This window comes from Lachnoclostridium phytofermentans (assembly GCF_000733755.1).
In the GTDB taxonomy this organism is placed as follows: domain Bacteria; phylum Bacillota; class Clostridia; order Lachnospirales; family Lachnospiraceae; genus Lachnoclostridium; species Lachnoclostridium phytofermentans_A.
In genome coordinates this window covers 57672-115342 of sequence record NZ_JPOF01000006.1, presented here as the reverse complement: position 1 = coordinate 115342, position 57671 = coordinate 57672, and the positions used below count along the sequence as shown (strand labels likewise).

Annotated in this window: 45 protein-coding genes (1 of these 45 only partly in view); 7 read left to right on the top strand and 38 right to left on the bottom strand. The window is 36.4% G+C overall.

The genetic code is table 11. The annotated features are described in order from the left end of the window. Positions 1–43: 43 nt before the first annotated feature. On the bottom strand, positions 44–2422 hold the full coding sequence (locus tag CC92_RS0113865) for a hypothetical protein (RefSeq protein ID WP_029504746.1): 2379 nt from the start codon (positions 2420–2422) through the stop codon (positions 44–46). A gap of 127 nt (positions 2423–2549) precedes the next feature. On the opposite strand from CC92_RS0113865, the gene CC92_RS23645 reads away from it, so the two are divergent. Beyond that, positions 2550–2840 (top strand): helix-turn-helix transcriptional regulator, encoded by a 291-nt coding sequence (locus CC92_RS23645; RefSeq protein ID WP_029504745.1) that lies wholly within the window; start codon positions 2550–2552, stop codon positions 2838–2840. A 247-nt stretch (positions 2841–3087) separates the two neighbouring features. Here CC92_RS23645 and CC92_RS21765 read toward each other — a convergent pair whose 3' ends face one another. Beyond that, positions 3088–3852 carry a nucleotidyltransferase domain-containing protein gene (locus CC92_RS21765; protein ID WP_051650885.1) on the bottom strand — a complete coding sequence of 255 codons (765 nt, stop codon included), beginning with the start codon at positions 3850–3852 and terminating at the stop codon, positions 3088–3090. Between the two features lie 443 nt (positions 3853–4295). Continuing rightward, positions 4296–5537: a galactokinase gene (locus tag CC92_RS0113850; protein WP_029504743.1), complete on the bottom strand. Its 1242-nt coding sequence runs from the start codon at positions 5535–5537 to the stop codon at positions 4296–4298. A gap of 319 nt (positions 5538–5856) precedes the next feature. Between CC92_RS0113850 and CC92_RS0113845 the strand changes: the two genes are divergently transcribed. Continuing rightward, positions 5857–6744 carry an AraC family transcriptional regulator gene (locus CC92_RS0113845; protein WP_029504742.1) on the top strand — a complete coding sequence of 296 codons (888 nt, stop codon included), beginning with the start codon at positions 5857–5859 and terminating at the stop codon, positions 6742–6744. Positions 6745–6954: 210 nt separating this feature from the next. On the opposite strand, the gene CC92_RS21045 is transcribed toward CC92_RS0113845, so the two are convergent. The 7 genes from CC92_RS21045 to CC92_RS0113805 all read right to left on the bottom strand — a co-directional run bounded on the left by CC92_RS21045 (position 6955) and on the right by CC92_RS0113805 (position 12820). Beyond that, on the bottom strand, positions 6955–7521 hold the full coding sequence (locus tag CC92_RS21045) for a DUF1349 domain-containing protein (protein ID WP_051650884.1): 567 nt from the start codon (positions 7519–7521) through the stop codon (positions 6955–6957). A gap of 407 nt (positions 7522–7928) precedes the next feature. Then, a complete protein-coding gene (locus tag CC92_RS0113830; RefSeq protein ID WP_051650883.1) occupies positions 7929–8345 on the bottom strand; it encodes a hypothetical protein in 417 nt (138 codons plus the stop codon). Continuing rightward, positions 8323–9270 (bottom strand): phosphodiester glycosidase family protein, encoded by a 948-nt coding sequence (locus CC92_RS0113825; protein WP_081841944.1) that lies wholly within the window; start codon positions 9268–9270, stop codon positions 8323–8325. Before CC92_RS0113825 ends, CC92_RS0113830 begins: the two co-directional genes overlap by 23 nt. Positions 9271–9320: 50 nt before the next feature. Further along, positions 9321–9479 (bottom strand): hypothetical protein, encoded by a 159-nt coding sequence (locus CC92_RS22575; RefSeq protein WP_155998456.1) that lies wholly within the window; start codon positions 9477–9479, stop codon positions 9321–9323. Positions 9480–9494: 15 nt separating this feature from the next. Then, positions 9495–11360, bottom strand: a complete 1866-nt coding sequence (locus CC92_RS0113815; protein ID WP_242841402.1) for a carbohydrate-binding domain-containing protein — start codon at positions 11358–11360, stop codon at positions 9495–9497. Positions 11361–11412: 52 nt separating this feature from the next. Beyond that, on the bottom strand, positions 11413–12108 hold the full coding sequence (locus CC92_RS0113810) for a DUF4956 domain-containing protein (protein WP_029504737.1): 696 nt from the start codon (positions 12106–12108) through the stop codon (positions 11413–11415). Further along, positions 12101–12820 carry a polyphosphate polymerase domain-containing protein gene (locus CC92_RS0113805; protein ID WP_029504736.1) on the bottom strand — a complete coding sequence of 240 codons (720 nt, stop codon included), beginning with the start codon at positions 12818–12820 and terminating at the stop codon, positions 12101–12103. Before CC92_RS0113805 ends, CC92_RS0113810 begins: the two co-directional genes overlap by 8 nt. Before the next feature lie 227 nt (positions 12821–13047). Between CC92_RS0113805 and CC92_RS0113800 the strand changes: the two genes are divergently transcribed. Together CC92_RS0113800 and CC92_RS0113795 are read left to right on the top strand one after the other, a co-directional pair. After that, positions 13048–13719: a response regulator transcription factor gene (locus tag CC92_RS0113800; RefSeq protein ID WP_029504735.1), complete on the top strand. Its 672-nt coding sequence runs from the start codon at positions 13048–13050 to the stop codon at positions 13717–13719. Continuing rightward, positions 13719–14942 (top strand): sensor histidine kinase, encoded by a 1224-nt coding sequence (locus tag CC92_RS0113795; RefSeq protein ID WP_029504734.1) that lies wholly within the window; start codon positions 13719–13721, stop codon positions 14940–14942. Before CC92_RS0113800 ends, CC92_RS0113795 begins: the two co-directional genes overlap by 1 nt. A 224-nt stretch (positions 14943–15166) precedes the next feature. On the opposite strand, the gene CC92_RS0113790 is transcribed toward CC92_RS0113795, so the two are convergent. From CC92_RS0113790 to CC92_RS0113765, 6 genes are all read right to left on the bottom strand, one after another. After that, a complete protein-coding gene (locus CC92_RS0113790) occupies positions 15167–15664 on the bottom strand; it encodes a GNAT family N-acetyltransferase (protein ID WP_029504733.1) in 498 nt (165 codons plus the stop codon). Between the two features lie 114 nt (positions 15665–15778). Beyond that, positions 15779–16798 carry an alpha-hydroxy-acid oxidizing protein gene (locus tag CC92_RS0113785; RefSeq protein WP_029504732.1) on the bottom strand — a complete coding sequence of 340 codons (1020 nt, stop codon included), beginning with the start codon at positions 16796–16798 and terminating at the stop codon, positions 15779–15781. Positions 16799–16894: 96 nt separating this feature from the next. After that, positions 16895–17356 carry a metallophosphoesterase family protein gene (locus tag CC92_RS0113780; RefSeq protein ID WP_029504731.1) on the bottom strand — a complete coding sequence of 154 codons (462 nt, stop codon included), beginning with the start codon at positions 17354–17356 and terminating at the stop codon, positions 16895–16897. Positions 17357–17383: 27 nt separating this feature from the next. Next, entirely contained in the window at positions 17384–17617 is a 234-nt protein-coding gene (locus CC92_RS0113775) for a hypothetical protein (protein WP_029504730.1), read from the bottom strand. Positions 17618–17784: 167 nt separating this feature from the next. Further along, positions 17785–19254, bottom strand: coding sequence for a glycoside hydrolase family 10 protein (locus CC92_RS0113770; protein WP_051650882.1), 1470 nt, complete (start codon positions 19252–19254; stop codon positions 17785–17787). 136 nt (positions 19255–19390) lie between these two features. Then, positions 19391–22021: an N-acetylmuramoyl-L-alanine amidase gene (locus CC92_RS0113765; protein ID WP_029504728.1), complete on the bottom strand. Its 2631-nt coding sequence runs from the start codon at positions 22019–22021 to the stop codon at positions 19391–19393. A 407-nt stretch (positions 22022–22428) separates the two neighbouring features. Here CC92_RS0113765 and CC92_RS0113760 point away from each other — a divergent pair, with 407 nt between their 5' ends. Continuing rightward, a complete protein-coding gene (locus CC92_RS0113760; protein WP_029504727.1) occupies positions 22429–23181 on the top strand; it encodes a tRNA 2-thiocytidine biosynthesis TtcA family protein in 753 nt (250 codons plus the stop codon). Positions 23182–23301: 120 nt separating this feature from the next. Here CC92_RS0113760 and CC92_RS0113755 read toward each other — a convergent pair whose 3' ends face one another. The 20 genes from CC92_RS0113755 to CC92_RS0113650 all read right to left on the bottom strand — a co-directional run bounded on the left by CC92_RS0113755 (position 23302) and on the right by CC92_RS0113650 (position 52750). Further along, the gene (locus CC92_RS0113755) at positions 23302–24057 is read right to left on the bottom strand and encodes a hypothetical protein (protein ID WP_051650881.1); all 756 of its coding nucleotides are present in this window, start codon (positions 24055–24057) and stop codon (positions 23302–23304) included. A gap of 59 nt (positions 24058–24116) precedes the next feature. Next, a complete protein-coding gene (locus CC92_RS21760; RefSeq protein WP_051650880.1) occupies positions 24117–26483 on the bottom strand; it encodes a GDSL-type esterase/lipase family protein in 2367 nt (788 codons plus the stop codon). Between the two features lie 271 nt (positions 26484–26754). Continuing rightward, positions 26755–28476: a phospho-sugar mutase gene (locus CC92_RS0113740; protein WP_029504725.1), complete on the bottom strand. Its 1722-nt coding sequence runs from the start codon at positions 28474–28476 to the stop codon at positions 26755–26757. A gap of 232 nt (positions 28477–28708) precedes the next feature. Continuing rightward, positions 28709–29875, bottom strand: coding sequence for a glycosidase (locus tag CC92_RS0113735; protein ID WP_029504724.1), 1167 nt, complete (start codon positions 29873–29875; stop codon positions 28709–28711). Between the two features lie 47 nt (positions 29876–29922). Then, positions 29923–31104, bottom strand: coding sequence for an AGE family epimerase/isomerase (locus CC92_RS0113730; RefSeq protein ID WP_029504723.1), 1182 nt, complete (start codon positions 31102–31104; stop codon positions 29923–29925). 201 nt (positions 31105–31305) lie between these two features. Beyond that, a complete protein-coding gene (locus CC92_RS0113725) occupies positions 31306–32427 on the bottom strand; it encodes an SGNH/GDSL hydrolase family protein (RefSeq protein WP_029504722.1) in 1122 nt (373 codons plus the stop codon). A gap of 20 nt (positions 32428–32447) precedes the next feature. Then, positions 32448–33470 (bottom strand): glycoside hydrolase family 130 protein, encoded by a 1023-nt coding sequence (locus tag CC92_RS0113720; protein ID WP_029504721.1) that lies wholly within the window; start codon positions 33468–33470, stop codon positions 32448–32450. A gap of 401 nt (positions 33471–33871) precedes the next feature. Further along, positions 33872–35323 carry an ABC transporter substrate-binding protein gene (locus CC92_RS0113715; protein ID WP_029504720.1) on the bottom strand — a complete coding sequence of 484 codons (1452 nt, stop codon included), beginning with the start codon at positions 35321–35323 and terminating at the stop codon, positions 33872–33874. A 46-nt stretch (positions 35324–35369) separates the two neighbouring features. Continuing rightward, complete coding sequence (locus CC92_RS0113710; protein ID WP_029504719.1) at positions 35370–37271, bottom strand: hypothetical protein; 1902 nt, start codon at positions 37269–37271, stop codon at positions 35370–35372. Between the two features lie 140 nt (positions 37272–37411). After that, a complete protein-coding gene (locus tag CC92_RS0113705) occupies positions 37412–38404 on the bottom strand; it encodes a carbohydrate ABC transporter permease (protein WP_029504718.1) in 993 nt (330 codons plus the stop codon). Between the two features lie 13 nt (positions 38405–38417). Continuing rightward, positions 38418–39335: a carbohydrate ABC transporter permease gene (locus CC92_RS0113700; RefSeq protein WP_029504717.1), complete on the bottom strand. Its 918-nt coding sequence runs from the start codon at positions 39333–39335 to the stop codon at positions 38418–38420. Next, a complete protein-coding gene (locus CC92_RS0113695; RefSeq protein ID WP_029504716.1) occupies positions 39332–41911 on the bottom strand; it encodes a DUF5696 domain-containing protein in 2580 nt (859 codons plus the stop codon). The genes CC92_RS0113700 and CC92_RS0113695 overlap by 4 nt, the downstream gene beginning before the upstream one ends. Positions 41912–41923: 12 nt before the next feature. Beyond that, positions 41924–42556 (bottom strand): Yip1 family protein, encoded by a 633-nt coding sequence (locus CC92_RS0113690; protein ID WP_029504715.1) that lies wholly within the window; start codon positions 42554–42556, stop codon positions 41924–41926. Beyond that, positions 42553–44043, bottom strand: coding sequence for an NHL repeat-containing protein (locus CC92_RS0113685; protein ID WP_051650879.1), 1491 nt, complete (start codon positions 44041–44043; stop codon positions 42553–42555). Before CC92_RS0113685 ends, CC92_RS0113690 begins: the two co-directional genes overlap by 4 nt. 11 nt (positions 44044–44054) lie before the next feature. After that, positions 44055–44942, bottom strand: a complete 888-nt coding sequence (locus CC92_RS0113680) for a carbohydrate ABC transporter permease (RefSeq protein ID WP_242841365.1) — start codon at positions 44940–44942, stop codon at positions 44055–44057. Between the two features lies 1 nt (position 44943). After that, on the bottom strand, positions 44944–45879 hold the full coding sequence (locus CC92_RS0113675) for a carbohydrate ABC transporter permease (RefSeq protein ID WP_029504712.1): 936 nt from the start codon (positions 45877–45879) through the stop codon (positions 44944–44946). An 18-nt stretch (positions 45880–45897) separates the two neighbouring features. Then, positions 45898–48936 (bottom strand): extracellular solute-binding protein, encoded by a 3039-nt coding sequence (locus CC92_RS0113670; protein ID WP_029504711.1) that lies wholly within the window; start codon positions 48934–48936, stop codon positions 45898–45900. Continuing rightward, positions 48929–49567, bottom strand: a complete 639-nt coding sequence (locus tag CC92_RS0113665; protein WP_029504710.1) for a YesL family protein — start codon at positions 49565–49567, stop codon at positions 48929–48931. Before CC92_RS0113665 ends, CC92_RS0113670 begins: the two co-directional genes overlap by 8 nt. Before the next feature lie 53 nt (positions 49568–49620). Then, on the bottom strand, positions 49621–51159 hold the full coding sequence (locus CC92_RS0113660) for a glycosyl hydrolase (protein WP_029504709.1): 1539 nt from the start codon (positions 51157–51159) through the stop codon (positions 49621–49623). A gap of 541 nt (positions 51160–51700) precedes the next feature. Beyond that, positions 51701–52750 carry a LacI family DNA-binding transcriptional regulator gene (locus CC92_RS0113650; protein ID WP_029504708.1) on the bottom strand — a complete coding sequence of 350 codons (1050 nt, stop codon included), beginning with the start codon at positions 52748–52750 and terminating at the stop codon, positions 51701–51703. A gap of 439 nt (positions 52751–53189) precedes the next feature. On the opposite strand from CC92_RS0113650, the gene CC92_RS0113640 reads away from it, so the two are divergent. Next, the gene (locus tag CC92_RS0113640) at positions 53190–53759 is read left to right on the top strand and encodes a hypothetical protein (protein ID WP_029504707.1); all 570 of its coding nucleotides are present in this window, start codon (positions 53190–53192) and stop codon (positions 53757–53759) included. Between the two features lie 319 nt (positions 53760–54078). Here CC92_RS0113640 and queA read toward each other — a convergent pair whose 3' ends face one another. Next, positions 54079–55158, bottom strand: coding sequence for a tRNA preQ1(34) S-adenosylmethionine ribosyltransferase-isomerase QueA (gene queA / locus CC92_RS0113635; RefSeq protein ID WP_029504706.1), 1080 nt, complete (start codon positions 55156–55158; stop codon positions 54079–54081). A gap of 88 nt (positions 55159–55246) precedes the next feature. Continuing rightward, entirely contained in the window at positions 55247–56941 is a 1695-nt protein-coding gene (locus CC92_RS0113630) for a SpoIID/LytB domain-containing protein (RefSeq protein ID WP_029504705.1), read from the bottom strand. Positions 56942–57247: 306 nt separating this feature from the next. On the opposite strand from CC92_RS0113630, the gene CC92_RS21755 reads away from it, so the two are divergent. Further along, positions 57248–57671: the 5' portion of a hypothetical protein gene (locus tag CC92_RS21755; protein ID WP_029504704.1), read on the top strand. The gene runs 107 nt beyond the window's last position; the window shows 424 of its 531 coding nt (coding positions 1–424); its start codon is at positions 57248–57250; its stop codon lies off the right edge, out of view.

The following is a 57671-nucleotide window of genomic DNA, read 5'->3' as shown; positions in this document are numbered from 1 at the left end:
TTAGAAACTTACTTCTTCATGTTTACAAAGATCAACTTTTTAATTATACCTCAATATGACCACCGGTATCATAACACTCATCTGTAGTAAAATCTACTACAAGGTTTTTGTTTTGAATTAATAAATTGTTTATCCATTCAGCAGTTACCTTCACCTTAGGTTTAAATTCTTCTGATGATAAATATTGTAGCATACAGTGATATAGACTATTCGCAGCAGGATCTCTGCAATCGATATTCAACGTACAAACTAACATTCCTCCTTTTCCGATTCCAAGTTCAAATACACTTGCTTGCTTACGGATTAGTTTATAACTACTTACTATTTCAATAATTGGATCGAAAGGTATCGATAAGTCATTGAATACGATTGCTCCACCGTCATGGAACATCGGATAGAATTGCCAATCACAAAAGCCCTCCTGTGGAAAGTTTCTCATAAGTGGATGATCATAGATCACCGTAGCATTGTTACCATTTACCCGTCCGCCTGACATCATTTGAAATGAGATTGGTAAGCCTGGAAACGGACCGCTACCGAGTAAGAGAATTCGTCCTCCGTTTGCCATATATGCTATTGATTCCTCGTCAATTGTATTAACAACTCTGATTTTTTCTTCTTGCAGTTTACTTTCCTGTATACTATTATCCCGAAATATCCAATAATCCCAACTGTTTGTAATTTCATAGCTTCCACCCGATAAACGAGTGTTTAGTTGAATGTGCTTTCCGATATTGTCGATCCTTGGAATTTCAATAGAAATATCACCAAATTCCGTAATACAACCATTGGGTATATTACTCACTTCCATCTGGCCACGGGAATAAACCCTCTTATCCTCATCTTCGAGATACCAAGATAAGATTCCATGATTCATAGGCTGCGTCCCAAATAACGATACAAGTAGCTTTACACAAAGCTTTTGTCCTGCAACAAGGTTTCGATTCGTACTACAATTAGATAGTAGTACACTTTCTCCATTGAATTGCTGTACGTCCTTAGCAGTAAATCCTGCCTTTAGCTCATAAAACTCATTTAGAATTCCTACCGCATACCCAGTACGATGCCAGTGGCAATCGATGGCACCTAAAAAATCATAACCGGTCACATTATTACATCTGCGGGCTTTCTCTATACTAAACTTAACGATTTGTCGCATCCATCGACAAGAGTTTTGATAATAGGTTTGAGCGTTTGGTAGCATCCCCATTTCTTTTAAGTAGTTTCGTACCGCTGTAAAAAGACCGGGACCTATTCGGGTATTCTCATAACGCTGTTCTAAATCAAGGTTTAAATAGCTATCATTAATTCCCGCCTCATGAACTAAGCAGGGACGTTCATAAATAGAAAAACGCTCCTCTATCTTGGCTACATCTGGATAAAGAGAATGATAACTAAAAACCCAAACTCCTGGCGAAAATACATCACTGTATGATTTCAGTTTCTGAAGTTTTATCGTATTGTGTGGTACAGGATATTTTGTATACCCTGAAGCTGTTTCATCAAGAGAACATTCAACTCTAAGGAGCGCTCCCATAGGATTGAATAGAGAATCTGGTACAAGTTCATGACAATGCTTTGCCATAAGCTCTAGTTTTGCATCCATTGCATCGTCAATTGGAACTTCGTTGCCACAGCAATATAGAACTACGGAAGAATGCTTACGACATGTCATAATAATATCAAGAAAATCTGATTCCAAAAAACCATTTGGTGCTTCCACTTGAATCAGCATACCTAATTCATCAGCAGCGATTAAGCATTCTTCCGGCGGTGTCCACGTATGAAAGCGAATCCAGTTATAACCGATGTTCTTTAGTGCTTTTATAGCCTTTCTGTAGTAGGATAGCTCGGTAGGTACTGTACATGTTTCTGGAAAATATGCATGCTCCGTCAATCCACGTAGTAAAATAGAATTACCATTCAAAAGTATTTTTCTACCCTGTCTTTCTATATATCGGAAACCAAATTTTTGTTTTATAGTATCTACTACCGTGTTTTCATACCATAAAGTAATCATCAATTGATATAAACGAGGTTCCGTATCCGACCAGGTTTTCATGCCATAGGTATCAGAAATCCATTTTGTAACCGGTTCATTTGAAACCACAGAGCCGTTCGCTATCTTTTGATTGTTAGTGAAATCGACTATTTCCCAACCAAGAGTTAACGCTTGATGAAAAGTATCAATTCTACTTATATTAACTTCCCATAGGAGCTTACTTAAATCAGAAGTTGTTCTAACATAACAATCCATTATTCTTGCTTTTTCTGATACTTGAATACTAACGGAACGTGTAATCCCTGCACTTTTACCTTTATAACCTCGGATACTGCACCCAATACGATCTTTTCTTATGTTTGAAACTGCTATAATTAATTCATTCGATTGACCAACCTTCAACCATTTATTTAGATTCATCTCAAATGGTGTTAAGTGTCCAATGTGATTACCTACATACTCTCCATTAAGCCAAACCCATGCTTCAGATTATACTTCTAAGGAGAGCAAGCATATAAGTAAACAAATAGAACTTACCATTGAATATATGGAACAAAACTTTGCTAAAGATATCTCTTTATTAGAAATTGCAAATAACCTTAATGTTACTTCCCAATACTTATGTCGTATTTTTAAACAATTACTTAAAATAAGTCCTTATGAGTATCTTGTGAGGCTTCGGATACAGAAAGCAAAAGAAATGCTTATAAAGGAAGATAAAATGATAAAAGATCTTATTCAATATACTGGTTTTAGTGATGCTAGTTATTTCAGTGCAGTATTCAAACGTTACGAGGGGATGACTCCTGCACAATTTCGCCATTTACATAATTCCTAAAGGAAAAATAAATAGCGACAAAATCATGATAGCTCTTGTATTACTCAGAGTTATTTTTGATTTTGTCGCTATATTATCTTAATAAAACATTTTTAGTATCTTTCTATACTTAGCATCTTATATTTTACATCCTTCTACTTTGCATCCTTATGTTCTGCATCCTTATACTTAGCATCCTTCTATAATTCACATGCACTCAAAAGTACAAATTCCTCCCCATGTGATTTCCTTTCATGCTAAGTATTATCTAATTCCTCTTATCAATCTCTTCCTGTAGTTCTTGATACCATTGTTCTGCTTTCTTCATAGCGATTTCCATCTCGTCAAGAGTTGTTACTTGAATTAATTTTTCAAGTCTATCTACCTCAATCTGTGGAATGTGCTTAGAGATATGCAATAAATAATGATATGGATATAAGGGTGTGTACTTTAATCTCAATAAGATAACAAGTGGTTCGATTACATATTTGTTGTAATAAGCATAACTTTCAAGAAAGTTTTTTCTTCTTATATATTTTTCTACCCGAAAATGTTGACTATACCTATAATCACATTCTTCTCTACACTGATTTCTGTTTCTTATGATTTCACTTGTATCAACAGAATCAAATCGAACCACATTATCCTTATCAAATAGAATCTTAGCACCCTCTACAATATCATTTTGTATGTAGTGATATTCATTTCTATCTCTTGAGTGTAGTTGCCAGTTAAAATCCAATACCAGATACGGATTAGAATCTTTTATATGATACACAATCTGACCTAATTTGGGGTGTTGGTTTCCCCTCTCGTCACGCTCATCCAATTCCCCTAGGCGTAAAAGTGCCATTTCGACGTGTTCTAATGCCTCTTTTACATAGTCATCCTCAACATCGATCCAGTAATCGATATCAGAATATTCATCTTCATATCCCATAGCAAATGATCCCTCTAGCCAAAAGGCATAAACATATGGCAGTTGCTGTAATTCATTCTTTAATTCTTGCGTAATCTCTTTCTCAGAAATCATAATATCCCTCCCCAAAATAATCCATTGACTCAGATTATCCCATCCTACGTTTACTTAATTGCTCACCGCATAATCCCCATTTTCACCAATCGCGTAATGTCTATCCCTTTGCAAAATAGGTATGTATTATCAATTTTATCCAATTTAATACCATATCGCAAGTAATTTTTTCTAAAAATATAAAAAATTAAATAATACATTAACATATTACTCTTCCAGCACTAAATAATAAAATACTCGCTTACACAACACTTCACTGCGAATACAATGCCGACATTCACCTTTGAATAATAAATCTCCTAAATGAAGCGTTTAGTTAAATATATTTTTGCATTATCACTCTAATAACACATTATGAATGAAAGAAAGCAACAGCCAACAAAATGTCGACTGTTGCTTCTTACATAGGGATATTAATAATAGATTTTCTGTAATACTATTTTTTATCCCAAATGAATCGCTCCGTGTTCCCTGATATTCATCGGATAAATATTCTTAGGGTCAATATACTGAGACATATACTCAATATAGTGAACAGTTTCTGCTTTTGGCATAATACTCATGATAACACCCGCAAATCCACCTCCATGAATGCGGCAGCTGCCATCCCCTATTTTCTTAATAAATAACTCAGTTAATGCAAGAGCTAAATTAATCTTCTGATCTTTTTTATCTGTAGCAACGTAGCAGTTTTGTAACCATTTCCAAGAGGAGTTACCCGACTCTATAATAATCTTTAACAGGTGCTTTTCGTTATGGTCAGCTATCGCCTTAATAGCTTCCTCTACTCTAATATTTTCTTCATAGAAATGCATTGCACGAAGTAGAGCTCTGTCATTTTCAAGGCTTTCTTCTAACTCTGTAAAATGTTCTAAAAATTCAGATAAGCTACTATCGCATAATAGAGTTCCACCTAACTTCTTCGCTACTACCTTCATTTCCATTGGAATTTCTGAATATTCGTTACTTAAATCTGCATGACCTTTCCCTGTATTTACAATAATTAAGTCATAACCAATCTTAGAAAACGAAAAATCTACCTTCTCATATTTCACATCATCTGAAAAATCTAATGATATCGTACCACCAACTGCACATGCCATCTGATCCATTAATCCAGAAGCTTTACTCCAATACTTGTTTTCTGCATACTGACCAATTTTAGCATATTCAGTATAGCTCATGTTACTGTCATTAAAAAAATAGTTTAGCATGGAACAGAGTAACATTTCAAAGGAAGCAGAAGAACTGACCCCTGCAGCGCTGATAACACTTGTAGTTATGTATGCGTTAAATCCAGAGACGTGATATCCTAATTTTAAGGTTGCTTTTATCATTCCGGCAATCAAAGATATGGTACCTTGATTGATTGGTATCTCATCTATCTTAGATAGATCCAATCGAATTTCTCCTTCGTAACCTTCACTAAAGATCGAGATGATATTGGAATTGTTTGGATAGGCAGCCCCTATGGTGTCTAAGCTGATACTTGCAGCTAAAATTTTCCCTCCGTTATGGTCGGTATGATTTCCGATAATTTCTGTTCTTCCCGGAGCAGTAAAGAACTCCATCTCATCTGAATTAAAATGCTTCGTAAACTGTTTTGCCAAAGCTTCGTACCGCTTAGAACTACTCTCACTTTCCCCATAAACTTTATGAAGTATTTCTGTACTTGGAAGTCTCATCTTTATATCTCCTTTAATTTATCTTTTTTGTTTCATTGTGTAAATACTGCTTCTCTGGTTATTTTAAATATCTATGTGCTATTTACTCTTTGAAGAATGTTTATATGTTACCTATGAAGATATATTGTCCAGCTAGTTTACATGACAATCCACTTAATAAGGATGCAGCCTATTGTTATGGTTTCATTATAATTGATTCTTTTCAAAAATCCTTAAAGAAAATACGATAAAAAAGGAATATATTGAGATTTACCTATAATTATGCTAGTATAATTTATATAAACAGTAATATATTGATGTTCAGAAAGGAATGGGGCATATGCAGATAGTTACGAATAAGTATAAGCGAGAAATGAAAGAACATGGCAATGACCAGTTTCCTTTTTTGATAAGTTATGAACGATTATCGAAGTATGAATCAGGCTCTTTTTTGTGGCATTGGCACCCTGAAATCGAGCTCACATTAATTGATAAAGGTGAGATGATTTATACGGTGAATGACCATGTTTATCATCTCCAAGAAGGGGAAGCTTTGTTTGGTAATGTCAGTTCTTTACACTCTGGCAATAAATATAATAATAAGGATTGTGAATATATCTCCATCACGTTTGATCCAAAGCTTATCTATGGATATGATAATAGTATCATATACCGTAAGTATGTAGAACCTATCCTACAGAACCTTTCTTTATCCGCAGTCCATTTTGATTTGTCTGAGGAATGGCATAAAGAGATTATAACAATTTTAAATGATATTATCACAATTGGACAAAGGAAAGAAGCCTTTTTTGAACTCGATATCCTTATGCGACTTCAAAAATTATGGAAAATATTATATTCACATAATAATTCTACACCTTCCATGTCAGCTTTTGATAAGCGAAATTATGACAGAATTCATAGTATCCTATCTTATATCGATTGCAATTATGCTATGAAATTAACTCTGGAAGATATTGCGGAACATATTCATCTATGTAAAAGTGAATGTTGTAGGCTTTTTAAACGCTATATGAAAGTATCTCTGTTTGAGTTCATCCTACAATATCGAATAGAAAAAAGCTTAAACTATCTGATTAACACAGAAAATTCCATTGTAGAGATAGCAAATTTGGTTGGCTTTAACGATTCTAACTATTACTCTAAGGTATTTACTAAGATAAAAGGATGCTCTCCAACAAGATATAGAAAAAAGAGTTTATCCTAATTGATAATTTTATGCCTACATTGGTTGTTAATCTTAAAATCATTGTTAAGCCTCCCCCTTCCTTTTGCGCTTCGTAATTCCTCTTCACCATCGGCGATTACTATGGTATACATAATATCCTTCTTAGCTTAATTATTTCTACTGTACTACAAAGAATAGACAAATTTATTTGTTTGCTTTCAGTTAAACGGTTAGTCCTATTCATATCATTTATTCTGGTTTTCTGATATTCTGAAAGGCATTCTCTAAAATCTCGAGTCCTTCAAACAAAACATTACAATTTTCCCCTAACGGGCATTGAGCTGAGATTCCTAATTTAATTTCTGAACTCATTTCTAACCGAAATATTCTTACTAGAGACCAATGCTCCTTATCTTTCGAATAATGAAGTGCGAATTCATCTCCCTTTCTTATAATCTGCATCCATGCATAACCTTCCACCTTCTCACCGTTACAATCATCGGAGGTCTCATTGGTTACTACTGATACCATAGCTGGATGCCCCGCATCTGAGTTCTCATAAGCGAATTTAATCCACTTATCCTCATGATCATAAACAACGATGCAGCCTAAATCATACAATGCCTTAAAATCTGGCGTGATTTTACAACGTATGACAAAGTCTCCTATTTTATTGATATAGTAAAATGGGAAATTATTAATCTTAAAATGTTTACCTGGACTGTTAAATAAATTAGTTCCTTTATCTGCAGTCACAACAATCCTGCTCCCATCCTGTAAAAATTCTTCTGGTTGATTTCTCCACTGAAACTCCATAAACTCCTCCTGTCAAATAAGATAATAATAGAAACTAAGTTATAAAAAGCTGCAATTATTCTAATACTCTTTGTTCTCAATAAGATATATTACATTCAAGCTTTGTAGCATTTAAATGATGTTTTATTGCTCAATTGACTTATATTTCATAAATCCAATAAAATACATTTTTATCATATACTGCCTCCTAATTTATGTCAATATGCATTAATTTATAGGATGATTTTATTTGTATTTGTTCATTATTACATATTTTTTAAGTTTTTTATGCAGAAGGAACCTACTTGTTAAGAATAGACTCTGAATGGTTGATCTAGAGATCGATTTTCCAATGTCTCTTATTAATTTGCAGTGATACACAATATCAGCCGCCCATATGTGGTCGGCTGAAACATAAGCTACATTTGTTAGGAATAATTGTTGTGTATATAGAGAACACCGATGATATAAGCGATGGTACTTATTATCAGCAGGGAAATACCAACAAGCCAATAAATTATCATAAGTCGGTTTGTTGTCCCGTAGATATCCAAAACACCTTGAAATATACAGCCTACTGTCAATACGATGATACCCGCACTGTATAAGAAGAATGTGATCCTTCCCGGCATTGTTTTTTGACTGAGCAGATCCAACAGAAAAGATAGAAACGTACCGCCAACAAGAGGAATTACAAAAGCATAAATCATATAGTTTGAGTAAACCTCATGGCTAAAATGTTCGTAAACTGCACCAAAAATCAGAAAAAACAACGATGTCACAAGATATAGAAACTCCCACCGTTCCAGTGTCTTTGGATTTTTACTCGTTACCAATAAAAACAATGTCGCTCACGCTCCTTTCTTGAATGCTCTTACCATTGGTGGTCGGATTGTTGATGATCTCACCGTTAAAATACATGGTGGAAGAACCGCCGCCGTCAAGGTTATAGGCAGTCTTAGCACCAAGACCCTGTACAAATTCTGCCAGTTCATAGAGGGAAAGGCCTTCACTTTCGTTCGTCCGTCCATCCGAGACAACAAACAAATAATGCAGATCGTCCACAACCGCAATCGCAGTGCGGGGATTGCTAGCTTTTGATTTGCCGACTTCTTCCTCCTGCGTGACAGCGATTTCTCCATTATTGAGCAGGGCAGGACCGAAGGATAAAATTTGTACAGCTCCATCCTTAAGAAGCTCACTTGCCGACACATCTCCTTCGGTTATGATTTTGAAGCTCCCGTCTTTGTTGATGACCAAATCTTCCTGATTTTTGGATGGAAAGTCTCGATAGATCACACCATTACGAAGTACATATCCTTTTTCTTGTGCACCGTAGTAATCTCCGTTAATTGCCAGAATCGCATGGTTTTCTGCTGCGATTTTTGAAGTCTTTTCTGTCACATTTCTGCCGTAGGCATTTTGAGCAAGTGCCGTCTGCAAATATTCTGCCGAAGAAAGGGTTACATCAGCTACATAAATGGAAGTATCATATTCTCGGTACTGCGTGAGAGTAATGTTGATATTATCATCGCTGTATGTGTTGCCGGTGATGACAACCTGGTTCGTCGTTTTCTCGGTATCTGCATTCTCTTTTGATGAATTTTCTAAAGAATAACTATTGTTATCTATATTTTGCGTTATGTCCTGTTCACTGCTATCTTGCTCGTGTGTGTAGACCCGTGTAATCACAAAGGTATCCAGTGCAATATACACAGTAAAACTCAGCAGAAGAACTGAAAAAATAATGACTCCTAAATATTTTTTCAAGATTCTATCCCTCCTTTTCGCTTTTGTTTCGCTTGATTGTACCTTGATGTCTAAAAATAAGAAAACTCTGTACAAACCAATCCTAAGCCACTGCCGTCATCAATTACAATGGGTAAAAACTGAGCTTTCTCTACAGCTTCCACCAAATCAATAAGAAGATCGGTCGGTTCATACGCTGGAATCAATGCAATTTTTTCCTGTATTATCATAAGTCCTCCTTTTAGCTATGGGCGTGTTCCTTTTCCTCCGCCCATACCGCCGGGTTTACCACCCTTATCTCCAGGATTACCGCCCATACCTCCGGGATTACCACCCATACCTTCGGGATTACCACCCATACCTTCGGAACCGTAGATTAAGCTACTCATGGTTACTTCTTCGGTTGTCCCTCCGATAGATACCGTATAGGTTTCGCCCTCCACAATCTCAGGACAGCTGATAACTACGCAGGAAAACGACTTTTCTACTACCCAACTAAGTAGATTCTTACCGCTATTATCTGTCAATGTAATGGTGCTGTTTTCTGAATTAGAACCAACAGAAACCAGCATGGAGCCCTGCGTGGAAGAAGACCCGAAGTTTTGTGCCATTCCAGTGGAACCGGCTGCCACGAATATACCGCCGGTTATGGTTGCGTCCCCGTTATAATCCAGTGCACCGTTTCCGTCGTTTGTAGGACCTGAAACATAAGTCTCACCACCCGAAACATTCAATGAACCATTGGAATCCACGCCGTCGCCAGAAGCGTCAATGAATATCTTTCCGCCAGAAATGTTAATTGAGCTGTCTGTGGCAGTGTCAAAGCCACCTTTATCTTGAAATCCACTAAAACCACCGTTTCCGCTTTGGTCATTACCGCCTGCGGCGTTTAGCCCGTCATCACTGGAAATGAGATGTATGATGCCGCCGGAAATGTTAATATTCTGCCCTTCGATACCCTCATAGCTTTTTGTAATGGTAATGCTTCCGTCTGCCACGGTTGCAGTTCCATCGGCATGAAGTCCATCATCACCTGTGGAAATTTCAAAAGTTCCTCCATTTACCGTAAGGTCGGAATTGGAATGTAAGGCATCGTCCGCTGAATCAATGGAGAAGCTACCGCTATTAATCAATAGTTTTCCACTTGCCTTCATACCTTTGGCACTGATAGAATCTTCAGCGGTATTAGTACTTTGTTCTCTTCCAGGAAGATTCCAGCCCCAGCTACCATCTGATTCTTTGGTTACAGTACTGCTACCACCACCTGTCTTGATGGTATAGCTGCCATCTTCAATCTGCAAATAATTGGATGCACTTACACCATCACCATCTGCTTTAATATCATAAGTTCCGGAGGCAAGATAGACAAAGCCCAGAGAGGTATCGTCCGAATTCTCCGCGTGGATGCCATCTTTCCCAGTAGTCATAGTAAAGGTTCCGTCAGCGATTCGCACGCTGTCTTTGCCGCTAAGTCCGTGATTTGCAGAAGTGATCGTATACTCGCCGCCGGTCACAACCAGATCATCCTTTGATACGATAGCATGACCTGCTGGAGATATGACCGTCAGATTTCCCTGACCGTTTATTGTCAAATCGTCCTTGGAAAAAACAGCGGCGTCAATATTGTTATCATCAATGGCTGTAAATTCACCACCATTAGAAAGGATGTTCTCAGAACCCGGTGCAAGGGTCAAAAACACCTTGTCTGCCTGAGCAATGTAAATTGCTGCCGATGATTTGCTGTTAATTGTTACACCATGAAGCACCAGCTGCAGTTTATCAGTGTTTTCAGCATTCACAATAATCATGCCGTTATCTAATGTACCAGAAAGAATATAGGTTCCCTCATTCGAGATTGTGACGGTTGACCCAGAAATCTTAACAGCATCGGAACTGCATTCCGCCGAATCTCCGTTCAGGGTTATGCTTACACTTGTGTTTTTGTCATAACTGGTCTCATAATCCCGGTCAGAAAAAGTTTCTGAGGTATTCACATTTGTTTCAGCAGGTGTATTGTTTGATGTTTGAGCAGTTGGTTCCTTCGTAGCTTGTGGGTCGCCATCGCCTGTGCTTGTAGGATTACTACACCCTGCGAGCAACAGGAGCGACATTAAAACAGCCAAAATACGTATTCTGTTCTTCATAATACTGAACCTCCATTTCTTAAAGCCCTAATTGAGTCATTTCCTGATTGGAAATACTGATTTCTAAATTCCCGTTACGACAGCGTAGCTCGTCGATCAGTTCTTTTTCCATCTTTGGGTTACGCAGGGTTATATTATAGGTGAGCTTAAACAAACTACCCATATTCGTTGTTTTGACGCTGATTAGCTCACAGGCAGCAGCATATTGAGAAAAGAGATCCTCGAATACCCCTGTATAGTCTAAATTCTCCGGTATGGTAATGTGTAGCGTTTTGTAGCTATCGTTGTTTTTCTGTGCGCCAAAGTCCAAACGGTTGTAAAGCATCATAACTCCACAGAGAATCAGTGTAAAGAGGAATGCAAAGGCCAGGTATCCCATCCCTGCAATCAAGCCAGCGCCCATCGACAGGAATAAAGCACCAATTTCCTTTGCGGTACCAGGCACGGAACGAAATCGCACCAGACTAAACGCACCCGCCACAGCGACGCCAGTTCCCACATTGCCATTAACCATCATTATCACAACGCAAACCACTGCGGGAAGCATTGCTAAAGTGGCTACAAAGCTTTTGGTATATCGGGTGTGATACATATAAGCAAAGGCGAGGATAAGTCCTATCAGTAAAGATCCCCCTACACAAATCAGAAAATCCGATACTGAAATCACGCTGACCATATCGGTGTCAAAAAGCCCCCTAAAAATTGAATCAAGCATATAATTTACCTCCTAATGTTTTTGAAAAAATCATGTTCTGATACGCAATACCGTATTTAGAAAAAGAAGTCTTCTGAATGTGCTGCTGAGTGAGAAAATGAGTCATCCAAAGAGGGATGCCACCCGATGTTTTTACCTCCATCAAAATCTGCCCTTTCTCCAAAAGAGGTGTCCCCCATACCTCCGACTCCAGAGAGAGTTCCTCTTCACGGCATAATATGTTCTCGTCGAAGGTGATTCGAAAGTCGTCTCCGCTAAGAGAGTAAAAAGCTTCTCGCTCGTAACTTAGAAACACCACCGGATGAAGCGTCTTATAAAAGCTACGGAAATAGTCAATTTCGTTGGCAATCTGTGTCTGTTGCGGAGCCAGCTCTTTTCCAGCCAGCCAATTGAATGCTTGCTGTTTTGGTATCTGAATCCGTCGCTTAAATACCACTGATTTGTATTTCTTCTTTAGTTCAACAAACACTGGGGTGTCTTTATCTGCTTTTTCGTAACTACGAATCCGCAATTTTTCTTTATAAGCTGGTTTTTCAATCGATTGCCTTATTAACCAATAGGAGTCTGTATCATAGTAAATATTGCGTATCGTGGAATGTCCGTATTTGTCTAACTCCATATATGGTTTCATAACCTGGCAAAGCTGTTCCTTTTGCTCTAGACTAAGCAGGTACTTAATTTCAAAGCGCTTAAATATTGTCTGATATGCCATAAATATCGTCTCCTTTCTGCGGAAGCATCTAGTTTTTCGCTTCTCTTTACACCGATTATGACAGACGAAACATAACTGAACTTTAAAACACAAAAAGTTCATATATTCAAAACATCTGTATAAAGTATCATGCTATTATGTAGAAGCAGAAAGCTATTTTTAACTTGAATTAATGTTTGTCCGGTATGATATAATGAAATAAAGCAAAGCACAAGGAGGTGTACTATATGAGACTATTGCTTGCAGAGGATGAGAAATCTCTGTCAAAGGCTATGATAACAATTCTTAAGAAAAACAATTATTCCGTCGATGCAGTTTATAATGGAGAAGATGCTCTTATTTATCTTGAAGCCGGCAATTATGATGGTGTGATTCTGGATATTATGATGCCGAAACTAGATGGTATTTCCGTTTTAAAAAAGCTAAGAGCACAGGGGAACACCATTCCTATTCTTATGCTCACCGCAAAATCAGAGGTGGACGATAAAGTCCTTGGTCTGGACAGTGGTGCCAATGATTATCTTACCAAACCCTTTGATACCAAAGAACTTTTGGCACGAATACGCGCTATGACCCGCAATCAGACCGTTCATCTGGATTCCCAGATAAAATTTGGTAATATCACTTTGGACAGTTCCACTTACGAACTATCCTCTTGCGGTGGGAGTTTTCGTCTGGCAAACAAGGAATTTCAGATGATGGAACTACTGATTTCCAATCCCCATTGCCTTGTTTCCAGCGAACGATTTCTTGAAAAGGTTTGGGGGTATGATAGCGAAGTAGAAACTAATGTCGTTTGGGTTTATATTTCCTATTTAAGAAAAAAGCTGTTGGCACTTCATGCGAATGTTCAAATTAAAGCGCAAAGAAACGCCGGTTACTCATTGGAGGAGACATAATGCTGCAAAAACTGAGAATTAAATTTATTGCATTGGCCATGGGACTCTTGTTTCTAGTGCTTTCTGTGATTATGGGGGCTGTAAATCTGCTCAATTATCAACATGTACTAAGCTCCTCCGACAATACGCTGAAATTATTGCTTTCAAATGGTGGTAGATTTCCGGAGAAACACAGCATGGAAGATAAGTATTTTGAACGAAAGATGTCCCCGGAGCTTCCCTTTGAAACTCGCTTTTTTACCGTTCGATTAGACAGGGCCGGAGCTGTTACCTTTGTAGATACAGGGAAAATTGCAGCTGTTACTCCGGAAACAGCAGTTGCCTACACAGAACAAGTATGGGATTTAGGACGTTCCAAAGGCTTTGTAGGAGAATACCGCTTTGCGATTCAATCTGATTCCATGGGCAGCATGATTGTTTTTCTTGATTGTGGCAGAACACTGGATTCCGTTAAATCCTTCCTTCTCATCAGCGTAGGGATCTCTCTTGCCGGATTTTTTATGGTTTCCCTTCTGTTATATATTCTGTCCGCACGGATTGTGAAACCGATTTCCGACAGTTACGAAAAGCAAACACAGTTTATCACCAATGCCAGCCACGATCTGAAAACACCTATTACGATTATTGATGCGGATGTGGATGTTTTGGAAATAGAACATGGCGAAAACGAGTGGTTTCAAGATATTAAAAAACAGACCAAACGGCTTACGGGACTGATTCATGAGTTGGTTTTTCTTTCCCGTATGGAGGAAAAGGATAGTCACTTTCAAGTGATTGATTTCCCTATGTCAGACGTTATCAGCGAAACAGCCCAGTCTTTTGAATCACTGGCTGTATCCCAAGGAAAAACTTTTACCATACAAGTTCCGCCCCTAATCTCTTACCACGGAGATGAGAAAGCTATCCGCCAATTGGTTACCATTTTGCTTGATAACGCTCTGAAATACTCCGATGACAGAGGAACAATCTCCCTAACTCTGGAACAGGCTGCCCGTTATCTTTGTCTTAGTGTACAAAACACTTGTGAACCAATCTTACCGGAAGATAGGAAACATCTGTTTGACCGATTTTACCGTACAGACAAATCAAGAAACTCCCAAACCGGAGGATATGGAATCGGTCTTTCTATAGCGAAAGCTATTGTGGCTACGCATAAAGGGACGATTCGTGCCGATTCTCCAGACGGCCATTCACTGATTATTAGCGCAAGATTTCCCATATAATCTTAAAAACGTTTCGCGTATAATGTCATTACCACAAAAAATACTTAACAAGCACACAAAAAAATCGCCCGCACTTAATTAGATACTAATTGTTTGCGAGGCGATTTTTTATTAGTTGCATTCTTAACTTAAAACTATTATTCATCAATCTCGAGCATTCATTGACTCAACTGACTATTACTAAAAACGACAACCAACATTCTGGTTGTCGTTTTAATAAAATACTATTCTTTTTTACTCCATACCTCTTTCGTAATCTCTAGGTAGGTTTCATATGGTTCTAAAAAGTCTGGTCTTGGTTTGCTTATAAATCCTAATTTATCATATAACTTCCAAGCTCTTTTATTCTCTGGGTTAGGATCAACATAAGCCCTAGTTGCTAATGAATTATCAAAAACCTTAGTAATTGCATAAGATAGCGCATAATGAGCAATATCCTTCCCCTGAGCTTTTGGAAGTAACTTAATGTCAAGCGTTGCAAGGTCATGAGCGGTATCAATCTCATAATAAGTCTCACCACAGTACCCTAATTCATTTGCATAGATACTATAGTGCTTTCGGAGTTCATTTTGATTTACTCCACAAAGCCAGCGCTCTAAGTCTGTTAGTTTAATACCTAATCCATTTGGGAATCCAACATAATGCATCACTTCCCCATTGTTCCACAACTCCATAATATTAGATAAGTCTTCTTCCTTCGTTTCTCTGATGATAATATCCAAAAAAAATTCCTCCTTAATATTTAGAAGGGCTATCTTTTCGTAATCCCTCCTGTAACTTTCTTCGTGATTACTATTGTTTTCTTCATCTTATATCACCCTTTTACAATGTTTCTGTTATAATCTCCAAATGCAGTCTGATGTGATTTCTTCTAAAGTTGAAACTCCACACATTTCCATGGCATCAATGAGTTCCGCCCCAATTTTTTGAATATAGGATCTAACTCCCTCATAACCACCGCCAAATACTGCTGTAACAAAAGGTCTGGCAATCACTGCTGCATCAGCACCAAGCGCTAACGATTTAAAAACATCCGCTCCAGAACGGATACCACCATCCACAAATATTGTCATTTTTCCTTTAAACTCTTTTGCAATCTCTTCTAGAACTTCAGCAGTAGATGGACATTGGTCAAGTACCCGGCCACCGTGGTTAGAAACCATAATTCCTGAAGCACCTGCTTCGTAGGCTTTTGCGGCACCTTTTACTGTCATAACACCTTTTACTATAAATGGCTGATTTATCTGCTTGATTATCTCACGCAACTCTTCCACTGATTTTCTACCTGCTGGTGGTTGCATATTTTTTAAGAATGGTAATCCGGCTGCATCAACATCCATAGCGACAGCAAATGCATTACTATTCTCAACGTGTTGAAATTTCTCTTTTAAAGTATCTGTATTCCAAGGCTTTACAGTAGGAATGCCAACTCCACCTGCTGATTTGATACAATCTGTAGCAGACTTCATAACCTCAGGATTAACTCCATCCCCTGTAAAAGCAGCAATTCCAGCATCTGCACAAGCTTTTACTAATACTTCATTGTAGGTAAGGTCGTTGTAGGAGTCCCCATAATGGAGGTTAATAGCACCTACTGGGCCTGCAAAGAATGGGTAAGCAAATTCCTTTCCAAAAATCTGTTTTTTCGTGTCTATCGTTGAGGAAGCTACAAGTGTGTCCATATTCAAACGAATTTCTTTCCATTTATCGTAGTTTCGTATGGCGGTATCGCCGACACCTTTTGCACCTGGTCCAGGTATTTGATTTTTACAGGCTTTCCCATTGCACTCAGCACACGCCTTACAATAAGGGCCTATGTTCTTCTTTGCATTCTCTAAGATTTCTTTGTATGATATTGTTGTATTCAACGCTCAACTCTCCTTTGTATTTTAAATTATCTATCTTGCTTATATTGTATCACACATAGAATCAAAATGTAATGTAACAGTATGTTAACTATATGATGTGTTAAAATTTATTTTGTATATTCTATATCGATCATCTTCCACGGTAAGGATTGCCATCGTAACATCCTGATGGAATCTTTTCCGCCCACAACTTCCTGGATTTAGCCATAGAATATCGTCTTTTCGCTCAAAGGAGTATTTGTGAGAATGACCATATACGACGATATTTACTTCTGGTGGTAGTTGTTTTATTTCTCTTTTATTATGAATAAGATAAAAGGTAATGTTGTCCACTGAGATTGTTAAAGTGGAAGGTAAAAATTCAGCCCACTCTTTATCGTTATTACCTCTTACAACAAATAATGGCGCATAAGTTAATAACTCTTCATAGATTTCTTTCGTATGAATATCACCAGCATGAAGTATATAATCTACATGTTTTAAATGCTCACATACTTCAGGACGTAATATTCCATGAGTATCCGATATAATTGCTATTGTTGTCATTATAACCTCCATGCTGTATCTATAAATCTAAACTTTTTCCTGGTTTTTATATCTTGTCATTATTCTTTTGACTTCGTCCACGTAATCACTTTTCATATAGGACATTAACTGTGGAATAATCTCATTTTGATATTCTAACGAAAATGTTCCATTTTCTTGCTTCTTAAAACTTTCTAACAATAGATTTTTCGTTTGTTCGATACACTCCTCTTTTGCATGTTCTAACATATAATCATAAAAACTTTTTTGTTCTTCCTTCATACTGACCTCATTTTATTTATTCAAAAATCAATCGTCTCATCCATCTTTTAGTATTGTTTACATATTCATTTTTACTATGCAAAACATGTGATTAGAAACTATAAGGAAAATGGCAGTAGCCATAATTTCAGCTACTGCCATTAATTCTTTTCTAGTTTTATTACTAATTAATTGAGAATACTAAACATCTTCTTTAATGCTTTCTGTGTTGCATTACTATAGAAATAATTATAGCGATAGAACATATAGCCATCTACTTGCTCAGTGTCACGGCAGGTTGTAATCATATCCGCTAATATGTTTGTGTTTTTCTTAAATTCTGGTTCTTCATTCGAACCAGCTTTGTAAACTGGAATACCAACATAGACATTTACATTTGTATTCTTACGAAGTTCTAACCAACGATTTAATATGCCATCGAATGGATACTTACTATGTTCAAAACTCCAATATAACTGAGGACAGATATAATCCACATATCCTGGTTCTGATAACCAACGATCAACGTCCACATAATAACGATCGTTCATGCGTAATGTATCAAGGAATCCTCCTGGGCTGATACCAAATACGACATCAGGATTTTCTCTCTTAATTGCGGAGTAAACGCCCTTTACTAAGAAGTTTACATTCTGTCTTCTCCATTCATCAATTGGAAGTATCTCGTCAGCAATCCCTTGTTCTTTATATGATTTAACATAACTGTTATATTCTGCTGCATCAAACACTTTCTTATAACTAGAACCTAAGGTTGGATAAAAATAATCATCAAAATGAATTCCATCCACATCATAATTTCTTACGATTTCTAATACACCGTTACGAATTAAGGTACGTACCTCAGACTTTGCTGGATTGTAATAGAGATTTCCATCAAAAGATAAAACATTACGATCATTTAATTTTTTCTTATCTGTTAACCACTTTCTTGCTGGGTTATCTGCTGCCAATGTTTTTATGTCTGTGTTTTTTGTTGTAATACGATATGGATTTAACCATGCATGGAACTGGAGCCCTCTATCATGAGCTGCTTCCACCATATACTCTAGTGGATCAAACCCAGGGTCTTTTCCTTGCGTACCACTAATGTACTTTGACCATGGGAAATAACTAGAATCATACATAGCATCGCCAAAAGGACGAACATGAACAACCACAGCGTTCATACCCATATCCACAACATTATCAAACATTTCATCAATTTGAGCTTCAAATTCTGCTTTGGTATATCCAGTACTCTTAAACTCAAGATAGGATATCCAAACAGCTTTAAATTCCATATCAACATAGATATAACTTACAGTTACACCCCCATTGACATCCTCTGCACGGAAAGAATAGTAGCCAGACTTACTCACTTCAAAACTTCCACTCTTTGGTAACTCTTTTCCCGATGCTGCCCATCTCGCACTATTTTCTGAGGTTACTAGGCTTGGTAGGTAAACAAAGGATTTTAACTTTGCTGTACTTTTAACTTCATATGTTATCGTTGCTTTTTGATTAAGTACGCGGTAAGTTGCCTTTATCGAAGGATCGGTAACTTCCTCACTCGCTGCCAAAGCTGGCACAGCCTGATTGATCGCAAACACAAATAATAACATCCAGGCTAAGATAAACTTCCATTTTCTCTTAAACATTATGTTCAACCTTTCTTTTATTCAAACAAATAAATTGTTTATTACAGCAAAAGAAAGAACGCTAGGCGAACTTTCTTTTGTTGTTTAGAAAATCCTATTGGTATTTTTCTATTTTTTCTTTGTATCCCATTCCCTCTTATCGGTTGGTGGGATAAGCTTCAAATAAGCTCTCTACTGTATCATAAATAGTTTTTGCTGCTTTCTTTTGATAAGTAGAACTTGTTAATATAGATAAGTCACTTGGGTTTGTTAAAAATGCTAACTCGATTAAAACAGCAGGAACTGAATTATCTCGTACAACAACAAATCCCTTATCAATGATTCCAAGATTCTTTGTGCCTAAGGATTTGGATAGATTATTAACCAAGGTATTCGCTAATATCTTACTTGTTAATCCACTTGATGTTTTCGACTTATTTATACTACTATAATACACACTGGTACCACGAGCAGCGGAGCTTGTACTTGAATTACAGTGTAAACTGATAAAGAAATCTGCTTCCACCTGGTTTGCAAATGCCGCACGATCCGCTAATGGAATTAATGTATCATCAATTCTTGTGTAGTAAACCTTAATTCCAGAGCCTGTAAAATATTCTTTTGCATATTCATTTAATACTTTAAAGTTAATTACTTTCTCTTGAGTAGTTCCTCTAACTGCTCCTGGGTCTTTACCTCCATGCCCTGCATCAAGAATGATAATCTTATCATAGATTGCGCTTGGTCTATCGATTGTAACTTGTAGTTTTCCATCCACAATGGTGTATTCAAAACCTTGAATTACATTCGTAGTAATAAGTATTTCAGTACCTTTACTAGAAGAATAAGAAACCTTTATGTTCGCTACATTATCATACGTATTTACAATAGGATTTTGTTCAAAGAAGGAACGATGATCTCCTCTGATACGTATGGAAATCTGCTTTTTATGGTAGTTGTCTTCCGAAGAGATGTCGGACAAACTTACACCGCTAGGTAACGTAATGTTAAGAGGCGTATTATCAATTTCTGGAATTACTTCTTCCTTACCGATATATAAAGTAAAGGTGGAACCATCCTCGTGGATTTCGTAGGTAACTTCTGGCGCTGGTTTCTGAATAATTAGGAAGGCATTGTTTGGTGATGTTGTATTTAACGATACATACACCATAGAAGTTAATTCTTCCTGATTCGAGAAATCATAATCACCTAAGGTATTAATCGTATTCGGTATGGAGATATAGATGCTGTCCTCATCCTCTGTTATTATTGGCTTAATTCCTTGTAGACCAGTGACAGATATATACTCTGACCCATTTTCATCTCTACCAGAGCTTATCTGTGTAAGATAGTTTGGATAGAGAGATAAGGATAAACCTTTCCCCTCATTTTCAGATGTCATCGCATAATTTACCGATGCATCCGCTAAGGTAAAGATAACGTCTGTTTGATTATTCACAGCATCATAGATTACTCTGGCTTCCTTCACTAATTCATTACCAAAGGTAAAGATAGCGTCTGTAGCAATCATATTATCGAAGGTTAAAACTAGCTCATCGTTTTCTTTTGACGCAGTTACATTTGAAATTGTCTGACCAAACGTTAACTGGTATTTTTCTTTATCTGTAGATATTTGATTTGCATCTAGGTTTAAAAATTGAGAGGTACTTGTACTACCTGTATTAATAAAGTTATCAGAATTCATCGCATTTTTCGCTTCTTCTAATACGGATTGATAACTTTCTTCCGAAGTCCAATTAAAATATTCTAGTTCACTTAAGGTGCCATCTCCTGGAGTACTTGGTGAAACTGGAGGTATCGTTATATTTGGCTCTTTACCAACTTTATTAGTTGTTTTGATTTCAGAAGTCTTCGTAGAAGAATTCCAATTATAATCGTAACCTAAAGCTTTCGCTACGAATTGCGCAGGTACTAATACTGCTTCTGTTTTATTATCTTCATTGTAAACAAGTTTTGGAGCTACGCCACAATCCACCACCTGATCATTTAAATAAGCAAGATTGCTATCTAATTCCATTCGTAGATTTATGTCACCTTTTGTAAAAGAAACGGTACCCTTACTTGCAGAATACTTATAAGTTACACCCATACTCTTTGCAAAGACTTTGTATGCTTGAGTCATAGCGGTATTTGCTATTAGTATGCTTGGAAGATTGGAAACATTCACATTTTTACCATCAAATTTAACACTTCCTTGCGTTCCTGTATAACTCACAGACTGATTGTCATAGAATAAGTTTAATGGTTTCGTAATCGTAACCGTAGAGCTTGAGCTGTTCCAGTCATAGGAATAACCAAAGGTTTCCGCAACAAATCTTGTGGGCACTAAGATAGCGGTTTTTTTTGCCTTAGAGTACTTAATTGAGATTGGTGCTGCATTCATGGTTACAGATTTTCCATTTACTACTGCTGTCTTACTTCCTAAGGTTAAAACAAGTGTAGTCTTACCATCTCTTAGAGTTACTGTCTTCTTCTCTTTATTGTATAATGTTTTTATACCTAATGTATCTCTAAAGATTTTAACGTATGGTCCTAATGCTACTCCATTGCTTGATAATATACCAGGAGTATCTCCTAAAGGGATCGTTTTCCCATTAAAAACATAAGAGATGGGTTTCTCCGTAATAGTCATCTGGGAACTTGTTGTATAATTGTAGATTTTAAGGCCACTTGCTGCTTGCGCCTGATCCATAGGAGCAGAACTTATTAATAAGCTTACAATTAACAACACGCACATTTTCTTATAGTTTTTTATTTTCTTTCTCATAATTCACCTGCTGTACTTCATATTCGAGCCAAATCGCTTTTTCTTTTGGTCTACACGGATAGAATACATAGTAAATTTGTTATAATTGTGTCATAATTTCTCAAAACTTTTGTCATATCATAGGAAGTTTATTCCACTTATGAAAAATTAAGAATTTATAAATTTCTTTGTATCAAACGTGTTAATTCACGTCACTGCTTATTAAATTACCTAATTATCCCTTCTAATTCATTGGTTTATGGATAAGAAAAAAATCTACCCTCGAAACTCCCGATATGTTATAATGGTCAGTATGATTATTTACAAGAAAAGAAATAGACAGTATAGTTTTTATAAGAAGAGAAATAGACAGTATAGTTTTTATAAGAAGAGAATATTTCGGTATAGTAAAGAAGGGATGAGGAAACTTGAAATTACAGCAATTATATAGTTATACGAGAAAAGCAATTGATGATTATCAGATGATTGAGGATGGGGATAAAATAGCTATCGGTATCTCTGGTGGAAAAGACAGTCTTACATTATTATATGCACTGGCTGGCCTTAGGAGATTTTACCCAAAGAAATTTACCCTAGAAGCAATCACTGTTAGCTTAGGTTTTGATAATTTTGATACGAGTAAAATAGAAGCTTTATGTAAAGAACTTGATGTAAATTATACCGTTGTAAATACTGAGATTGCACCTATTATTTTTGAATCAAGAAAAGAATCTAATCCTTGTTCTCTATGTGCTAAGATGAGAAAAGGTGCTTTTAATGATAAGGCGAAAGAGCTTGGCTGCAATAAATCTGCTTATGCTCACCATAAGGATGATGTTATTGAAACAACGTTGATGTCTTTGTTATTTGAAGGTCGATATTATACGTTTTCTCCAGTTACATATCTGGATCGAATGGATATTACGTTAATAAGGCCACTTATCTATGTGGATGAAACAGATGTGATAGGATTTAAAAATGCATATGATCTACCAGTCTTAAAAAATCCATGTCCAATTGATGGCTATACCAAACGAGAATATGCAAAAAACCTCGTAAAGCAGTTAAACCAAGAACATCCAGGTGCAAAGGTTAGACTATTCCATGCAGTAACGGAAGGTTTATTACCTGATTGGAAGAAAAAGATGGTGGATGAGCATCCCTTGAAGAGTATTTCATGATAGGTAATTGTAGATTTCATTAAATTTAAAGTAGGGGTAATGGATAACTTATAGAATCTATATTTCAATAAGTTATCCATTACCCCTACTTCATTTCTCATCGTGTTTTACGAGTCGTCACTAGCAAACCATATCAAACCAGTTTCCAAGATCACCAGACTGATTGATACTTCCACTTCTGTTGTAAGTTTTGAGAGAATTTACAGCATTCTTTGCAGACTGACTAATATCAAAGGCTTTCCCTTGAATTCGTCCTGCATAAGAGCTACTACCAGTAAAGTATGATTTTAAATTGTTAATATCAGCTGATTTTAACTTACTCTCATCTACTGTTAGTTTATTATCTGCTCCAACTGTAATCCCCATTTTACCTAAGGCTACTTTATTTGACTTTGTAATTCCTGTCATATACGCAGTCTTCTTAAGTACAGAAAGGTCGTTTTGTTTGCTAGAAGATTCCAAAACAGAATTATAGGACGAAGCAAACTCATTCATTGCTTTTGTAATACGATCGTAATCGTAGTCCTTTACCTTAACCATTTCTCCTGTTTTCTCGTCTTTCACTTCTTTTTCTACCTGCTCCCAAATGGAGTTTTTTCCGGTAGTAAGAAGTTTATCGGTTGCTTCCTTTAGAGAGTCAGCATCCTTTTTTGCAGCTAGTATCTTAGATTTTTCTGAAGCAGTTTGCGTAGAACTTGAAGATTCAGACTCTTGTTCTTCCATCTTTTTATAATACGCAGTAAGTAACTTCTTATAGCTTCCATTGTTGATACTCATATACTGTGAAAGGACATTACTACTTCCACTAGAAGAACCATGAGAAGTCGAAGAAAACAAAGATGATGAATAGTTATAATAGTTTGTGGATATCGCCATATACATTCCCTCCTTTCATATGTGTTATATCGGTTATTTTTAGTAAAATATTAGTACTCTTATTCCGCCGTAATAACAGATACAAGATAAAATGGATTCTCTCCTGCCTCTGTAATACGAATTTCTACCGAATGAGTTTCATTTTTTAATTTGTCTTTTAGATCATGAAGATAAAGCCAATCTCCCCAACCATTTGGATAATTTCCATCGAGATCAATCGCATTACTTTCGTCCCCATCAATAATTGCAATTGCTTTGGGAGCATTTAATCGGTTGCTCTTCTTATATTGGAGCGAAATAGAGGAACCAGTTACGTTAAACTTGATGGAATCCCCCACATTCTTAGCACTATAACCATTCTTAAACACATCTGTGATTCCATTTTGCTTCGTTGCGTCCTTTTCAAAACCAGATAATTTCGGTTTCGAGTTTCTACTGTCATAACGATAAGAGTTTATGCTTGTTAAGCTTTGTGTTTCCACAGGAATCTCATAGATAACATCCTTAGAGGTAATTTCATTTTTCGCAATCTTATCAAGGAAGCTTGTAACAATTTCTGCTGCTAATGCATGACCGCGGTCGTTAGGATGGAGATTATCTGCAGAAACATCAAGTGCCGTTAAATTACCATTTAAAATCTCCTGATAGATACTCTCTTTCATACTAATGATAGGTAAATCATAGGCTTTTGCTATCTCGTTATGTCTATTTTGTGCATTATTTCCGTTGTTGTATTGTACCATATTTAAAACAATCACCGTAGGTTTTGATTCACTCTCTAATATCATTCGAAGCAAGCTCTCATAAGTCTCCCCATATTTTGCTGTCCCTTCATCGTTTACACTAAACTCTACAATGACAAAATCAGGGTTTTTCGAAAGTAAATCTTCTTTCACTCTGGCACAGGCAAATTGAGAAGTAGTTGCACCTATTCCCGCATTGACTAATTCAAAGGTAGATTCTTTAAAATTACTACTCCACCAATCATAAATTTTTCTCGCATAACAATTGTCATAAGAAGAGGCACCAGAGCCCATGGTGATAGAGCCTCCGATAAAGCCGATAGTGAGCTTTTCACCGGCTTCTGCTCTTTTCATTAACTCTTCCAGGCGATATGTATTCCCTGTATTAAGAACTGCTCTTTCTGTATAAGGTAATAGTTCCGGGATAATTCGTTCTTTACTCTCGATCGTTCCAGTAGTACCAAAGCCTAAGATATGAAAATTCTTTGCTTGTGTATCTGAAGTGACTCTTAGTTCTACTTCATGTTTTCCCGCTGTAACATCATTTAATAATGTTACTACTTGAGGATTATTCCAACCTGCTTTCGTGTTTGCATTCACAGTTTCCTTCTTTTTTCCATCAATATAGACCTCAATACATCCCATATTTTCATTGTTATCTTCTTTGTATAATAAAAAAAGGTTCCTACCTTCCATGGTAAATCGGAAGGAATCTGCTTCTTCTTTTCCCCAAATCCATCCATTCGGAAAATGAGTAACATTTGAGTTTCCTTCTAAAAAACCACCAAGTGAATTTGGATAAAGATTAGTACTATTATAGAATGTAAGAGAAGCATAAGGAGCGCCATATGCTCTTACATTAGCATAATCAGTTTCAGTATCGTCTGTATTATTGGCACCTGCTACGTCAAAATAATATGACAGACATTCTGTAATAAACTCGTGACCGTCTTTCGTTGGATGTGCTTCGTCGCTTGCGTAATCCTCCCATGTCATCTTCCCTGCTTCTATCTCTGGCCCAATGGCCTGTTTTATACTAATCATCGGTAGTTCAAATGCTTCCCCGACCTTTTTCATATGTTCTTCACAGGTATATCCTGCTTTCGTGACCGTAAATAATAATATAACAGCCGGTTTTGATTCTGAGTTAAGGCATTCGGTTACTAGGCTCTCATATGCCATTTTACTAACTGCATCGTTTGAATCATTGACAGCAAATTCAATGATTACAATATCGGGTGAATAGGAAAGAACATCTTTTTTTACTCTTAGTAAGCCTATTGTAGATGAGGTTCCACTAAGTCCTGCGTTAATACGCTCAATGTTTGTATTTTGATATTTTTGCTGCAGGTATTTTGTTGTCTTAATCGCAAAGTTTTGATTAGAATTCACCAGATACCCTTCGGTAATGGAGCCACCCAGATAAGCAATGGTTGTTTTTTCACCATTCTTCATCTTATCCAGTACCTTCTTAATACGATAGTTGTTCCCTTCACTAACCAAAGAATTTTTTACTCGTTGCGTTGCTTTTACTTCCACCGGTGTTACAGATGCTTCTGGCATAATTGATGCCTCAACATCATTATGTACCGCATCCTTCTCTCTGGTTTTACAGCCAGACAAAAGAATACTAAGTGCTAATATAGTCAGTATGGATAAAGAACTAAGCTTAATTAATTTCACTGTAACCTCCATTCTTATGCGAATCGTTGTGTTTCTGCTTGATAGTTATGTATTGCTTAAAGGTATTAAAATTCTTGTTTTTTACTATATTACCTATTTAGTGAACCATAGAAAACAAATAAAAAGCAGATATCATATTGGAAACAAGAATTAAAACCAATGATGATATCTGCTTATGTCATATAGAAATGTCGATTTTATATCATACCATTTCTAAAACGCCTTGTTATAAAACGCATATGTCATAAAACATTCTATACGATTGCAAAATCTAAGCTAACTTCATTAAAGCATCTGTCAAGGATTTTAACTGTTCATTCGCATCCTCAAAACTTGTGCCTTTTACGCCAATGTAGAATTTAATTTTAGGTTCTGTACCAGAAGGACGTACACAAACCCAAGCATCATTATCTAATTCGAAATATAATACGTTAGACTTAGGTAAACCAGTCTTTGAAACTTCTTTTGTTTCAAGGTTGATTACTTTATCCGTTTCATAATCGCGGAAGGATACTACCTGATAATCACCAAGTTGTTTTGGTGGGTTTTGACGGAAGTTTTCCATCATTTCCTTAATTTTTTCTGCACCTTCTACACCCTTTAAGGTCATTGTCTCAAGACCTTCACGGAAGTAACCATATTTCTCATAGATATTTAGCATCTGATCCCAAAGAGTAAGTCCTTTTGTGCTATAATAAGCAGCTGCTTCACAAAGTCCCATCACTGCAACAATTGCATCTTTATCTCTAGCATGAGTTCCAATGAGACAGCCATAGCTTTCTTCAAAACCAAACTCATAAGTACCTTTTCCGGCCTGTTCAAACAGTTTAATCTGCTCACCAATATATTTAAATCCGGTAAGTACTTCAACTAACTGAATATTATACTCTTTTGCTACCTTATCAGCCATATTGGTAGAAACGATAGTTTTTATGAGCGCACCGTCTTTTGCTAATGTGCCCATCTCCTTCTTTTGGCTTAGTAAGTACTCACAGATTAACATTCCAGACATATTACCGGTAAAAGAAACATATTCACCCGTTTTTGAATCCTTCGCATAAACACCAAGACGGTCAGCATCTGGATCAGTTGCTAATACTAAATCAGCATCTACATTTTTAGCTAAATCAAGAGCAAGTTGAAACGCCTTAGGATCTTCTGGATTTGGATATCCAACCGTACTAAAGTTACCATCTGGTAGTTCCTGTTCAGGCACTACAAAAACATTCTTAAAACCAAGTTCATTAAGAACTCGGCGTACTGGTAGATTTCCTGTACCATGAAGTGGAGTGTAAACAATCTTTAAGTCTCCTCCAACTTTCTTAATCACATCCGGATGAATTACCTGCTTCTTTAATTCTGCAATATATAAATCATCAATTTCTTTTCCAATTGTGTGATAAAGGCCTGCTGCAATCGCATCCTCTTTTTTCATTGTTTTCACTGTATTATAATCTGTTACATTATTTACTTCGGTGATAATCTGCTCATCTTTTGGATAAGTAATTTGAGCGCCATCTTCCCAGTAAACTTTATATCCATTGTATTCTGGCGGATTATGGCTTGCAGTAATAACAATGCCAGAGATACAGTTTAATGTACGAAGTGCAAAAGATAGCTCTGGTGTTGGACGTAGGGATTCAAAACGATATGCTTTGATTCCATTCGCACATAGACAAAGAGCAACCTCTTCACTAAATTCGATGGACATATTTCTGGAATCGTAAGCAATTGCTACACCACGATCTTCTCCATGCTCTTTCTTAATAAAATTAGCAAGTCCTTGTGTTGCCTTGCGAACGGTATATAAATTCATACGATTTGTACCAGCACCAATAATACCACGTAAACCTCCGGTACCAAATTCTAAGCTCTTATAAAAACGATCTTTAATTTCAATATCGTTCCCCTCTAAGCTCTTTAACTCTTCTTTTGTCTTCTCATCAAAGTACGCATCTTCACACCAAAAACGGTAGGTATCCAAATAATTCATATTTTCCTCCATACCTGCGCATGTTTTTCACGCATAGCAAGTTTGCGGCGCAGACACAAACCTGCTGGTTAAATACGTTACATTCAACCTTCAAAGTGCGAACCTAGATACTTTTCACACTTTCTAGCATACAAAGCAGGTGCGTAATCTTAGCGCAGTTTCGCCACGCTTTTTGGAGATTAATCTTCTGCATTATACATAGCACCTTTTTACCATACTATACTAACACAGTTTACTTCAATAATTCAAGATTGTTCTTAATTAAATTACATCGCTGTGTCACACAATCTACCGAGCGAAGTGGATCACTAGGAGTTTTAAAGACATAATCAATGAGTTGATCAATGGTAGTGGTCGCTACATGAAGTCTTGTATCAGAGGATGCATAGTATAGATAAACCTCTCCATTCTCTCTCGCAATCGCACCATTGGTAAAGACTACATTACTAACATCACCAACTCTTTCTTCTCCTCTTGGTGAAAGGAGCATTCCAGATGGTTCTGCAATCACTTTCCAAGGTTCCTTTAAATCCGTTGCAAATGCATAGATTACATAGCGTAAACCTGCTGCTGTATTTCGAACACCATGAGCAATATGAATGTACCCTTTTTCTGTTTTTATTGGTACTGCTCCCGCACCATTCTTTGCTTCGGTTATCGTATGGTATTTTCTTTGGCTTGTAATAATCTCTTCCTCAATGACAGGATTTAGGATATCGTCACAAAGTCCGAATCCAATTCCACCACCTGAACCAGTATCGATAAAGTCATCCATTGGTCTGGTATAAAATGCATACTTTCCCTGAACGAATTCTGGATGTAATACAACATTTCTTTGTTGTGGAGAGTGAAGTGTTTTAAGGTTTGGAAGCCTCTCCCACGTCTTTAAATCTTTGGTACGTACTATTCCCGCAGCTGCTATCGCAGCTGATAAGTCCTTTGTTCTAGTATCCTTACTTTCGGAGCAAAAAACTCCATAAATATAACCATCTTCATGTTTCGTTAAACGCATATCATATACATTCGTTTCCTCTTTACAAGTATCTGGAAGGATGATCGGATAATCTAAAAAACGGAAGCCATCAACACCGTTCTCACTTTCCGCTACTCCAAAAAAGGATTTGCGATCATTTCCTTCAATACGGGCTACTAAATAAAACTTTCCATTTAGTTCAATTGCACCAGCATTAAATACGGCATTCACGGAAAGGCGTTCCATAAAGAATGGATTCGTATCTTTATTCAAATCATATTTCCAAAAAGGTGGAATGTGGTCTCTTGTTAATATTGGATAAACATATCTGTCATAAATACCATTATATTCTTTCGTTTTTTCATTACTTCTAGCAAGAAGTTCTTCGTATTTTTGTAACTCCTCATAATAACGTTCGTGTATCATGATTCCCCCGATCTTACGCATGTTTTCAGCGCAGTATAAAAATATCCTTACATATTTCTTTTTATTATTTCAAAGCACATTCTACCATTGTGGTATGGACACTTCCATGGCTCTACAATAGGCTTTTTACTATATGGATTCCCATCTTTATCTACTTCCCAATACCACTCTGAACCTGTTCTTTTATCATGAACTTTCTCTAAGATAAACTGAAAGATATCCATTGCAGCCAGTAAAAATTTATTTTCATTACGATCAGACTCATATCCATTTAAAAATCCAACTACTGCCTCTGCTTGAACCCACCAAATTCTTGAGGTATTAACTATGCCTTTTTCACATTCATTTAATAGAGAATGATCTTGATAAGCAGTTTGATAAATCTGATTGGTTAAGTCCCTCGTAATTGGTTTTAATAAAGAATTATATTTTTGCTCATTTATAACATCAAGACCACGATCAATAAGCCATGCAGCTTCAATATCATGTCCATAGGAATGTAAATCAAGTATGCTGTTCATATGCTCGTCAAAAAATACTTCTTGTCGAAGTAGGTTCGGATTATACACCTTTGTCCGTATTGTATCAAGCATCCACATTAATCGCTCTTTAATTTCTACTTCACCTGTTACACGATAATACTCGGTATAGGCTTCGAAAACATGTAGTAATGTGTTCATCGTTTTATGAGCAATTACACCATTTTCTGAGAGTTTTTCATTATCAACTGGTTGAAATACTCGGTCAAAGGCTTCTAAATATCCAATGGAATCCGTACATTTCTTTTCGATTATCCCAATGATTGATTTCGCCAACGTGATGGCTTCCTCATTCTTAGTTGCTTCATAGTAGGAAGATAGCGCATAAACTGCAAAGGCTTGATTATAGGTATGTTTCGTTGTATCATATGCAGTCCCATCATAGCTTAACGACCAATAGATACCACCATTGATATGATCCAAACAATGGGCTTTTAAAAACTCATAGGCATGATCTGCATAAGATAGTAAGTCTTTCTCTCCAAGTAAATGGTATGCATTCGAATAAAACCACAAAATTCGACTATTCAAGATACACCCTTTTACTGCTTTTTTATCTACATGCAAGTCAAAATCAAGATACCCGTAAAATCCACCATTCTCTTCGTCTTTTAGTTTATTCCAAAAAGGAATGATTACCTCTGTCAGATGAGCTTTCGCAAGCTCTTTCATTTTTCTGTAGTTATCCATGGGTTTCACCTCGGCAAAAAGTTTTTATATGATAAAAGCATAATAACTAAATGCTTAATAAAAGAGTTTGTTATCATGCTATACATCCAAAGTTATAGTCGTAACATTAGGGATGCAAAGAATGTTTGCACCCCTAATATTAACAGGAAAGTCTCAATTCTAAAGCCTTTCCATGAAAGACTAGCCCCCCTAAGTCTTCCTTTAGGAAATTATCACAGATGCCAAATAAAAATCACTTTCAAGTTCTTTATCCGCTTCTATGATGGTAATTGTTAAGGTATGTTTCTTTTTCACATCTGAAACTAATATATCCTGTAAATATATACAATCTCCCCAGTTTTCTTTAAAGTTTGCATCAAGTATTACAGCATTTTCTTCCTGTCCGTCAATCACAGCTTTTGCGATTGGAGCAGGCTTATGAATCGTTTTCCTAAATTGAACTGATAATAACTTGCATTCAAGCTCAAATTCTATTGAATCTCCAACCTTAGAGGCAATGTATCCGCCCTTAAATAGATCAGTTATTCCATATTGTTCTTCTTCATCCTTAAGAAAACCATTTAATATAGGATTTAACTCAGAATTCTTATATCGAACAGATTCCTCATAACGGTTTGGTGTGATAGAATTCGGTAGCTCTATCTTCGAATCTATTATCCCATCCCTTGTCGTTGTAATGCTTGCAATCTTTTCGAGTGCTTGAGTAATTACATAAGCAACTAATTCATGGCCGTAATCATTTGGATGTAAGTTATCCGGAGTAATCTCTTCTTTAAGGAGTGTTCCCTTTCTTAACTCTTCAAAGATACTCTCCTTCATACTTACCATCGGAATCTGATAATGAGATCCTATTTTACTATGTATTCTCTGAGCATTGTTTCCTGTATCATATTGAACATTATGAAATAAAAGCAGTGCAGGTGAGTTTTTGGCCGATAAAATGGTCCGTATCAAGCCCTCATAAGTTTCCATGAACAGTTCGTTATCCTCATCATTCACACTAAATTCTGCAAACACAACGTCTGGTTCTTTTGATAATAAATCAGACTTTACTCTGGCCACTCCAAATTGAGAGGTGGTCGCACCGATTCCTGCATTTACAAACGTAAGATTATCATTCTGAAAATAAGTTTTCCACCATTCAAAAACTCGATAAGCATAACATGTATAAGGTGTACTTGATAGGGATCCCTGTGTTATAGACCCACCGATAAATCCGATGGTCAAAGGTTCCTTTTTTCTGGCTCTCTCCATTACATGATGGAATTTCTCTAGCTCCCCTAAAGAAATAATACCTCGTTGCGCCATACTGATTCTATCCATCCCATTGCCTCCCTAGAGAATTAAAGAATACCGATCGTATTATCATCTCCATTTACGACATGGTTTTCTTTGATATAATCAACGATTTCATCTACCGTAGTAAATGCTAATCCTACATAACTATCTGCTGCTCCATAATAGATTGCTATCTTACCGCTAGCAGCATCTGTTAATGCAGCACATGGGAATATAACATTAGCAACAAACCCTTTTTCTTCGTAATCCATCTCTGGAGTTAAAATAAAATTACCAGAACGGTATTTCACGATGGATGGATTCTCAAGATCAAGGATTGCTGCACCCATGCTGTAGACATAACCATTACAAGTACCGGTAACACCATGATAGAATAACAACCATCCCTCGCTGGTTTCAATTGGAGCAGCTCCGCCACCTATCTTTAAGGATTGCCACCACTGATTATATCCCTTTGTCATAACATGTTTATGCTTGCCCCAATATACTAAATCAGGACTCTCACTTACAAAGATATCACCAAATGGAGTATGTCCACTATCACTTGGTCTTGTTAACATAACAAAGTTACCATTAATCTTTCTAGGAAACATTACACCATTTCTATTAAATGGTATAAATGGATTATCTAATCGAATAAATGTCTTAAAATCTTCTGTTTTCGCTAAGCCTAATGCTGCACCATAAAAATCGGTACACCAGATGATATAATAAGTATCTTCTACTTTAATCAATCTTGGATCATAAGCATAACGAGGCATATAGGATTCCCCTTTTTCATTAACAAAAGCAATCTTTTCTTTTTCATAAGTCCAATGAATAGCGTCCTTACTATAACCTAAATAAAGATGCGGAACTCCATTGACTTGTTCTCCACGGAATACACCAATAAATTCACCCTGGTAAGGAACAACTGCACTGTTAAAAATACGTGCAACTCCAGGAAGTGGATTCCGTCCGATAATTGGATTCTCGGAATATCGCCAAACAGGGCCTTGGTAATCATTTGGCTTCTCCTGCCATGGTATATTTGGAAGGTTCTCGGTATACATTGTAACTTTACTCATGGTATCATTCTCCTTTGGGTATGTGAAATTCTAGCTGTCTAATCATGCGTTATAATCAAAGTATTTGGTATATTTATTGATACACAACTTATGAGGTAAAATGAACCATCTCCTACCATATTATAACACATATTTCCATTATATACTACCTCTTTTAATTCAAATTAAGTAATAATTTCATTTTTTTAATATATATTTAAGTAACTTATTATAGTATTTGCATTATAATTGCACTATCTTGAGTGCAAAACTGAGCTGTTACAAATCAAAGTTAAAAACCGATTCGCAACAGCTCATGTTCAACTATTGCATATCTTAAGAAGGTCTTACGTTTTTTTTCTGAATCATATTTTACCTAAATAATTAAATTAACCATTCTTGTTATAGCTTAAAATAAGTCATTATTTAAAGTATTGATCCAGCGCTTCCTGAACTAAGTTCTTTGTCTCTTCTGCATACTGAGCTGCTGTCTTTTCTCCACTCATAATTGGAACCATAGAGAAGTTATCTCCAAGGCCTAGATTACCCCACATATCAAACTGTTCTCTCTTACCCATCAACTCTAAGTATTGATAGTTTCTCTCAGTCATCATCATGTTCTGGAACCATTCAACATCATCACGAAGTTCTGTATCACCCTGATACCAGTTAGTCCAATCATAGAATACGTTATAAACTAACTCAGGATCCTCTACGCCATTTGGAATAAAGTAGTAGTTACCAGAGGTCTTCATCATCTTATTGTTTTCATAACTTCCGCTAGGTCCAGTTGGCCATGGCACACATGCGATTTCAAAACCAACATCAGGTGACATACCAAACTCTTTGAATATCCAAGCTGCGCCAGTAAAGAAGCAACTCTTTTGCTGTGCATAAAGTTGGTTGTTCACATTCCAGTCGTCTTGATTCCAAGGTGCTGCAGTATGATCTTCATTGTAAATTTTGTAGATAAAGTCCATAGCTTCAATTGTGGCAGGGGAACTTAAGGTTTCTGTTGCGCTACTTGCAATTGAAGTACCATTAGACATACATAAATTTTCGATCAGCACTGTCCACCATCCGGAATATCCATATACATCTGTAGTTCCATCCCCATTGGTATCCTTTGTTGTAGCAATTAGGTACTCTCTAAATTTATCCCAGGTCCACTCTCCTCTGTCATAAAGATCTTGTGGATTCTCAAGTCCAGCCTGTTTAATCATATCAAGGTTAAAAGATAATGGATTACCACCAAGCTGACTCGTCTTTGCTACTGGCTTAAATAAATAGTTATTATCAATTCCACTAAAGGAAAGATAACTAAGTACGGTTTGATCAGTAAAGATATCACTGTCAGCTGCTGCAAATTTTGAAATATCCATTGCATATCCACTTAACGCTGCTGGTGCACCGAACTGAAGGTCTGTTTCATAAATATCAACGTCTGGTTTACCGGACATAATGGAAGTATTGATACTTTCCATAATACCATTCCAAGTAAGGTTAACAAAACGGAACTCTACGTTGTATTTTTCTTCGATTGCTCTCATGTTATCTAACTGCATCTGAGCTAATTCTACATCAGTTACATCAGGATTTTCTTCAATTGTTTCATGATCCGAAGTATAGTAATGCTCATACCAAGTTCCTACCTTAATGATTCTCTTACCATCTGCGGTATATTCTGCACGTCCTGAACCAGATGGTTTACTTGCCTCTGGCGTATTTTCTGGTGCCTTTGTTGCTTGCGTAGTAGGTGTTGCATTATTATTAGAATTACTTGGCGTATCATCTTTCTTGCTACATCCAGCAATGGAGAACATCATTGCAACAGTTAAGCCAAGAGCTAAGATTTTATTCATTCTTTTCTTCATATTGAAACCTCCATCAATATTTTATATGGTTTAAGAAATATTGCGATTACTCTGCAGGATAGCCAATTGTTACACCGTATACTTCCCAAGCCTGCTCACCTTCTGCCTGTAAAATTGCAAGAGAACTAGCAAAATCTTCGGTACCAAGTGCTGCTACAATCTGATCATAAGTAATCTGACATTTATTACCCTCCGCATTCTTAGCTGCAGCGCCTTGTGCGATTCTAGTCCAACCAAATGGTGCGCCATCAGCTGGAACCGCTACTAACCATACATTACCAGGGGAATTATAGCTAATCGTAACCACACAACCTGGTTTTAAGAGGGAAGCATCAAAGGTTCCATCGTTAATTGTTGTATTAACACCAGCCTGAGACCATCCATCTGCTTTTACTGCGAAGCCTTCAATTGCAACTTCATCTTTTACCTTTACCATAGGAGGTGCATATTCACCAATGGTTACACTATATACTTCCCATGCCTGGTCGCTTTCACATTGAAGAATATTCAAAGAACTTGCAAAATCTTCGGTTCCAAGTGCTTCTACAATCTGTTCGTAAGTGATCTGACACTTATTATTCTCATCATTTTTCGCTGCTGTCTGTTGTTGTATTCTGGTCCAACCATATGGAGCTCCATCAGCTGGAACTGCTACTAACCACACATCTCCATCGGACTTATAGTTGATAGTAACAACAGAACCTGGTTTTAATAGAGAAGCATCAAAGGTTCCACCATTTAATGTGGTATTAACACCTGCCTGAGCCCATCCATCGGCTTTCACTTCGAACCCTTCAATTGCAACATCATTCATGGTTGCAGGAAGTGGCTTTGATTCATAACCAATTGTTACTGATTTAATTGACCATGCAGCTTCACCTTCCCCCTGTAAGATAGCAAGAGAACTTGCAAAGTCTTCGGTTCCAAGAGCCTCTACGATTTGATCATATGTAATCTGACAGGTTGAATTACTGTCATTCTTAACTGCAGTCTGTTGCTGAATTCTAGTCCAGCCATATGGTGCACCATCTACTGGAACTGCTACTAACCACACACTACCTTCGGAGGTATAGTTAATGGTAATAATACAACCTGGTTTAATCAAGGTAGCATCAAAAGTACCTTCATTTATTGTAGTATTAACACCAGCTTGTGACCATCCGTCACCACTTACATTAAAGCCTTCAATTTCTACTGTATCTTTTACCCTTGTTAAGTTAGACCAATCTGACTCACCGAATCCATCTGGTTTATCAAAGGAAACTGTAGTATCTACTGCCATTGCATTACCGTTTGCATCACGGATTACAATATTATCAATATAAAGATCTGCAGAACCAAATCCCTGATCTTTTCCGTTATCGGTTTCTTTTGTAAGGATGAAGAAGTTTTTAGCGCCAGCTACAAAATATTGAGCCTCATTGTCTAATAGACCAACTGCTTTATTTGGATTCTTCGTTTCTAGGTAAACAGACCAAGGATCTCTGGATTCTTTTCTATCTGTTCCGCTATATGCATATACATTACCGGAAACAGCACGGAATGTTCCATCCTCATAAGCAACCGTAACATCCATTTCGATGGAACGTACTTCTGCTACCTTATCTCCAAGTAAACTTGAGGTGTCAATTGCAATGTAAGGAACTTTATCTTCCTGTACATCCACCTTAAGCTGTTTCGAACCATTGAAGTCTTCTACCGTTAACACAGATTTATCTGCATTACCAGGAGCTGTATTCAACTCAATAAATCCATAATTACCATCTTCAAAATCAATACCAACGAAAGGTTCTGGAGTTGGTTCAGCAGTTGGTGCTACGGTAGCAGTTGGTGCTACAGTTACTTTATCAGCATCCGTAGGCTTATCGTCCTTTTTGCTACAAGCAGACATAGAGAAAATCATAACTAACACAAGAAAAATAGCTAAAAATCTTTTCTTCTTAAACATACTACTCCTCCTTATACTATAGATCATTTTTCTTTCAGTAAACCTTTGTTACTGTAAGAATTCATAAGCTGATATAAACCATTCCCCTGCGGATTATACCAAAGTAAAATCAACCCCTTTCTTAAATTTATACAAATCGGTTAACCAACAATACCGCTTCGTTCCACGCCTTCAATAAATCTCTTCTGTAAAACTACATAAACGATAATAACCGGTAAGATAACCAATACGATTCCCGCATATAGATAAAGTCTTGCGATTCCTGGTGTCATAATTTTATCTACATTTGATATGGTTTGTTGTAAGGTCGTTATCTTTCTACTAATTACTATGTCAGGGCTAATGTTAAATAAATTACCGAAAAATGTATCATTATACTGCCAAACCAGAGAAAAAATTGCTACTGTTAATACAGATGGAATCGCATTTACTAACATAATACGAAAATAGGTGTACCACATTCCTGCTCCATCCACAAAAGCTGCTTCCTCAATCTCTTTTGGTAATCCGCGAAAGAATTGATTAAAGATATAAATATAAAGTCCAGATCGTAATCCACATCCAAATAAAGTCATAATAAACATTGGTTTTGCTGAACCTAGATAATTCGGTACCTTTCCAGTGATCAAAGAAATCAGCCCAAGAGGGTCAAATTCTTGAAATGTTACATAAATCGGTAATATAACTGTATGTGTCGGTATTACAATCATTACGACAACCAAACCAAATAACAATTTCTTCAGTGGAAATTCAAACCTAGCGAATCCATATCCGACCATGGAGCAAATTACTACTTGAATCACCATAAGGCTAAGTACATAAGCCATAGAATTTCCAAGTGTTTTGATGTAATCAAGGCGTAGCCATGCTAATCGATAGCGTTCCATGGTAGGATTTTGAGGTATAACATAAACTAGTTTATTTGCAAAGTCTGAGTCTGAAAAAAACGAACTACTAATAATCCCGATGAGTGGACCCAATATAACGTAGCAGATACCCACCAATATCACAATTCGAAATAACCAGAGAAGAGCTTCTTTTGATTTTCTAACGTATTTTTTTCTTTTATTTTCAAACAGTTTATCGTTTTTCAGCTTTTCGATTTCAGTTTTATATTTTTGAACTAATTCCATTCTGCTCTCCTTTCTAGTTATAATAAAATGTCTTCTTTGATATTAATCCACACACGATTACAAGGAACAAACAAACGACAACCATACTGACTAAACTCATTAATGATCCAAGACCATAGTCTTTACTCGTAAAAATTGTATTATAGGATAATTGCACAACTTCACTATTTGCAAAATTGTCAACGACCGTGTATACAATATTCGTTAATATTAATGGCATGATCATCGGGAATGTTACTTTCCAAAAAGTCTCATATCCTGTAGCTCCCTCAATCTTAGATACTTCATAAAGCGAGCTAGGAACTGCCTGCAATGCTGCGATAAAGATGATAATCTGAACTCCAGAGGCAGTAATGATGCTACTAATTTGTGCTACTGCTTCAATAATATAATCAAAGACTGCATCAGGAATCGCTAAATCACGAAAAAGTCCGATATAATAATCAATGTTCACCCCTGTGGAGGTTGCACTTATGATTTCATCTGGAGAAGAAGCAATTCCACCACCAATCAACTGAGTGGATAAGGCAATTGCTTGTTGAATCGCTTCGGAGTTTAAGATAACCGGTAAGAAAAATACCGCTCTTACAAACGTCCTTCCCTTAAATTTTTTATTTAACAAAAGTGCAACAAAAATACTAAAGAAGATAATTAATGGCACATCCACCACCATATCTAACATGGAAGCAGTAAGAACTGGTTTAAATGTTGGATGGGAAGTAAATAATTCTTTAAAATTTGACAAACCTGTATAGGTCAAAGTATATCCAACTCCACCATCTTGTAAGGTTGCTACTGATACACCAAATTTCACAGTCATAATTAAACTTCTTAGATAAAACAGGATAAATCCAATAAGCCATGGAGAGATGAAGAGTAAGCCAACGATTGCTCTTTTTCGGCTGAGTGTTAATTTTTTTCGTTTCTTCATTCGTTCATCCCCTCCATTCCATAGCCCTTTGCAGGGATTATAATGCCATCTGTCTCATATGCAGAAGTAGTTGAATTCACATAAATGACTATACCATTATCATAGGTTATTTTTCTTACACCAGTATCTAAAATCTCATGTTTTTTCATTGTTGCACCTGTGACATTCTTAAGGACACTGTTCACTTCCTCATATAAAGTAATCGCGTCCTCTTTCCAGTTCTCATAAGTCGTACTATACTTACTGTTAAGTCCGGTATACTTTAGTTCGGAAGAACTCTCATAAGTAAATGTAAAATGAGGAGCAGCTCCATACTCAATCAATTTTAATATAACTTCACTCTTATCACTGATATTCATTAAATTAATAGCACTACCACTGTAGTCGATACAGCCATGGAATATCATCTGATAGAATGGTATCTCTTCATCTAAGATAAAGAAATCATTATGTGCAAGCGGAACATTAATGATATCGGATGCGTATGGAAGGGAATAAAAATTACCTCCATTTACCATCATCTGTTTTCCTGTGCTTTTTAACACTTCAAACTGTGCTTCTACTACTTGTTTTGATTCTTCTCGATTAATAAAATTAGTTCGTTTTTTATCAGAAGATAAAACATCTCCTAAATCACGTAATGAAATTCCGGTAATATCAATATCCTTCACTTCATCGGAAAAGCCTTCCACATAACGTGGTAAAAACTTTGGAGAAACTAGGTTATAGATTGTTTCAGGATATCCAAGAGAGGATAGCTGAATCAATGTTGCTGGGTTTACCTGACCAAAGATTCCCTCCATCGCACTTCCGTAGTAATATACATTTTCAACCCTATGTTTGTAGCGCTTACTGATCCAGGTCACCTTTTGAAACGCTACATCTGTGTAAAGTTTTCCGCCATTTTCTTCTAAAACTTTTGATAAATTTTCTAATTCTTTTTCGCTACCAAGTTTTTTTACTAATTTAAATTTATCTGTTACATCATGGAAGTAACCTCCATTAAATGTCCCTTGGTAATTCATAATTATCTTATTAACACCATTTTGATTTAAGTCCTTTACCATGGTACCCGCTTCTTCATAAGTCGTCATTGGATAAACTTCACGGTATTGGCTACCAAGAAAGAAATTAGTACGTTTTACTCCGCCAATGACATCCATATAGAAGTTAAGCTCTGTATTTTCCGTATGCTTTGTAAGCTTCCCTTCTGAGATTAATCGTTCTCTATAATAGTTTGCCATACCAGAATATCCGTCATATTCTTTTGTTAACATCGTATATCGAACCGTGAAATCCTGCTTCATCATCTTTGGTTCAATAATCGTCATCATCGTATTATTTCCCGTATTACCACCAATCGCTACTAATTCAAATCCTCTGACAGGAAAAGAAACATAAGCATTATTATACGAGTTACGTACTCCTGAAATACTTGCTGAAATATTCGCAAGGGAATCTCCTGATTCAATAATTGCTAATACCCCATAATTTTCTTTTTGAATACCAAACAAAGGTAATCTAGCAGGTTCTGTGTTCTCTACCACCGCGATATCTGCCACCAATGGATCGATTCCGTAAATAAACTGAGAATAATCAGATGCATTTACTTTGCCATTATTAAAATTTATTAAAGAACCGGAACCATTCGGAAGTACAAGATAACCGTTCTCATCCATTCCTCCTGCTGCGAAGTATCGTAATAATTGAATACGATATAATTTTCCGCCACCATGTTCCTCGATTTGTGAGGTATTAACCGTTGCCTTAAAACCATCCTCTACTAAGCGATATTCTAATGGTATCGTAAAGGAAATAGGAAGTTCTACGTCCCCTTCTGCAACTGACATATCATTTAAAAAATCTTCTTCGGTATAACCAGCTTCGATTAAATAGCCCTCAATTTTATTTAAGGTTGCCATCGCAGAATTGATATCAAACGCTAATTCTAAGTAACCCTCGTAGTCTTTTGATTCCTTATAACGCTTTCTAACATATTTGGCATCTTTTTCATTCATTTTCCCAAGAAAAGCTTCCAAACGCTCGCTTGATATGTACATTGGTACAATACCAGTTTTACTTTTCGCATCTCCAACCTTATAAATGAATCGAAAACCATCCTTTATCGATTCGATCGTTATCTGGTCTAATATCGTAGAATGTTCATAAGAGTTAAACACACTAAGCGCTTGATTACTATTAAAATATTCAACAATCAATTGTGATTTCAGTAAGTTCTTGTTCACTTCATTTGCTAATGTGTCTTGATCAATCAAATGTGGATTACTAAAAGCTGTTTCTCCATTTCTCTTATCATAAAGAGCGATTTCACCAGTACTTTGATTTACATATAATTTAAAGCTCGCATTTTCTGCTCCAAGTACCATACCTTCCACCGATGGATTATCGTCAGTTAGCGGTAGGAATTTTTTTCCCTCTTCATAGGAATATTCTAATAAATTATCCTTAAAATCATCGTATAGTACATAGTGAAACAAGTAATAAACGCCATATCCGATAACTCCAACCAGGAGTACCGCTAAGCACGAAAGTAGTATCTTCTTTAACAACTTCATGTTTATGTCCTCCTAGACTCGATTTTGCAGTTCGACGTATATATTTCGGAAGAAATTATACACCTGTGATAGTAAATCAAAGAGCATTATTGTTACAAAGATAATAATTAGCATGGAACAAAAGGTTAGAAATAATGTGACCAAGGTTTTAGCTAGGGAATAATTATGAATAATCATAATTCCCATCAGAACTAAGATTGCAGCCCAAGCTACACCAAAAATCAGGATAATATAGTAAAACGCCTCTTCGTCTGCTGCCACATATTGCGAGATTATGGTAGCAGGTACCATCGTTAATACCAAAGGCAACAAGGCATATCCAACTGCAGTTATAATATCCTTAAACCGTCCTTCTCCTCCCATCAAGCACGTAACAGACCAATTACCAATACAAAACAGGAAGAATAATAACATGACACCAACTAGCTCACTCATGGAGTCCACGCTTCTAGGATCTACATCATTTACAATAAAACTCGCGTGAATACGATTCATACTATAACAGAAACTAAATAGTGCTGTTATAATAATCGCTACTGGAACGCTACCACGCTCTCTGTGTCTTAACTCATAATACCCGTCCGACGGGTGAGACAGAATATAAAACGGATATAACAGTTTATCCTTTGAAAACCAACGTTTCATTCTAATCCACCCCCATCTGTATCGTCTTGTATGTTCTTACGTCTTCTTAAGACTTTTTTTGTAATCATTACACCTGCTGCGATAATAACAATTCCTGTTAAAATATAACTAATGTTATCCTTCAATATCTCGTTACGATAGCGCTTATATGCGATGGAATAATACTCACGGCTCATTCCAAGCTTTAGGTATTTCATAGCCATCTCGTTATCCCCTTTGGATAAGTAAGCTTTCCCGATACCAACATTAGCAATTTCAAAATTTTCATCAAGCTTTAATACCTTTTCCCATTTTTCAACCGCTAAGGCTTCATCACCATCGAACCGAAGTGCAACCGCTTCATTAATGAGCATACCATATTCTGTTGCATTAAATACTAAAATTTCAGCTCTCGTCGCATCGAGCACTAAAATCTTGTTCTGTAAGGATTCAATCGCTACCGGAGCGACAAAGGTACCTGCCTGAGAACCAAGTCCACCGAAAATATAGAGTAGATTTCCTTCACTATCGTAGGTAAAGATTCTCCCTCTTCTTGAATCAAGGATGGAATAGATGCCGTTATCGCGATATGCAACATCTACAATTTTACTTGGACCAGAGTAGATGTACATACCTCCAGTCATTAAATCACCGCCAACGTTTTTCTTAACTCCCTTTTTAATAACGTCTTCACCGCTAGGATTTAGTCTACGTACTGCTTGCACTCCTTGATTATCAATATTGGATGCAAACACAAAACCTTTTTCATCAATATCAATTCCTGTAAATTCAGTCGGGATAAATAATGACTGTCTGCTTCGTTCTTTCTTTGTAGATAACTTACGCCATATCTTCTCCCATAAACTAATCTCAACTTTTATAGTTCCATAAAAACTGGTAAATTGTCCATTCGAGTCAAAGACCATAATACCTTCTGTCATTCCTTTTGCGATACAAAAGATACGATCCGCATAATCAACGATAACTTTCAAAGGAGTAAACACATAACCTGCTTCTAAGACATCACTCTGTGGATTACTAACAATCTTTATTAATTTATCATTCGCATCAAGTACAACAATTCGCTTATTTTCAGAATCTGCTATATAAAGTTCATTTTTGTTTGAGATTGCAACTCCAAAAGGACGGTTAAAGGTGTCAAGAGTACCGTTATTATCAAACTCCTTAATTACCTTAATTAATTTTGTCATACTATCATTTAATACAACAATCCGATTATTATTCGTATCAGCAAGGTAAACAAGCCCATCTGGTGCGATACATAAATCTTGCGGATTGTTAAATGCTCCAATTCCAAAAGACACGCCCGTGATACTATTATCTGGAACATATGCCGCAGGCGTATGTACAATATAATCACGATAATCATAATTATAGGTATCATACGGAACATGGTCGTTTGCTAACGCTGTCACATTGCCAAACATCATACAAAAGATAATGGTAGTGATTATTACAGCGATTCGCGTTTGCTTCTTCGGTTTCATTCACTAACCTCCTACTCTTTCATACCTGATGTTGTCATTGTCTCAAGAATATTGCTTTGACAGATTAAAAAGAAGGTGATCGGGATTGCTGCTAGTATAAAACTAACCGCTGCGGATGCACCCGCTCTTGCAGCACCGCCTGCTGTAATCTGTTGTATTGCAAACTGTAAGGGTTTTAACTCTTCACTTCGTAAGAAGGTGCTTCCAGTATTTCCCCACATCTGCTGAAATTGAAAGATTGCTAACGTTAACCAAGCTGGTTTTACGTTCGGCATAATAATAGTCCAGTAGGTCTTCCACTCACTTGCACCATCAAGTCTTGATGATTCTACTAAAGAGGATGGTATCTGCTCCATAAACTGTTTCATCAGATAAAGCCCCATACCAAACTGCCAAGCCGGAAGTATCAATGCCAAATAAGTATTGTTAATATGTAAAAATGAAATTATCATATAATTTGGTATCTGTGTTACAGTCCAAGAAAACATCATAGATAACACAATCATATTAAAGATAAGTTTCTTCCCTGGAAAATCATGCTTTGCTAACGGATAGGCAGCAAGGGAAGCGACCAATACATGACCAACCGTTCCAAAACCTGTGATAATCAAAGTGTTAAAAATATATCTTGAGAATGGTACCCAAGTATCATTCATTAATACAAATAGATCCGTAAAGTTCTCAAACGTTGGATTCTTTACGAAAATTGCCGGTGGATACTTAAAAATTTCGTCCAAAGGCTTTAGTGCATTGTTGGCTATCATAACTAACGGAAGGGCCATAAAGATACCACAAATAAACATTAAGGTAAAAAGGAGCCCATTCCCGGCAGCGGAACGGTTTAGCTGCTTTTGTCTACGAAATAATCGCCTTTTCGGCTTCATGTAATCTCTAGCCACCTTATTCCCCCACCCTTCTTAATAATCGTTGTACAAGCTTATTCGTTCCTACCATCAGTAAGAATAATACGGATGCAATTGCTGACGCATACCCCATCTCAAATCGATAAGTACCATAGTCAAGCAAATGTGTTACAATCGTAGTTCCGGCATAATTCACACTCGGGTTTCCGGCTAATTGTATGGATACATCCGCAATCGCAAAGGACTGCGTAATCTGCATTACCGCACCGAACATTAACTGCGGTTTCATGGCTGGCAATGTCACATGCCATAGCTCTTGCCATCTGTTCTTTACTCCATCTACCGCTGCTGCTTCATATAATGTTCGATCTACAGTTTGCAAACCTGCAATAAATGCTAGGAATCCAGTACCAAGGCTTAGCCATAATTGTACTACAATAAGAAACGGTAGGATGAACCTTGCATCCTTCATCCAAATGATTGCTTCATTAATGACACCTAGATTCATTAAGTAACCATTTAAGATACCATAACGGTCCCCAGTAAAGATTAGGTTCCAGATTAAGTATGCCTGCCCACAGATGGAAGGTGCATAGAAAATCAAGGTTAAAAAAGCTCTTAATTTCCCATGAAATTCATTTATTATCCATGCAAATAGAAGACAAAGTAAATAACTGATTGGACCCGTAACAATTGCAAATAGCAATGTATTCTTTAAAGCAATGAGGAATATATTATCCTCTAAAAATAACTTTGTATAGTTTGCCCATCCAACAAAAGTCGGCATTTCTAACATATTAAAATAGGTAAAACTTAATATAATGGAAACCAAAATCGGTAGTACTGTAAATAAAAAGAAAAGAATTAGATAAGGTGCCATCATAAGGTAGGAAGTCTTACTTTTGACGATTCGTTTTCTTAGTGTCGATTTCTTTCTTACTTCAATTAATATTTCTTGCTGATTCGTTGTCAAAATATCCCCTCCTTTTCCTTAGTCTGTCGCCAATGGTAGATGAAATTCTTTTCTCTTGTAATTAATTTCATCATTAATATAGATGATATTATCCATGAGGCACTCTCTTGCCGATGCAGAGTCCACGTTTGCATTTACTTTATAAAATGCATTGTCAATGTTTCTCCAAGTAAAATAACCACCTGGTACCTGTCGTGTTCCTACCACACTCTTAAATTGTTCTTTTAAAGCATCATGGTCTGCAGATGGCCATGGAAGATTCTCAAATGCTTCCTTATTCGCAGTAGCCACACGCGCGGAAGCTCCCATTAAACTTTCCATTTCTTTTCCGTACATGGTTTGTGTTTCAGTACTGGTCCACCATTTTATAAACTCCCAAGAATCCTCTTTATACTTTGATGCCTCCATAATAACACAGGCAGAACCTACACTGGCTACACTACGATCTATGGTCCCATCCTCTTTTAGCATACCAGGAACTGGTGCAAATCCCCACAACCCCTTGATATCTGGGGCAGACACTTGAAAGTTGTTGTAAACAGAGTAATCTGCTATAATAATCGGGCATTCTCCGGTACGGAAACGGTCTTCTACACTGGTTACTTTATCAAGTTTATAATCCGTATATAAACGGCAATACTCCTTAAAAGCGTTAATCGCTTCATCACTATCAAGCGCAGATTTGGTTGCAGCTTCATTGTAATACTGACCGCCAAACTGATTTAAAAGCATTAAGAAATTCAGTTCATTTGGTAACATACCAAATTCCATTTGATTCTTTGCCAGTACTGACATAATAACTTTTACTTCATCCCAAGTCTCTGGTAAGGAAATGCCTAACTCTTTTAAAATATCTTTTCGATAAAACATCATTGGGAATGTCTGTGTCTCTGGAAGTGCAAATGTGCTATCTTCATAAGTAAATGGAACCATAGCACTATCAAAAAAGCGCTCCGTAACTTCCTCTAAATCACTAAACTGACTTAAATCAGTAACTGCATTACGGAGTCCATAGTTCATTGGCATATCATTCGAACTTTGGATTGCTGAGTTATTGGTTGGATTTGATATATTAAGCTGAATCGCAACATCTGGACCTTGACCAGCAAGTGTTGCTTGAAGCAAGGTTCCCATATCGACTAACATAACATTTACATTAATCCCTGTTTTCTTTGTAAAAGTCTCATCAATCAAGGATTTGATTACATTTGCTTGATCACGCCCTGTACCAACCCATAATGTAATGGTATTGTTCTCTGTTCCTTTCTCAGAGACATTACCAATCTGGTTATAATCAATGATAAAGGAATAAAAAAGTCTGCAAATCTCATACCATAATTTTGACCAAAAAGAACTTCCAGTTACCCCTGCATCAACATCAGGAGAATAGATGTAGATAGCATCCAACTGTAAAGGCTGCGATACTGCACTTGATAACCAAGTACCTACAGCACGGACATTTATTTTATAAGAAGTTACAATTTTTTTAAAATACTCTTGGTCTTTAATCAAAGCTTCTAATTGATCTCGCATCGTTACCAACACAGCTTCTTTATCACTACTGCCACCAGCAACTTCACGTAAATGTTTGATTGCTGAATCTAACTGATTATGTACATCAATAAGCTCTGCTTCGAGCTCCGGTAACTTTGCTTCAATTTGATAATCACTATAAACATCTGGTTTTACACCAGTGATACGGATTATCTTTCGATAGATAGAGTTTAGTTTTGATAAAGATTCCTGTACCTCTCCAATGATACTGGAGAACTCACCCAAAACATTCTGCATACGAAGGGTATGGCTTCCTGCTTCCAAATAAATCTTATAGGCATCTTCATTACCATCCATTAATGTATCAAATCTCCAATTCGATTGATACCGAAATCCATAATCGCTTAACTCGTTGAACAAAACATTACCGTCTATCATAATTTTTCGCGAAACATAGATACCTCTAACGAAATTTTGTTTCGCATAAAAGCCAATATTGTAATAACCGCTCTCTGGAACTTCAAAATCCCACTCCATCCACTGACCAACCAAACGCCAGGAATTGCCTCCAATCGTGTTGTTTAGCAATTCTTTCGTGCTTGACGGATAAACAGCAGGGGAGGATTGATCTTGTCTTGGGTACAACATTTGAGAAGACGTTTTCGTAACATTCTCTGCTTCGACCCTTACAAGGATGCCTGACGTATCCTTTGCATTCTCCGCATCCCATTCTGCTTTTTTGGTTTCATAATCAACTACTTCTGTAGAATTATTTAAAGTGATACTGCGAAGTAACATGGGCTCCTTTAAAGAAAGCATTGATATTTTATGTACCCCTTCCGTTAAATACACGGAAAGTTGATTGATTACATATCCATTACTATCATATAAATAACTAGTAATCCATTCTGGTGTTTCATATAAACTAGGCTTTAAGTCATTTCCTTGATTATCCTTTTCCCACTTCTTAGTTAATATTCCATCTTCATTGAGATAGGTTTCTGTGATGCTGTTTGACCAAACTCTGGAGAATTCTACTAGTGCTAGCTCATCGTAAGGAAGCGCTCCATCAATGAAGAAACTTCTTTGGATTTCAGAATTCTTTCCATTAATCGGATAATAGGTTAAGGATATATCATAAAAGCCAGCAGTTTTTATATCTACTTCATATTCGACTAAGCCGGTTTCAGAAGTAATAATCGAGGTTCCATCCATGCCTTCATAGTCTATCTTTTCTTCAGGGATTATTGGTAGTTCTTTTCCGTTTTGATCAAGTTCCCCTTCCGTATAATAGATATAATCCTTAGCTTCAATCACATATTCTTCGGAAGGTTTCACCATTTCAAATCCTTCCTTATATACAGTATAACGATCAATGGATTGGTCTACGGAATATGAACCTACGATTTCTTCGTACTCTTCCATCGTTTTATTTTCAGCAGCAGTCGCAGTTTTTTTACTCTGGAATGGAGTAAATAACATGGAAGCCGCCAAAATGAGTGATAGAGTTCTTCTAAACCTCTTTCTTTTCACCATTTTTTTCTTCTCCTTTTTGTTATTCATAATACCAAGCATCCTCCCCTTCCTGTGGTTTTGGCGTATATACCTTTAAGATACGCTCCAATAGAAACGAAGAAAAGTAACACCATCCCCCAGGAAGTATCAACCAAAATGGTAATGGTAACACCCAAAGAAGATATCCACAAATCACCGTTCCAATAATCAAAAGAATGGTATATGGTAAATGTCTAAATTCCATAAGTAATGCCATTTTTAATAAGCTACTTAGTTTTAATTGAAACCTAGACAATACAGGAAAGATGTAGGTCAGAAATCCTAATAACAGGAGAATCAATGCATCATAAATGATGACGATTGTGAGGGAGTTTGTATTCTCCCCTTTTGCAACATATTCTCTATTAATATAGAATAACGCACCGATCAATATTAGGCTGATTGTAATAACTCCACCTGATAATAGAGTTCTTTTAAAGGAACGAAAAAATTCTTTTGTTGGATAACTTCGTTCTTTTCGAACACTTTTTACCATCGCATAATAAAATGATGTGATTGAGCTTCCAATTGTTATAATCGGAAGACAACAAACAATACATAATATGTTAAGCAAAACGATATGGCCTATCTTTGTCATTGTTGTTATAATTTTTCCATCCGAACTTAACCATTCTGCCATGGCCGAATCACCTCTCTTCTAGTAATATCTCATGCATTTTGATAATTTCCTGTCTATTCATGAATCGGGTAATTCTTTAAATCTGGAAGTTCATCTAGTGTAAGAACACTATCATGGGCATAGACCTTCTTCACCATATACTCCTCTGTATATTGTTCCGACAGCTTGTTAATCATCGTAGATTTCGTTACAAATTCACCACCCCAAGTAGCAAAGAATCCCCACATAGCGCCATCACGAATTGCTAAGTCTGGATCAAACAAACAACCGTTTTCTGATAGTACAATCATCTTCTTTGCTTCCGTATAATTCAAGGCTTCCAAATATTTATTGACCTGAGAGGTATAAACCTTTTCTCCTGGATAAATATCCTCTCCGATGATATCTACATATTCATCCCCTGGATACCATTCCTTATCTTGACCATTCCATAACCAGATTAAATTATTTAAACCATATTCCTTTGTTAATTTCTCGTATAATAATATGTACAATTTTTTGTAAGCTTCCGCGCCTTTTGCTCCCCACCAGAACCATCCGCCGCTCGCTTCATGCAACGGTCTCCATAGAATCGGAACATCAGCTTCTTGAAGTTTCAGAAGCTCTTTTGCAATAGCATCAATATCATCCATTAATAATTGATATCCTTCTTCATCCTGACCATTCATAATCTTAGCTAAATCTATGTTTGTTTCTTCTGTATAAAAACCACGATACCAAGTTCCCGTTAAATATTTCGTTGGTGCATTCCAGTGCCAACAAAATGTGACAATACCACCCTTTTCATCGAACTCAATCGCATAATCAATTGCTTTGGAACTGCTGCCTTTTTCAACTCTCGATGGTGTATATTCGATTAGGTCGAGACCTAGAACTGCCGGAAATTTACCACCTGTTGTTTTCCAAAGAGCAGAAACTTCTATTCCATACATTCCTTTATCACTATATTGACCAGATAAAAACTTCTCTCCATAGATATCGGTCAGATAACTCATCAATCTCTTCGCACGCTCGCTTGCATTTTGATTTACTAATGTTGCAGGAACTTCATAGATACTTGCATCAAGTTCCTTGGCGGATGTTACTACTAATTTATCCACGACAACCCACCCCCAGTATTTTGATAGCTTAATGCTATGTTCTCCACTTGTAAGATATATTCTTTCTAATTTCGAATCTGAGAACGCGTTTTTGTCTGTCACTGCTAACCCCATACTTTCACCATCTACTGTGACATAATTTTCTTTGTATCCGCCCAGGGCCGCACTAATAAAATTTAAATCATAAAAACCATCTTTTTCTACGGTAACTTTAAATTCGCAGAAGTCACCGTCATTTTCAAAACCACTGATATATCCTGTTCCAGAATATCCACTTTTGCTGCTTTCCTTTTTCACACTTCCACTAAGTAGAGCATCTTCCGCTTCCAATTCAATCGGTATCATAGTTGGTACTGGTGTAGCGGTGGGTGCTTCTGTATTTACCACAACTTCGCTTTCCTTGCTACTTTCGTCTGTTTTATCAAAAGATGCGCATCCACTGACAGATAAACCAAGCAGTAAACACATTAGATAGAGGCTTTGCTTTCTCATACTGAAATCATCCCTTCGGTTATGTATCGTTCGATTTTGGTTATTTTTATCTGATGTAGGAACTAGGAATCGCACTTTTATTATTACCATGCATCTATATTGCACTTAATAGTGCATTTAATTGTGTTAAATATTACATTTATTATCTCTGATATATGCATTATAACACATGCATTTTTAAGAAACAAGTATATATTGTAATATATGTACAATTAATTTATAACAGCCACATCTTTTTAATGTATTTTTTTTAATGTACATTATTATCCTAATGATGCATTATTTTATAAATGAAGCATTTTGTAGCGCATTTATGCTCTATATTTGTGCATCATTCGACCAATTTTTAAAAATAAACATCAAAACCTTACGTAAAAGTAGAAAGAATCCTTGATTTTTTTCCACAGATGCAACAGAACCAGAAAAAGCACGCTTCGCGAACTTATCCTTGTCATGAATAAAAAAACTAACCATAAACAGTTTTTTTAACGTACTGTTTATGGTTAGTTTTCAAGTTGCATTGCAAAACTATATTCTCATACTATGATAAATTTTCAAAATTGCGCTTCGAAGACATTCGAATAATTGGTTGTGTTTCAATACTTATTATTTCACGTGGAAAATCCGGATTTTCCATTCTCCATAAAAGCTGCTGAACAAGTCGTTTTCCAACCTTTTGGTTTCTTACCGCTACTGTAGTTAATATTGGCTCCACCTGGGTAAGCCCTTCTACATTATCAAAGCCAGTAACTGCTACATCCTCTGGTACACGATATCCTCGTTTCTTTAAGCAACGTATGGTATCTAAAGCAATATCATCGTTCGCACAAACAATAGCCTCTGGGATATAAGGGAAAGCGCTAATCGTTGCTTCTACTTCTTCTATCTTATAATAACGATTTGCTTTATGGGATACTGCAACTATATCAGGATCAACAGTTAGATTTGCCAGACGCATCCCATCAAGGAATCCTTCATAGCGTTGTTTTATTGACTCACAATATGTGACATCTCCGATAAATCCTATTTTCTTCATTCCTTGGGAAATTAAGTGCTCCGTAATCATGCGAATACTGTTTTTACCTTCACATACAATTACGTCGTTATAACCATAACTTCCAAAACCATTCGCTGGTTCATCTAAAAATACCGTTGGCAGTTTCATTTTAAGAATCATATCGGTATATTTGCAGGTAAATACACCAATAAATAGAACTGCATCTACATTTTCTGTAAAGTCTAATGGCAATGTTAGATTTTCCTCATCATCATCACTGATAAAATTAAGCCTAAGCTTACAGCCATTTTTATTTACTTCATCAGAAATCCCCATGATAATACTATTCCAAAATGCACATAATTCACGCCTAGCAAGAACAACGATCGTCTTGTAATCAGTCATGTTAGTTTTTAGTTTAAATTCATTCAATACAGCAGGAGCTAACTTTAGATAACCTAGTTCACACGCTTTCTTAATTACAAGATAACGAGTTTCATATGCTACGGTATCAGAATTATTGAGAGCCCTTGCAACCGTATTTCTTGACAGATTCAATTCTTTTGCAACATCCTGAATTGTTACCTTCTTCATACAATCTTATCCCCTATTTTACGTTCTATGGTTAGGGTGTCCCATATGTAATCAAGACCGGCAGAATATCGACATACTAACCACGCTAATATCAGATGAGTTATATTTTTGAAATCCTTCTTTTTTTTTGCATATACATGCAATTTTGTGCATGTAATAAAAATTCTCATCTTTCCTATTCTTTCTATAACAAATCTTACTATATATATTGCAATTTTTCAAGCATATTTAGCATATATTTGTTTCTTTATCAAAATGATGCACCATGTCAAGTACTCTTTTGCTAAATGTTTGCATCATTAGAAGCGTTGATAAGCCCCTTGCTATTATCATAAGAATCCCATTGACATTTTATAACGTATCCTGTATTATCATAAACAGTATACAGCTGTCTTGTCAGCTGAATACTTCAAATTAACAACAGCGAGGTATCATAACAATGAAAAACAGTAAGATTCAAACAATTACCATCTCAGCTCTTTTGTGTGCGATTGGGATCGTTATCCCAATGTTTGCACCAAAGATTGTTCTAGAACCAGCTTCCTTTACATTAGCAAGCCATGTTCCTATTATTATTGCAATGTTTATATCTCCGATCGTTGCAATCTCCGTAGCATTGATCACCAGTATGGGATTTTTCTTTGCTGGCTTTCCACTCATTGTTGTACTGAGAGCATTAACACACTTAATCTTTGCTTCTATCGGCGCATTCCTACTGAAGAAGAATAGCGATATATTGCAAAAGAAATCAAGTGCAACATTATTCGCCTTTCTCTTATCGATTGTACACGCAATATGCGAAGTAATTGTAGTCACCTTCTTTTATTGGGGTGATAGTGTAACAGGATTATATTACGAAAAAGGTTATCTCCTATCAGTGCTTGGGCTTGTTGGAGTAGGTACCATTATTCATAGTATGATAGACTTTAGCATATCTGTAATTGTATGGAATCCACTTAAGAAAATAATTACAGTTCCAGTAAGCGCACGTATAAAGGCAAAGTCATAATCTATCATGAGGTAATTTTTGTGAATTCCAATAACTATTACAATGGAAAGATATTGGTATAAGGTTGATACTTATGATCCCATAATTAAAAATCTGTTAAATTTAGCAAGATTAGTAGTTTAATTTCGTAATAGTATGTTATTAAATATTATTTCTATAATGATTTCTCAGTTCTACATAAGTAGTCTTAACATTCTACAATTGTAGATTTAATTAAAAGTATCATTTGAATCTATTTATGCAGCTAGTAAATAATAATTTGGAGTATGAAAAAACGTGACTTAATTCATATAATAAAAGAAGTCACGTTTTTTATATCCTATTCCATAATATCATCCGTAATAAACATAGCATCCCCAAAAGAGAAGAATCGATATTTCTCTTTCACAGCTTCCTCATAGGCCGCTATGATATGTTCTCTACTCGAAAGAGCAGATACTAACATTAATAAAGTGGATTCAGGTAGATGAAAATTTGTAATTAAGCAATTCATAACTTTAAACTGGTATCCAGGATAGATAAAGATTTCTGTAGCCCCACTTTTGGCTTGTACATATCCATCTTCATCAGCAGCGGATTCAATTGTTCTACAACTAGTTGTTCCAACGCAAATGATCCTCCCACCTGCTCGTTTGGCATCATTGATTTTTTTTGCTTCGCTCTCTTCTACTTGGTAAACTTCGGAATGCATATGGTGATCTAAGATATCATCTTCCTTTACTGGGCGGAAAGTTCCAAGTCCAACATGAAGAGTTACATTTGCAATGATTACTCCCATATCTTCAATTTGCTTCAAAAGTTCCTTCGTAAAGTGAAGTCCAGCAGTAGGGGCAGCTGCAGAGCCTTCGTGCTTTGCATAAACTGTCTGATATCTATTTTTATCCGCTAATTCATGAGTAATATAGGGAGGAAGTGGCATCTGTCCGAGTTCATCTAAGATTTCTTCAAAAATACCTTGATAGGTAAACTTCACAAGGCGATTACCTTCTTCAAGCACATCAATAATTTCACCAATCAACTTACCGCCACCAAAACTAACCTTTGTACCAACTTTAGCTTTTTTACCAGGGCGAACTAAAGTTTCCCAAACATCGTCTGCTCCCCTTTTTAAAAGCAAAAGTTCAATTGGAGTCCCTTCTTTACCATAGCTATGCCCCGGAGCCAAAGGCACCTTCTCAATGATTCTCTCTCCCATGAGCCTTGCTGGAATAACCTTCGTATTATTTACTACAAGGCAATCACCCTTTTTTAGATATTTTACAATCTCCTTGAAAATATGATGTGTAACCTTACCACTTTTTTTATCTAAAACCAAAAGTCTAGAGCCTGATCGGTCCTCCAAAGGATCTTGTGCAATCAACTCTTCTGGTAAATCAAAATAAAAATCTTGTTTTTTCATGATGTTCTCCATTCCTGCATATCTTGTACGCTAATAAAATTGCTAAGTATAGAATCATTCTAATGTTTTCTACCTTATTCTTTACTTATTAATATTGCTCTACCTTACATCCCTCATAATAAAAAGAAATGATATCTGTATAGCGAAATCCTTCCAATGCCATTCCTCTTGCACCAGACTGACTCATCCCTACACCATGTCCAAAACCCATACCCGCAAAGTAATAAGTATTAGAATTATACGGTGCATTCTTTATGAAATTAGTTAAGTTATCCGCGCTTCTTACGATATATTGTTCCTTTATCGAATCTAGTGAACTCACTTTATTATTAGCACTTATGACATAGCTATCTTTTAATGCTTTTGTTTTACTACCTTGACTGCCTTTTACCGTAACAACATCCGGCTTATCCTGATAATTGATAATTTTAAACTTGGTACTTGGAAGCGAAAACATACTACGTATACTATTCGTACTGATTAAAGTGCTACCTTTTGCTCCGGTAACTTTTAAGGAATAAACACGATTTGAAGCTGTTAAAATGCTTGGAGAGATCTTTTTAATTGTCCCCACACTTTTTCCATTTTCCTCAAGTATGGCTTGAATATCAGCCTTTGTAAAAACTTTGATCCAAGGACCCTTCTCTGGGATTTTCTCATACTGATCGATAACACTTCGCAAATAAGGAAGTTTCCTTCCCCATACATCTTCCGAGGATTCTGTTCTTCCCCCACTGGTAGAAGAATAATAAGAAGTTATCATTTTTCCCTTGTATTTTACTACTTCTCCTTGGGTTGCAGCGACTGCAGCCGTAGCCTGCTTTGTCTCATATTCATAGCCACGGTATACTTGGCTTATTTGAGTATCCTCTATGCTATAAGGATTTTTTGCATTCGAATCAGCGGTATAACCAGTTTGCGTTAGGGCATAACTTCTAGCACAAACAGCTTGTGCCTTTAATGCTTCTAAAGGCCAGCTGCTAACCATCTCACAAGGAACAACGCCAAGCAGATAGGATTCTATATTAATTACATTGATTGCTGTTAAGGTAAGCTTTCCATAGCAACCGATTTCTATTCTCCCCCGATAGGAACGCTCACCCAAATCAAGTAAAGCAACATTTTTACTATTTCTAGCAATCGGCTTTATCTGAGGATATGCATTCTCAATTCCACCATCCATTAAGAGCTCCACACCATCGCCAGACATCTTAACCCTATGCTTATTATTTTTTACTGGTCCAAGATAGGTATAACCGAACTTGCCTTTTACTTTTTGATACATCGCAGAAAAATCTGAACTACTCATTTCCCCACCAATATACACACGGTAGTGGTTTCGATAGATTACAGTTGGTATCGCTGGTACTCCCAGTTCAGCGATTTTATCCGCAGTTTTTTTCGCATCCTCATAAGTAGAAAAGAGTTTGGATAATACATAATAATTTCCCTTTGCTGGCTGAAAAGTAAATCCATTCTTTGATTGAAAGCTAACTTCAGAACGATATTTATCCTCAATACAATATCCAAGCGCTATTTCTGTAGTTTGAATTTTAATTGACGATTTTCCTTCATACTTTTCATGAAGCCCAACTCGAATATCTGTCATTTCTTTTTTATTTGAGACAAGTGGTACAGAGGAAAGAACTTGATTGCTCCATAAACTCTGAGCAGATACATAACCACTTGGTAGTATTGAAATACATATAATTATAAGGAAAAATCCAAAACATGATAAACTACCATATTGATAGGAACATCTCCTACTTCTTCTTATTGTCATTCCTCTACTCCTAACTTCACAATCTGTTATGTATTATAATAGTTTTTTTATAAAAAATCTACCTTAGCTGTTGTATAATTTACTTTTTTCATTATAATAGTAACTATATGTTGAATTTAGGCTGGGATTTTTTTATTTTGTAGTATTTCTTATTAGGGGAAAGTAATATTACCTAAGATTTATGTCTATAAGCTTTGACATAATCCTGATCTACACACAAAATACTTAGGAAATAGTAAGAAATCCAACGTTTTGTGTACACTGTCCTCAGCACAAAACTTAATACACACAGAAATGGAGTAATTTATGAAAAAATATGTAAAACTTTATGATGTTACTGCACTTTATCCAATCTGGTTTTTATTATTAATGCCAAATACTTGGATATTTTTAATTGCAACTCAATTTATTTTAGCAAGTTTTGTACTTCTGGGTGGACTAAAATATATGGAACATGAAGATGTCTCCTCCGTATGGAAAAAGACGATAATTTGGAATACATTATATGGTTTCATTGGATATCCAATCACATGCGGAATATTGTTTGCTACCCAATTTATCTCTGAAACAATGCCAAAAGGGGAATGGCTATTAGAAAATCTTACAACGCCATTAGCTACAAATCCATTCTCACATCTTACTTCTGCTATTTTTATTATAGTTGTTGTTGCATTTTCAGCTTTTATTTCTTACATCATGAATAGGTTTTTCTCCTTTAAGAAAACAAACC

Excerpts from the sequence above, each read along its gene's own strand:
- CC92_RS0113865 (WP_029504746.1), bottom strand. The coding sequence starts at position 2,422 with ATGAATCTAAATAAATGGTTGAAGGTTGGTCAATCGAATGAATTAATT.
- CC92_RS23645 (WP_029504745.1), top strand. The coding sequence starts at position 2,550 with ATGGAACAAAACTTTGCTAAAGATATCTCTTTATTAGAAATTGCAAAT.
- CC92_RS21765 (WP_051650885.1), bottom strand. The coding sequence starts at position 3,852 with ATGATTTCTGAGAAAGAGATTACGCAAGAATTAAAGAATGAATTACAG.
- CC92_RS0113850 (WP_029504743.1), bottom strand. The coding sequence starts at position 5,537 with ATGAGACTTCCAAGTACAGAAATACTTCATAAAGTTTATGGGGAAAGT.
- CC92_RS0113845 (WP_029504742.1), top strand. The coding sequence starts at position 5,857 with ATGCAGATAGTTACGAATAAGTATAAGCGAGAAATGAAAGAACATGGC.
- CC92_RS21045 (WP_051650884.1), bottom strand. The coding sequence starts at position 7,521 with ATGGAGTTTCAGTGGAGAAATCAACCAGAAGAATTTTTACAGGATGGG.
- CC92_RS22575 (WP_155998456.1), bottom strand. The coding sequence starts at position 9,479 with ATGATAATACAGGAAAAAATTGCATTGATTCCAGCGTATGAACCGACC.
- CC92_RS0113815 (WP_242841402.1), bottom strand. The coding sequence starts at position 11,360 with ATGTCGCTCCTGTTGCTCGCAGGGTGTAGTAATCCTACAAGCACAGGC.
- CC92_RS0113810 (WP_029504737.1), bottom strand. The coding sequence starts at position 12,108 with ATGCTTGATTCAATTTTTAGGGGGCTTTTTGACACCGATATGGTCAGC.
- CC92_RS0113805 (WP_029504736.1), bottom strand. The coding sequence starts at position 12,820 with ATGGCATATCAGACAATATTTAAGCGCTTTGAAATTAAGTACCTGCTT.
- CC92_RS0113800 (WP_029504735.1), top strand. The coding sequence starts at position 13,048 with ATGAGACTATTGCTTGCAGAGGATGAGAAATCTCTGTCAAAGGCTATG.
- CC92_RS0113795 (WP_029504734.1), top strand. The coding sequence starts at position 13,719 with ATGCTGCAAAAACTGAGAATTAAATTTATTGCATTGGCCATGGGACTC.
- CC92_RS0113780 (WP_029504731.1), bottom strand. The coding sequence starts at position 17,356 with ATGACAACAATAGCAATTATATCGGATACTCATGGAATATTACGTCCT.
- CC92_RS0113775 (WP_029504730.1), bottom strand. The coding sequence starts at position 17,617 with ATGAAGGAAGAACAAAAAAGTTTTTATGATTATATGTTAGAACATGCA.
- CC92_RS0113770 (WP_051650882.1), bottom strand. The coding sequence starts at position 19,254 with ATGTTTAAGAGAAAATGGAAGTTTATCTTAGCCTGGATGTTATTATTT.
- CC92_RS0113765 (WP_029504728.1), bottom strand. The coding sequence starts at position 22,021 with ATGAGAAAGAAAATAAAAAACTATAAGAAAATGTGCGTGTTGTTAATT.
- CC92_RS0113755 (WP_051650881.1), bottom strand. The coding sequence starts at position 24,057 with ATGGCGATATCCACAAACTATTATAACTATTCATCATCTTTGTTTTCT.
- CC92_RS0113740 (WP_029504725.1), bottom strand. The coding sequence starts at position 28,476 with ATGAATTATTTGGATACCTACCGTTTTTGGTGTGAAGATGCGTACTTT.
- CC92_RS0113735 (WP_029504724.1), bottom strand. The coding sequence starts at position 29,875 with ATGATACACGAACGTTATTATGAGGAGTTACAAAAATACGAAGAACTT.
- CC92_RS0113730 (WP_029504723.1), bottom strand. The coding sequence starts at position 31,104 with ATGGATAACTACAGAAAAATGAAAGAGCTTGCGAAAGCTCATCTGACA.
- CC92_RS0113725 (WP_029504722.1), bottom strand. The coding sequence starts at position 32,427 with ATGGATAGAATCAGTATGGCGCAACGAGGTATTATTTCTTTAGGGGAG.
- CC92_RS0113720 (WP_029504721.1), bottom strand. The coding sequence starts at position 33,470 with ATGAGTAAAGTTACAATGTATACCGAGAACCTTCCAAATATACCATGG.
- CC92_RS0113715 (WP_029504720.1), bottom strand. The coding sequence starts at position 35,323 with ATGAAGAAAAGAATGAATAAAATCTTAGCTCTTGGCTTAACTGTTGCA.
- CC92_RS0113710 (WP_029504719.1), bottom strand. The coding sequence starts at position 37,271 with ATGTTTAAGAAGAAAAGATTTTTAGCTATTTTTCTTGTGTTAGTTATG.
- CC92_RS0113705 (WP_029504718.1), bottom strand. The coding sequence starts at position 38,404 with ATGGAATTAGTTCAAAAATATAAAACTGAAATCGAAAAGCTGAAAAAC.
- CC92_RS0113700 (WP_029504717.1), bottom strand. The coding sequence starts at position 39,335 with ATGAAGAAACGAAAAAAATTAACACTCAGCCGAAAAAGAGCAATCGTT.
- CC92_RS0113695 (WP_029504716.1), bottom strand. The coding sequence starts at position 41,911 with ATGAAGTTGTTAAAGAAGATACTACTTTCGTGCTTAGCGGTACTCCTG.
- CC92_RS0113690 (WP_029504715.1), bottom strand. The coding sequence starts at position 42,556 with ATGAAACGTTGGTTTTCAAAGGATAAACTGTTATATCCGTTTTATATT.
- CC92_RS0113685 (WP_051650879.1), bottom strand. The coding sequence starts at position 44,043 with ATGAAACCGAAGAAGCAAACGCGAATCGCTGTAATAATCACTACCATT.
- CC92_RS0113670 (WP_029504711.1), bottom strand. The coding sequence starts at position 48,936 with ATGAATAACAAAAAGGAGAAGAAAAAAATGGTGAAAAGAAAGAGGTTT.
- CC92_RS0113665 (WP_029504710.1), bottom strand. The coding sequence starts at position 49,567 with ATGGCAGAATGGTTAAGTTCGGATGGAAAAATTATAACAACAATGACA.
- CC92_RS0113660 (WP_029504709.1), bottom strand. The coding sequence starts at position 51,159 with ATGAGAAAGCAAAGCCTCTATCTAATGTGTTTACTGCTTGGTTTATCT.
- CC92_RS0113650 (WP_029504708.1), bottom strand. The coding sequence starts at position 52,750 with ATGAAGAAGGTAACAATTCAGGATGTTGCAAAAGAATTGAATCTGTCA.
- CC92_RS0113640 (WP_029504707.1), top strand. The coding sequence starts at position 53,190 with ATGAAAAACAGTAAGATTCAAACAATTACCATCTCAGCTCTTTTGTGT.
- queA (WP_029504706.1), bottom strand. The coding sequence starts at position 55,158 with ATGAAAAAACAAGATTTTTATTTTGATTTACCAGAAGAGTTGATTGCA.
- CC92_RS0113630 (WP_029504705.1), bottom strand. The coding sequence starts at position 56,941 with ATGACAATAAGAAGAAGTAGGAGATGTTCCTATCAATATGGTAGTTTA.